Origin of the sequence: Oscillochloris sp. ZM17-4, from assembly GCF_019599295.1 — a bacterium.
GTDB lineage: Bacteria > Chloroflexota > Chloroflexia > Chloroflexales > Chloroflexaceae > Oscillochloris.
Genome location: NZ_JAIEWN010000032.1, coordinates 10,640 through 67,196, shown reverse-complemented (window position 1 = coordinate 67,196; position 56,557 = coordinate 10,640). Strand labels below are relative to the sequence as shown.

36 protein-coding genes are annotated in these 56,557 nt (G+C 62.8%); 31 read left to right on the top strand and 5 right to left on the bottom strand.

Going from position 1 to position 56,557, the window contains the following annotated elements; genetic code table 11:
- The 3 genes from K2Z83_RS19860 to K2Z83_RS19850 form a co-directional block, all read left to right on the top strand.
- The coding region (locus tag K2Z83_RS19860; protein WP_220596931.1) for a hypothetical protein at window positions 1-1,248 on the top strand (1,248 nt) is incomplete at its 5' end.
- 6 nt (window positions 1,249-1,254) lie between these two features.
- Window positions 1,255-2,199, top strand: coding sequence for a hypothetical protein (locus K2Z83_RS19855; protein WP_220596930.1), 945 nt, complete (start codon window positions 1,255-1,257; stop codon window positions 2,197-2,199).
- A gap of 177 nt (window positions 2,200-2,376) precedes the next feature.
- Window positions 2,377-2,889 carry a hypothetical protein gene (locus tag K2Z83_RS19850; protein WP_220596929.1) on the top strand — a complete coding sequence of 171 codons (513 nt, stop codon included), beginning with the start codon at window positions 2,377-2,379 and terminating at the stop codon, window positions 2,887-2,889.
- A 66-nt stretch (window positions 2,890-2,955) separates the two neighbouring features.
- Here K2Z83_RS19850 and K2Z83_RS19845 read toward each other — a convergent pair whose 3' ends face one another.
- Complete coding sequence (locus K2Z83_RS19845; RefSeq protein WP_220596928.1) at window positions 2,956-3,102, bottom strand: hypothetical protein; 147 nt, start codon at window positions 3,100-3,102, stop codon at window positions 2,956-2,958.
- 485 nt (window positions 3,103-3,587) lie between these two features.
- Between K2Z83_RS19845 and K2Z83_RS19840 the strand changes: the two genes are divergently transcribed.
- Window positions 3,588-4,745: a hypothetical protein gene (locus tag K2Z83_RS19840; RefSeq protein WP_220596927.1), complete on the top strand. Its 1,158-nt coding sequence runs from the start codon at window positions 3,588-3,590 to the stop codon at window positions 4,743-4,745.
- 1,052 nt (window positions 4,746-5,797) lie between these two features.
- Here K2Z83_RS19840 and K2Z83_RS19835 read toward each other — a convergent pair.
- Window positions 5,798-6,067 carry a hypothetical protein gene (locus K2Z83_RS19835; protein WP_220596926.1) on the bottom strand — a complete coding sequence of 90 codons (270 nt, stop codon included), beginning with the start codon at window positions 6,065-6,067 and terminating at the stop codon, window positions 5,798-5,800.
- A 173-nt stretch (window positions 6,068-6,240) separates the two neighbouring features.
- On the opposite strand from K2Z83_RS19835, the gene K2Z83_RS19830 reads away from it, so the two are divergent.
- From K2Z83_RS19830 to K2Z83_RS19760, 15 genes are all read left to right on the top strand, one after another.
- Window positions 6,241-8,907 (top strand): helix-turn-helix domain-containing protein, encoded by a 2,667-nt coding sequence (locus K2Z83_RS19830; protein WP_220596925.1) that lies wholly within the window; start codon window positions 6,241-6,243, stop codon window positions 8,905-8,907.
- 2 nt (window positions 8,908-8,909) lie between these two features.
- Window positions 8,910-9,821 carry a restriction endonuclease gene (locus K2Z83_RS19825; protein WP_220596924.1) on the top strand — a complete coding sequence of 304 codons (912 nt, stop codon included), beginning with the start codon at window positions 8,910-8,912 and terminating at the stop codon, window positions 9,819-9,821.
- Between the two features lie 4 nt (window positions 9,822-9,825).
- Window positions 9,826-10,011, top strand: coding sequence for a hypothetical protein (locus tag K2Z83_RS19820; RefSeq protein ID WP_220596923.1), 186 nt, complete (start codon window positions 9,826-9,828; stop codon window positions 10,009-10,011).
- Window positions 10,012-10,566: 555 nt separating this feature from the next.
- Window positions 10,567-14,016: a helicase-related protein gene (locus tag K2Z83_RS19815; protein ID WP_220596922.1), complete on the top strand. Its 3,450-nt coding sequence runs from the start codon at window positions 10,567-10,569 to the stop codon at window positions 14,014-14,016.
- 59 nt (window positions 14,017-14,075) lie between these two features.
- On the top strand, window positions 14,076-17,183 hold the full coding sequence (locus K2Z83_RS19810; RefSeq protein ID WP_220596921.1) for an SAM-dependent methyltransferase: 3,108 nt from the start codon (window positions 14,076-14,078) through the stop codon (window positions 17,181-17,183).
- A gap of 89 nt (window positions 17,184-17,272) precedes the next feature.
- A complete protein-coding gene (locus K2Z83_RS19805) occupies window positions 17,273-19,324 on the top strand; it encodes an ATP-dependent endonuclease (RefSeq protein WP_220596920.1) in 2,052 nt (683 codons plus the stop codon).
- Window positions 19,321-20,406 carry a hypothetical protein gene (locus K2Z83_RS19800; RefSeq protein WP_220596919.1) on the top strand — a complete coding sequence of 362 codons (1,086 nt, stop codon included), beginning with the start codon at window positions 19,321-19,323 and terminating at the stop codon, window positions 20,404-20,406. The genes K2Z83_RS19805 and K2Z83_RS19800 overlap by 4 nt, the downstream gene beginning before the upstream one ends.
- Before the next feature lie 21 nt (window positions 20,407-20,427).
- Entirely contained in the window at window positions 20,428-22,932 is a 2,505-nt protein-coding gene (locus tag K2Z83_RS19795; RefSeq protein ID WP_220596918.1) for a DUF262 domain-containing protein, read from the top strand.
- A 116-nt stretch (window positions 22,933-23,048) separates the two neighbouring features.
- On the top strand, window positions 23,049-24,701 hold the full coding sequence (locus K2Z83_RS19790; protein WP_220596917.1) for a helix-turn-helix transcriptional regulator: 1,653 nt from the start codon (window positions 23,049-23,051) through the stop codon (window positions 24,699-24,701).
- A 731-nt stretch (window positions 24,702-25,432) separates the two neighbouring features.
- A complete protein-coding gene (locus tag K2Z83_RS19785) occupies window positions 25,433-27,025 on the top strand; it encodes a hypothetical protein (RefSeq protein ID WP_220596916.1) in 1,593 nt (530 codons plus the stop codon).
- Window positions 27,022-28,329 (top strand): replicative DNA helicase, encoded by a 1,308-nt coding sequence (gene dnaB / locus K2Z83_RS19780; protein ID WP_220596915.1) that lies wholly within the window; start codon window positions 27,022-27,024, stop codon window positions 28,327-28,329. Before K2Z83_RS19785 ends, dnaB begins: the two co-directional genes overlap by 4 nt.
- Window positions 28,330-28,494: 165 nt before the next feature.
- On the top strand, window positions 28,495-29,355 hold the full coding sequence (locus K2Z83_RS19775) for a phage antirepressor N-terminal domain-containing protein (protein ID WP_220596914.1): 861 nt from the start codon (window positions 28,495-28,497) through the stop codon (window positions 29,353-29,355).
- Complete coding sequence (locus K2Z83_RS19770; protein WP_220596913.1) at window positions 29,352-29,708, top strand: helix-turn-helix domain-containing protein; 357 nt, start codon at window positions 29,352-29,354, stop codon at window positions 29,706-29,708. The genes K2Z83_RS19775 and K2Z83_RS19770 overlap by 4 nt, the downstream gene beginning before the upstream one ends.
- Window positions 29,709-29,921: 213 nt before the next feature.
- Window positions 29,922-30,728 (top strand): ParA family protein, encoded by an 807-nt coding sequence (locus K2Z83_RS19765; RefSeq protein ID WP_255604301.1) that lies wholly within the window; start codon window positions 29,922-29,924, stop codon window positions 30,726-30,728.
- Entirely contained in the window at window positions 30,728-31,822 is a 1,095-nt protein-coding gene (locus K2Z83_RS19760; protein ID WP_220596911.1) for a ParB/RepB/Spo0J family partition protein, read from the top strand. The genes K2Z83_RS19765 and K2Z83_RS19760 overlap by 1 nt, the downstream gene beginning before the upstream one ends.
- Window positions 31,823-32,114: 292 nt before the next feature.
- Here K2Z83_RS19760 and K2Z83_RS19755 read toward each other — a convergent pair whose 3' ends face one another.
- The 3 genes from K2Z83_RS19755 to K2Z83_RS19745 all read right to left on the bottom strand — a co-directional run bounded on the left by K2Z83_RS19755 (window position 32,115) and on the right by K2Z83_RS19745 (window position 36,808).
- The gene (locus K2Z83_RS19755; protein ID WP_220596910.1) at window positions 32,115-35,030 is read right to left on the bottom strand and encodes a CHAT domain-containing protein; all 2,916 of its coding nucleotides are present in this window, start codon (window positions 35,028-35,030) and stop codon (window positions 32,115-32,117) included.
- Window positions 35,031-35,195: 165 nt separating this feature from the next.
- Window positions 35,196-35,939, bottom strand: a complete 744-nt coding sequence (locus K2Z83_RS19750; RefSeq protein ID WP_220596909.1) for a hypothetical protein — start codon at window positions 35,937-35,939, stop codon at window positions 35,196-35,198.
- Between the two features lie 173 nt (window positions 35,940-36,112).
- Window positions 36,113-36,808, bottom strand: coding sequence for a sigma-70 family RNA polymerase sigma factor (locus tag K2Z83_RS19745; protein WP_220596908.1), 696 nt, complete (start codon window positions 36,806-36,808; stop codon window positions 36,113-36,115).
- A 566-nt stretch (window positions 36,809-37,374) separates the two neighbouring features.
- Between K2Z83_RS19745 and K2Z83_RS19740 the strand changes: the two genes are divergently transcribed.
- From K2Z83_RS19740 to K2Z83_RS19685, 12 genes are all read left to right on the top strand, one after another.
- Complete coding sequence (locus K2Z83_RS19740) at window positions 37,375-37,605, top strand: helix-turn-helix domain-containing protein (protein ID WP_220596907.1); 231 nt, start codon at window positions 37,375-37,377, stop codon at window positions 37,603-37,605.
- Window positions 37,606-37,759: 154 nt separating this feature from the next.
- A complete protein-coding gene (locus K2Z83_RS19735) occupies window positions 37,760-38,065 on the top strand; it encodes a WXG100 family type VII secretion target (RefSeq protein WP_220596906.1) in 306 nt (101 codons plus the stop codon).
- 14 nt (window positions 38,066-38,079) lie between these two features.
- Entirely contained in the window at window positions 38,080-38,376 is a 297-nt protein-coding gene (locus K2Z83_RS19730; protein WP_220596905.1) for a WXG100 family type VII secretion target, read from the top strand.
- A gap of 28 nt (window positions 38,377-38,404) precedes the next feature.
- Complete coding sequence (locus K2Z83_RS19725; RefSeq protein ID WP_220596904.1) at window positions 38,405-38,734, top strand: hypothetical protein; 330 nt, start codon at window positions 38,405-38,407, stop codon at window positions 38,732-38,734.
- A 22-nt stretch (window positions 38,735-38,756) separates the two neighbouring features.
- Window positions 38,757-39,068, top strand: a complete 312-nt coding sequence (locus tag K2Z83_RS19720; RefSeq protein ID WP_220596903.1) for a hypothetical protein — start codon at window positions 38,757-38,759, stop codon at window positions 39,066-39,068.
- A 218-nt stretch (window positions 39,069-39,286) separates the two neighbouring features.
- Entirely contained in the window at window positions 39,287-40,378 is a 1,092-nt protein-coding gene (locus K2Z83_RS19715) for a serine/threonine-protein kinase (protein WP_220596902.1), read from the top strand.
- 3 nt (window positions 40,379-40,381) lie between these two features.
- Entirely contained in the window at window positions 40,382-49,072 is an 8,691-nt protein-coding gene (locus tag K2Z83_RS19710) for an FtsK/SpoIIIE domain-containing protein (protein ID WP_220596901.1), read from the top strand.
- Between the two features lie 71 nt (window positions 49,073-49,143).
- Entirely contained in the window at window positions 49,144-49,821 is a 678-nt protein-coding gene (locus K2Z83_RS19705; protein WP_220596900.1) for a hypothetical protein, read from the top strand.
- A 119-nt stretch (window positions 49,822-49,940) separates the two neighbouring features.
- On the top strand, window positions 49,941-52,160 hold the full coding sequence (locus K2Z83_RS19700) for an FHA domain-containing protein (RefSeq protein ID WP_220596899.1): 2,220 nt from the start codon (window positions 49,941-49,943) through the stop codon (window positions 52,158-52,160).
- A 78-nt stretch (window positions 52,161-52,238) separates the two neighbouring features.
- Window positions 52,239-54,149: a hypothetical protein gene (locus K2Z83_RS19695; RefSeq protein WP_220596898.1), complete on the top strand. Its 1,911-nt coding sequence runs from the start codon at window positions 52,239-52,241 to the stop codon at window positions 54,147-54,149.
- A 4-nt stretch (window positions 54,150-54,153) separates the two neighbouring features.
- Window positions 54,154-55,389, top strand: a complete 1,236-nt coding sequence (locus tag K2Z83_RS19690; RefSeq protein ID WP_220596897.1) for a protein kinase — start codon at window positions 54,154-54,156, stop codon at window positions 55,387-55,389.
- 37 nt (window positions 55,390-55,426) lie between these two features.
- Window positions 55,427-56,557 (top strand): PP2C family serine/threonine-protein phosphatase (locus K2Z83_RS19685; RefSeq protein WP_220596896.1); only part of this gene is annotated, 1,131 nt, incomplete at its 3' end.

Below are 56,557 nucleotides of genomic sequence, written 5' to 3'. Positions count from 1 at the left end.
CGCGAGTTCGGCGTGGCCCTGCTGATGGCCGCCACCTGGTTTTTCGCCGGGCCGTGGGGCATCATCCCGACTATCTGGTTCGCCTACCTGATCGTCCAGGCCCAGCCCGGCTGGCTGGCCACCGGCACACGGCTGCTCCCCGTCGCCCAGCGCCGTGCCATCGCCAACAGCGCCGCAACGGCCCGCCAGCAGTGGCACCAACTCACCGCGCCCTGGCGCGAGAGTGACGCCACTGGCGCGAGCCGCGCCCTGCCCGATTGGGGCGACCCGCTCGCCGAGACGGGCGGCGATGCACTCGCCCTACCGGCAATCACGGTTGCTGAGCTGGCCGTTGGCGACAACCTGCTCATCGTCGGTAACCGGGGCAGCGGCAAGACCACGCTGCTCCAGGCTCTCCTGGCCCAGCGTCAGCGCCGCTGCTACGTGCTCGACCCGCATAGCCACCCCGGCAAGTGGCCAAGCAATGCGAAGGTATTAGGCGGCGGGCGCGACTTCGCCACGATCTACGCCGCCCTGCTGCGCGGCGAGGACGAGCTGACCAAGCGAGCGCAGGCGCTCAACGCTGACGCCGGGGCACGCTTCGCCCCCTTCACTCTGGCCTCCGACGAGTGGGGCTCGGTGACCTCAGAGATCGTCGTCGGCAAAGACCAGGACTCGCCAGGGCGGCTGATGATCCGCCTGCTCAAAGAGGGCCGCAAGTTTGGCATCAGCTTCATCGGCTGCGCCCACGGCGACACCGCCGAGAGCCTGGGCTCCAAGGGCGACACGGTGGCGTTTCGGTCCTCGTTTGACTGGATTATCTACTGCGGCGCATTCGTAGGCCGCGAGCTGCGGGATCTCCCCGAGCTGGCGCGCAGCCTGCCGCTGGGCCGCACCCCCGAGGGCGGCACCTTCCCGCTGGTCGTCGTCGCCGTCTCCCCGGTGACCGGCGCGCGTCGGCTGCTCGACCTGCGCGGGATCGACCAACCGGAATCCACCACCGTACGGATACCCACTGCCCAGACAGCCAGACAGGCAGACAAACCGCTTGATGCGCCACCGGAGCAACGTCAGACCGTGCAGGCAGACGAACAGACAGACCGGCTCGTCACCCCAGCCCAGAGCCGCAGCCGCGAGGATCTCGTACGCGCCCTCGTGCGGCAGGGCTGGACGGTCTCGCAGATCCGCGATGTGGTCAAGGGCGATAATAACGTTCTGGGACAGCTGGTGCGCCAAATCGAGGATGATATCTTGAACGGGAGGAGCTAACGACCTATGGCGATCACCATCCGCGAGCGAGCGACCACGCCCATCCCGCTCACTGCGCAGCTCAGTATTGACCCCGCCCTGCTGGAACGCCCCGAGGCGCAGGCCGCTCGGCAGCGCGGTCTGCTCCGCGCCAAGGCCGATGCCCTCCACGCCACCGAGCGTTTGGTTGGCTGGGCACGCCCGTTGCTGATCAGCGTCCTCGTGGTCTCATTCCTACATCTCTGGCACCAGATTGCGCGCATCGCGCCCGAAGGTGTACCCGCGCTGCTCCTGCCGGCCTGGACACACTGGCTCTCGGCGGCCCTGCTAACCATCAGCGTGGACGCCACCGCGCTCTACCTCGTGGCGACACGCTCAGCCGCCCAGTACGCCCGCCTGGGCGGCCAGGGCGCCGTGAGCGTCTGGTTCTTCTATCTACTCACCGCCGCGCTGAACAGCCTGTTCGTGCTGAGCTACACGCCGGGGCTGCCGACGCAGGTGCAGGCGATCACCCCGGCGCTGTCGCTGCTGGGGGCCATCCTGCTTGGCTTGCTGGTACCCGTGAGTATCGCGGCATTGGAACGTGCGCGACAGGTGGCCGACGTAGCGAGGCTCAGCCTCTTAGTCGAGGTCGAGATGCTGCGGGGGGTCGTCATACAGCAGGCAGCGACTAGCACTCCGCACACACCCGCCGATGCCAGCTATTCCGCAGCAGCACCAATTTCTGAAGCTTCCCCCACCCTTACCACTGAGCCGCTATCGATGCCCGCAATCACCAGAGGCCGCACCGTGACCCACACCGTTGTGGCCCTGATCAGCACGCTTACCGCAGACGAGATCATTAGCCCCAGCACCGTACGCCAGCGGCTCGGCTGCGGCGAAACCACCGCACATCGGCTACTTCAAGAAGCATGTGAGGCTGGTGCGATTGAGCGGGCCGGACGTGGTGCCTATCGCCTCGTGGATCGGTAGCACGGGCACAGGCAACGTATCGCTCTCTCCCACCTGATGGCTTCGTCGGATCACCCCGGCGAAGCCGCGCCTTCTCGATACGGCAATGCAGAGAAAAATCGGATGTGGTATACTCGTTACGTGTGTTGTGAGCAAACTATGTTAATTGCTCACAACACATTCCAGAAAGGTGTACCGATGCCAACAGACACCATCCGTCCCACGCTGACCACCCTTCAGGCCGCCCTTCACCGACTCGCTCAAACGATGCCCCCCACCGACTGGACTGATACCGAAGCTGGGATGACCGCACGGGCAGAGGCCGCTGCGCTCGCACGGCTGCGCGCGGCGGAAGCCGCGATTCAATTCGCTGCCGCCCTGCTGCGCAACGATGATCCCCCGATCAGGGGAGAGTTGCAGCATATCGTGGGCAAGCTTGGCGATCAGATTCGCGCATGGCGCAAGACCGGACGGGGCTGGTTTGAGGAACGAACGATTGCCCGCCAGCCTCGCCAGCTCCCGCGAACGGAGGCGAGTCAGGCCGACGATGCGGAGATCACGCCGAAGACGTACGGGCCATACTATTACTTTCGCTGGCGTGATCCTGATAGACGTATCCAAACGCAGTACCTTGGGAAGAGCCGCCCTGCCGAAATGGATACGGCGCTTGCATTTCCATCGATTATCATCAATGATGCGCCTGAGTTGTGAGCGAAAATTGTCATTTGCTCACAACTCAGCTCACTGAAGCGATCCGCCGGGAGCGACAACGCCGCGCTAGAGGCCAACCTGGGCCGAGGCGTTGTCGCGGAAGAGCGACCCCTTGCGGATGTAGCGCCGCAACACGACCAAACTCTTGTGTCCGGTCTGCTCCATGATCGCCCGCTCGCTGACCCCGGCTGCGGCTGCGGCAGTTGCGGCCACAGCCCGTAGGCTGTGGCCGCTAATCCTGCCGGGTCAAAACCCGCCGCCTGTGCGGTCTGTTTCACGATACGCGCGACATCGCGCCCATCAAGCCCGCGCAGCTGCACCCGTCCGTGGCTGCACAGTCTCCAGCCAGGATCGAAGCACCCGGACAGGGCAGGTCGTCGGGTTCGAGCCGTAGGCGATGCCTTGATCATTCCCTGCCCCTCCTGGTCGGTTTTGGAACGGCGCAGTGTGAGCACCAGCCCATCCGGAATAAACTGCGCATCGCGCACCTCCAGGCCAACCAGTTCACTTCGCCGCAGCGCTCCGGCGAAGCCCAGCAGGAGCAGCGCCCAGTCGCGGCGACCGATGCACGTATTGGGCACCACCACGCTGCCGGTGCGCTGCCGGTCTGGAACGACCCGTCGTTTGCGAGCCGATTCCGTTGCATCGTGTGGGTATGCTGGATGCAGACTCACGCCAAACAGAAGGAGCATCGCACCATGCCGATCATCCCGATCTCATTAGATACAACGCTGGAGCAACGCGAGGTTGATCTCCTGCGTCTTCTCGCTCGGGTGCGCCTCTGCCATGGACATACGATCCAGGAGCTTATTTGTCCAACGGTCAACCCCAGCACCCGAACTCGCATGTTGCGCCGCATGGTCAAGGCGGGTCTGATTTGGGAGACAACCATCCCCAGTCCACACCGCGACCCGAAAGGGCGTCCGGTCGGCAAGGCACCCACCGTCTACGGCCTGACAGAGCGTGGCTACAAGCGCATCAAGCCTATGGAGATCTCCGGTGGCCCGTTCCCCTATGAGATGATGGCCTACCGGGCCGCGAACGCCGCGAAGGCGGTGGAGGCATCGGCGGTCAGCATCGACCTGTACTACGCCGACTGGATCGGCTCGCTGCTTGAGCAGGCCCGTCGCCACCCGTCCTTCGTGGGGGCCAATATCCAGCGCGAGTATGTGATCCGCAGCACCGATGGCTCCATCTTGCAGACCATCGGGGCGCTGATTGAGCTGGTGTTTGACCGCAGCAGCGCCGCCAGCCCGACGACGGGGCCGATGATCGCCTGGTCGCCGATCCGCAGCCACGCCCCGCGCCAGGTGATCGTGCGGTACGGCCTCGACATTGACCACGCCGGACGGAGCGACCGCTGGTTCTTTGACCATGCGGTGATGTATCGGCGGATCGCAGCGGCCAATGGGTACCACACCCTCTTCGGCTCGCCGGTCGCCCGCCCGCTGGTCACGCAGCTCGCGGCGCATGCCGGCGTCGATTCGAGCGTCACCCCGGCGATCATCCCCGTGATCATTGCGGCCTACGATGAGCGGAATGCGCGCCTTAACGAGCTGATCACCTGCTGGCTTGGGGCATGGGATACCTGGCATGACGGCTGGGCGCTCTTCTCGCACTTCGTTAAGACCGTCCACCCGGAGCATGGGGTGATGTGGGGCGACTACCTCGCGGTCAACCAGCGGCCCCAGACGGGGAAGACGATAGGGCGCACCCCGCTGCTGGCCTCCCTGTTTGGCCCCCTCGACCAGTGGGCGGTGGCGACCGCCGCATGGGTGCCGCCTGTGGCCAGCGACATCGATACCTTGCAGATGAAGATCCAGAGCAACGCTGCCGTCCCCCTCAACGTCGGATAGAAACCCGCAGTTTCATGCGAACATTTGCATCAACATCGAGCGAGGGGGGGGCGCATGCGCCCCCCCCTCGCTCGATGTTGGCTCATGCCTGATGCGCTCAGACTGCGTGGCAGAGTGGTCGCAGGCAGGTTGCACGGTGAGACGGCGGGGTCAATGCAGACAAGGCAGCGGAATGATTGCCCGCAGGGTCGCACCGTGCGTGAGCACTGGTCGTCGGATCGCCCGCAGGATAACCCGCCGGATTCGTCCACGATTCACGCCATTTTGATGCCGGTTGCACTTCCCAGGCATGGGCGATTTCCCGCGTCCTGGCGCGGCGTTCCCGCAGAGATTCTTCTAGGGTTTTACCCTCCCTCGCAGGTAATCGCTTCCTCGAAGTCTCGCGGGATCGGCCTCGTCAGCTCGGCTGCGCATCACCCGCGCAGTGCGGCTGCGCTGATCATCTGCGCGGTCAGCGATCATCAGCACGAGCGACACCCACGTCGAGCGAGGCCGAAGCGGAGCGGCGGGAGAACGGACAGGAGGGCGGAGCACGAAGCCTGCGTAGTGCGGAGCCCGGATGGCCGGGCGACCGGAGTGAGCGGAGCGCCGAAGCGAGTGGGGTAGGGCTGAGGGTGGTATGTCGTTCTCCCTACGGGAAGTCGGCGTACCCAGTTGAGGAAACGTGTCACCGACTTGGCGCAGATGAATCCGCCAGTGCGCGTGACACACAAAACCCACTGGCGGATTCCGCCAGTGAGCTTGTATACATCGTCACATTTTTGCCCATACGATAGGAGCGCATGCTATACTTGGCCCCAGTGAATCACAAAACCCACCTACATGCTGCCAAGCGCTGAGTGGGTTCTGTGATGCGATATTCGTTTATGCTGTGCCTCGCCATTGTAGCATCCGGGCGATCTCCTCGCAAGGACTCCATTGGCTGGGGCGGCAAGGGGGTTGGTCCATGCATGCCATGCTGCTCTCCCTCGCCGTCGCGCAGCTCCACGATACCCAACCGCGATTCTCCGACAGCTTCCTCGATCAAGATCATGCCGGTGAGGCGGAGAGCCTTACCGTCTAAACCACCAATCGATCAAGTAGCGCAGCAGGTCATCGCGCAGCGCCGCCCAGACCTCGCGCAGCAGGGACAGGATGAGCTGCTGGAGCTGGCGCATCAGGACATAGTCAAGATGCTCAGCGTCCGGGCCGTAGGTGTAGCGGTAGGCCAGCGCCACGACCCGGCCCGACTCACGCCCCAGGAAGTCCCAGCGGCGGATGAAGCGATAAGGGTAATGCAGGATGAGCGCGAGCAGGGCGATGAGCAGCAGTGTGATGAGCATGGTCATTCTCCTTAGAGCGGAAGAATGACCACCAGCCGGGTGATCAGCCCGGCGCCGGGGTGGCCACCGGGCCACAGCGCTATGACCATCGCAGCGTACTGCGCGCGGTGTTGACCAATCGACAACAAGTAGTGTCGCAGGTGTCGCGGCTTCATCAACACAACTGAGAGACTATGAGCCAGCACATACCACCCGACACAGAGCAGTTCCTCGCCCGGCTCAACGCCGCCGTAGACGCCTATATCGAGCGATTGCAGGGCCGGCGGCCCCAGGGCACTAAGACCTGGGTCGCCAAACAGCTCGGCTGCGACCGCACGACGCTCTACAAGTACCTTGACGGCACCAACCGCCTGCCGCTCGACACGCTGCGGGCGCTCAGCCAGCTCCTCGGGCTGGGCGAGGACGAGGCGAACACCCTGCTCTTCCTGGGGGGGCACGGCGTCGCAGTGCCGGTTGTGGCCACCCCGCCGCCGCTGGAGCCAGCGATCACACCAGCGGGGCTGCGCGCCGCACTGACGGAGGCTCTGGCCGAGGCGCTCCCCAGCGCAGTTGGCGGCGCGCTGACCGATCAGCTCTCGCTGCTCACCGGGCTGCTGAGCGACATCAGCAAGGGCCAGATCACCCGCGAGGATCTGAGCCAGGTGCTCGCCGATGATCAGCGCCTCGGCGAACTCATCCGTGCGCTCGCCGGGCGGCAGGTGCGTGCCGGTGGCGCGCTGATCGATTTTGGCAGCGCGCAGGCCGGTGATATCACCTTTGGCGATGTCGCCGGGCGCGACATTAACAAGAACCTGGGCGATGTAATCTACGGCGATCAGATCATCCAGCAGCTCACCCCGCGCTCGGTGGCCGCCACGCCCGAGGAGAGCGCCGCCGCTACGGCCCGGCTGTCCAAGCTCCCTACGGACACAATCCCCGAACCTGAGGATACCCTGCCGCCTGGATCGTGGATGGGCCAGCTTGGTCGCAACCGCCAGTTCGTCGGCCGCGAGGAAGACCTGAAGGCGCTGGCCGCGCTGCTCAAGGGCGGCCAGGCCGTCGCCGTGAGCCAGGCCCAGTCGGCGGTGGCCAGCGGCCTGGGAGGCATCGGCAAGACCCAGCTCGCCGTCGAGTTCGCCTATCGCTACGGGCGTTATTTCGCCGGGGTCTTCTGGCTCAGCCTCGCTCAGGCTGACACCATTCCCAACGAGTTCGCCCGTCTCGGTGGCGCGGCCCACCTCCAGCTCTTCACTGAGACCGCCGGGCTCAAGCTCGACGAGCAGGCGGGCCTAGTACGATCACGGCTGGCCTGCGGGCTACCCTACCTGCTGATCTTCGACAACTGCGAGGACCCCGACCTGGTGCGCGATCACCACCCTGGCGGTGCGGCGCGGGTGCTGATCACAAGCCGCAACCCCGACTGGCCGGGCGATCTCGGCGTAGCACGCCACCCGCTGGGCGTATTGAGCCGAGAGGAGAGCATCGCCCTGCTGCGTCAGCAGCGCCCCGACCTGAGCGACGCCGATGCCGACGTGCTGGCCAATGAACTGGGCAACCTGCCGCTGGCCCTACACCTGGCCGGGCGCTTCCTGGCCGGCATCGGCAAGCGCCTGACCGTGGCGCGCTATCTCGATGAGCTGCGCAGCCCGCGCATCTTCGAGCGGCTGCCGCTGCGCGAGCAGAAGGATGGCAAGCTGCCCACCGGGCACAGCCGCGATGTGGCCCGCAGCTTCGCCCTGAGCTATGAGCGGCTCGACCGGCAGGACACAGAGGACGTCGTCGCGCTGAAGCTCCTGGCGCGGGCCGCCCACCTCGTGCCGGGCGAGGTGATCCCCGCCGCCCTGCTGCGGGCCACGCTGGAGGCCGATAGCGACGACCTAGATGCACAGCTCGCTGCTGAGGCTGGCCGGGAGCGGCTGACTGGCCTGGGCCTGCTAGAGCGTGCGGGCGATGGCGGCCTGCGGATGCACCGCCTGATCGGGGCCTATGTGCGTCAGGTCAGTGACGATGGAGGCGCGCAGGCAGCCGTCGAGCGAGTTGTGGTCGCGGCGGCCAAACGGCTTACGGATGCGCCGACCCTGACACCGCTGGGCGCCTTCTTGCCCACCTTGCGTGGCGTGACTGACGCCGCATTACCACGCGAGGATGCCGATGCAGCGACCCTCTGCATCTGGCTTGGAAGACACCTGGATCGCCTTGGCGCCTATGCGGAGGCGCAACCGTACCTTGAGCGCGCCCTGGCCATTAGCGAGCGCGTGCTGGGGGCCGAGCATCCCGATACCGCCACCAGCCTGAACAACCTGGCCGGGCTCTACCGTGCCCAGGGGAACTACGAGGCGGCCCGCCCGCTCTACGAGCGCGCCCTGGCCCTGCGCGAGCGCGTGCTGGGGGCCGAGCATCCGCAGACCGCCACCAGCCTGAACAACCTCGCAGTCAATGCGTACTACCAGGGAGATTTGCCTGCCGCTGCACAGATGATGTCTCGGGCGCTGCATATCAGAGAAGCCAGGCTTGGCTCGGATCACCCGGATACGCGCAGCTCTCATCAAAGCCTGGAGGTTATCCAGCAGCAGATAGCCAGCACGCCGGGAGCGACACCTACTCACGATCCACGCGAGCGCCTTGCTCCATTGCTCGCCGCCATCGCCCGCGTTGTCCAGGGCGACGATGGGCCGCGCGCGGCCGTCGAGCAGGCTCTCACGCAGCTTGAGGGGCAAGGCTGGATGCTGCGCGGGCCAGTCGCGCGGATCTGGGCCGGCGAGCGCGACCTGGTCGCGCTCACTGCGGGGCTGGACGAGCAAGATACAGCCCTGGTCGCGCACATCCTGGAGCTGATCGATGCGCCCGATAAGGAGCAGTAGTCATGCCCATCCCCGACTTCCAGAACCTGATGCTGCCCATGCTCCAGTTCGCCGCCGACGGGACAGAGCACCGCCTGAGTGACACTATTGATGCGCTGGCCCAGCAGCTGAAGCTCAGCGAGGCAGAGCGGGCGGAGCTGCTGCCCAGCGGCATCCAAGCCCGCTTCGACAACAAGGTCGGCTGGGCGCGCACCCATCTGGGCAAGGCCAAGCTGGTGGAAAGCCTGCGCCGAGGCTGGTTCCGTATCACCGAGCGCGGGCGTAGCGTGCTCACCCATGCACCCGACCGCATCACCGTCGCCTACCTGATGCAGTACCCCGAGTATGTCGCCTTCCGTACCAAGAGCCAACCAGCAGACGGCGGTGCAGCGGCACCCGTCGGGGAAGAGGAAGGTGCCTCACCCGCAGAAAGCCTGGAGGCCAGCTATCAGAGCATCCGGGCAACTCTCGCCGAGGATCTGCTCGATCAGGTCAAGCAGGTCTCGCCGCGCTTCTTCGAGCGCCTGGTGGTCGATCTGCTGGTGGCGATGGGCTACGGCGGCTCGCGGCGTGATGCGGGCAAAGCGATTGGCCGCAGCAATGATGGCGGCATCGACGGCATCATCAACGAGGATCGCCTCGGCCTCGACGTGGTCTACATCCAGGCCAAGCGCTGGGGGAGCACCGTCAGCCGGCCCGAGGTGCAGGCATTCGCCGGCAGCCTGGAGGGCTTCCGCGCCCGCAAGGGTGTGATGATCACCACCTCGACTTTCTCGCAGCAGGCTCGCGAGTACGTGGGCCGGATCGAGAAGAAGATCGTGCTCATCGACGGCGAGCAGCTTGGGCAGTACCTGATCGACTATGACATTGGCGTCACCGAGGTGAGCCGCTACGTGGTCAAGAAGATCGACCTGGACTACTTCGAGGAGGAGTGAAGTGATGGCAGAGGCGCAACGGGAGCATGAATGGCTCCGTCTGCCGGTTGTGGCCGCTGGGGCCGAATACCTGGTCATGGGGCACCTGATGCGGCGCAACATCCTGACCTACAAAGCTCCACCGGGAAATAAAGTCGGGTTCTTGTGTGTTGCCTTTGCCCACTGGCGGATTCCGCCAGTGGGCAATTAGAGGTAGAAATAGGGCTGGGGCTGGTGGGGAGTTGCTGAGTACTGGCGCAGGGGAGCTACGTATTTCATGTAGGGGCGCTGCTGCGGCGCAGGCAATGTAGTACGATCTGGTGGATCGGTTGCCCTGGCGCTGAATCGTACCTGTAAGATTCTTGCATGCGGGCAGCAGAGGAGTATAGGTGCGTTTGGCGTGCTATACTTGCCCCAATACATGCACAAAGCCCACGCGATGCCGGCAAGCAGAAGCGTGGACCTTGTGCGATGATCTTGATTGTACGCGATGCCGGTAGTCTATCACCTCCTCCCCTTCCCTGGCAAGGTGATGCGTCGCTGCGCGGGTGCAGTGAGCTGTAGCACCGCCTATGCTGCCCAGTACATGCACACCGGCTATTGCGAGCATGAGATGAATGCGATGTGTCTCATCACTTCGCCTCCCAGACGCTCGGATAGGAACTCGGGGCCATCGGTGTATTGGCGCGCTGCATCCATCGTTCTGGGCCGGGGTGAATGACCCGGCTCTCGCGCTGCGGTAGAAACCCTGCTGGAAAGATTCGGCATGACGACCCCCAAGAAGGCCAGCAAGATCTTTGACAACATCGATCAGAAGTTGGTCGATGCCCTCCTCAAAACCATTGAACATGCCCGGCGGGCCGATTTCTGCATCGGCTTCTTTCGCCTCAGCGGCTGGGGCCAGGTGGCCGACTCGGTCGATCATTTCGCCGGCGGCGATGATCAGTGCTGCCGCGTCCTCATCGGCATGAGCGAGAGCCTCGATCAGGAGCTGCGGCGCTGGCGCCGGCAGCTGCGGAAGGGGACGGAGGAGCTGGAACTCTCCCGCGCCGCGCAGCTCAAGGCGCGCATTGCGGGCGAGTTTCGCAAGCAGCTCGTAGGGATGGCACCAAATAACAGCGACGAGGTGGCTCTGCGCACGCTCTGCCGACAGATCCAGGCGGGCAAGGTGCAGGTGCGGCTCCACCTGAGCTATGAGCTGCACGCCAAGCTCTACCTGGCCTTCCGCGATGACCCCGATAACCCGGTGACAGCGTATCTTGGCTCCAGCAACCTGACCATGTCTGGCCTGCGCGTCCAGGGCGAGCTGAATACGAAGATTACCGACGACCTGGATACCGAGAAGCTGGCCGCCTGGTTCGATGATCGCTGGAACGATGAGCATTCCTACCCCATCTCCGACGAGATTGTCGCGGCGCTGGAGGAGAGCTGGGCTGGTGCGGAGCGCCGCCCCTACCACATCTACCTCAAGATGGCCTACCACCTGGCGGAGGAGGCCCGCGCTGGCCTGAACGAGTTCTCGCTCCCGCGCGACTTCCGGGGCAAGCTCTTCCCTTTCCAGGAGGCGGCGGTGAAGATCGCTGCCCGTCACCTGAATGAGCGCGGCGGCGTGCTGCTCGGCGATGTGGTCGGCCTCGGCAAGACGATGATGGCCAGCGCGCTCATCCGTATCTTCCGCGATGACTTCAATCTGCGGCCCGTGATCGTCTGCCCCAAAAACCTCGTGCCGATGTGGGCGCAGTACAACGAGACGTGGGATCTGGGCGCGCGGATCATCCCCTTCAGCATGGCCCACAAGGAGTTCCCGCAGCTGCCCGCCCGCTACAAGCTGATCGTCATTGATGAGTCGCACACGCTCCGCAACCCTGAGGGCCAGCGCTACAAGGCCATCGCCGATTACGTCCATGCCTTTGGTGAGAAGGAGTGCAAGGTCATCTTGCTCTCGGCCACGCCCTATAACAAGTCCTATCTTGATCTGAGCGCCCAGCTGCGGCTGTTTCTGGCCGATGACCGCGACCTGGGGGTGCGCCCCGACGTGTATCTTCGGGCAGGTGGTGAGGATGAGCTGCTGCGGGCGCAGGTGCAGCCGCGCACCCTGCGCGCCTTTGCGTTCAGCCCCCACGCCGATGACTGGCGCGAGCTGATGCGCCGGTTTATGGTGCGCCGCACCCGCTCGTTTATCAAGCAGCACTACGCGACGTTCGACCCGGCACGCAACCGCTATTACCTGGAGTTGGCGGGCAACACGCCGTTCTACTTCCCCGACCGCGTGCCGCGCACGGTTCCGGTGGCCACGACCAACGCGAACGACCCCTACCGCCAGCTCTACGATGCGCCGGTGGTGGACGCCATCGGTAATCTAACCCTGCCGCGCTATGGCTTGGCGAACTACCTCAAGGCCAACGCCCGCCAGATCGCGGCCCCGGCGGAGGCACCGCTGCTCGAAAACCTCTCCCGCGCGGGCAAGCGGCTGACGGGCTTCTGTCGCACCAACCTCTTCAAGCGCCTGGAGTCGGGCGGCGCGGTCTTTCTCCAGTCGCTCGACCGGCACATCCTGCGCAACGCGATTGTGCTCCACGCGATCACCACCGGCCTGCCGATTCCTATCGGCGCACAGACGGCGGATCTGCTTGCTCAGGAGAGCGACGAGGATGCGGAGGGCGCGGCGGTTCAGGAGGGCTTTGCCGAGGAGGAGGCGAGCGGCGCGCTACGGACGACCGCTGCGGTGGCGTCCGTAGCGGGCATAGACCCCTACAGTGCCGAGGCGTATCAGCGGCGGGCCGCGCAGCTCTACGCGCAATACGCTGGCTCACTGAAGAGCCGCTTCCGCTGGATCGCACCTGGCCTCTTCAAACCCAAGCTCAAGGCCGATCTGCGGGCCGATAATGATGCGCTGCTCGCCATCCTCCAGGCACACGGCAGATGGAATCCGGCCAACGACATCAAGCTCACGAAGCTGATTGATCTGGTGCAGGGCCTCGCGGGCAAGAAGGTGCTCATCTTCACCCAGTTCGCCGATACGGTGGAGTATCTGGTGGCGCAGCTCCAGGCCGCAGGTATCGCGCAGGTGGCGGGCGTCACTGGCCAGTCGGAGAACCCGACCGAGCTGGTGCAGCGCTTCAGCCCCGTGTCCAACGCGGTGACGAACGCAGCGCTCCTCGATACCCCGATCAGCGTATTGGTCGCCACCGACGTGCTCAGCGAGGGACAGAACCTTCAGGACTGCGACCAGGTGGTGAACTTTGATCTGCCCTGGGCGATCATCCGTCTGATCCAGCGCGCCGGGCGTGTGGATCGCATCGGCCAGCAGTCCGATACCGTCACCTGCTACACCTTCCTACCCGCCGATGGCATCGAGGCGATCATCCGGCTGCGCGCCCGCGTGCGCCAGCGGCTTCAGGAGAACGGCGAGGTCGTTGGCACCGATGAACAGTTCTTTGAAGCGGGCGACCAGAGCCAGGAGCAGCGGCTGCTCCAGAACCTCTACACCGAGACCGCTGGCGCGCTCGACGATGAGGAGGATCGTGAGGTTGACCTCGCATCCTACGCCTATCAGATCTGGCGCAACGCGACGGCGGCTAACCCTGGGCTGAAAAAGATCATTGAGGATATGCCAAGCGTGGTCTACAGCGCCCGCCGTCTCGACGACCCGACTGCGGTGATTAAGAGCCTGCCCTTCCAGGCTCCCAACGGCGTGCTGGTCTACCTGAAGTCGCCAGGCGGCACCGACTCGCTCACCTGGATCGATGCGCACGGCACCAGCGTCACGCAGTCGCAGTACGCCATCCTGCGGGCAGCCGAGTGTACGCTGGCGACGGAGCCAGCCCTGCGCGCCGACAACCATCACGACCTAGTGCGCAGAGCGTTCGACTTGGTCGAGGAGCGTGAAGCCCTCGGCGGCGGCCTGGGCAGCCCGCGCGGCGCCCGCTACCGCCTGTACGAAAAGCTGACCGCCCATCGCGATTATCAGGCCGCCAGGGAGCCGCTCTTCCTCAGCGACGAGCTAGAGCGCACGATTAACGACATCTACCGCTACCCGCTGCGCCAGGCTGCCGCCGATGCGATGAACCGGCAGATGCGGAGCGCAGCCAGTCCCGAGCAGCTTGCGGATCTCGCCAAGGCGCTGCGCGACGAGAACAAGCTCTGCTTTATCCAAGATAGCGCCGACGATCTGCCCGATGAGCCGCAGATCGTCTGCTCGCTCGGCCTTGTGTAGCGTTCCCACCTGTCACCGCCGACCCTGACGAAGCAGGGGCAGACCTGAAAGTGAGTCGCATGCCGGTCAATCTCAAGAACCTCCGCGCCGCCGTCCAGGACTTCGCATGGGACAAGGTCTTCCGCTCCTCACTGAAGTGGACGAAGCCGACGGACACGGTGCGGGTCGAGGTGGTTGACACCCAGCGCTACACGCTGACCCCCATCGCGGACACGGGTGGTATGCAGGTCTATCTCGTGCGGAGTGCTGATGGGACGCTGCCGCCACGACCGACGCGAAACAAGATCGAGACCCGGCTGCGGCGCACCCAGGTCGAGCACCTACTGGTCTTCGAGGATGCCAATCAGCAGGTCGCGGTGATCCAGTGGGTCAAGCGCGGCCAGCAGGGGCGGCGCGTGCGCGAGTTCTCCTACCGGCGCGGCGACAGCGGCGAGGCGCTGATCCAGAAGCTCCAGGGCATCGCCTTTGCGATTGACGACTTTGATGCGCAGGGCCGCATCGAGATCTCGAAGGTCACGGCCCGCGTGTCCAAGAATCTCGATGTCGAGAGCGTCACCAAGAAGTTCTACGATGAGTTCAAGCGCCAGCGCGAGGAGTTCCAGACCTTCTTGCGCGGCATCCCGCTGGACAGCGACCAGCGCTGGTATGTCTCGGTGATGCTCAACCGGCTGATGTTCATCTCATTCATCCAGGCCAAGGGCTTCCTCAACCATAACCCCGACTACCTGCGCGAGCGGCTGGCGTGGAGCAAGGCGACCCTCGGCCCGGATCGCTACTACCGGGGCTTCTTGCGCGTCCTGTTCTTCCAGGGCTTTGCGCTGGAGCCAGCGCAGCGCGGCGCGGAGGTGAACCAGACGCTCGGCACGATCCCCTACCTCAACGGCGGCCTGTTCCTGCCTCACCCCATTGAGGATAGATATGGTGAGGCGATTGACATCCCCGACAGCGCCTTCGACACGCTGCTCGCGTTCTTCGGCCTCTGGCGCTGGCACCTCAGCGAGCGGCCCGGCACCAGCGACCGCGAGATCGACCCCGATGTGCTGGGCTATATCTTCGAGAAGTACATCAACCAGAAGCAGATGGGCGCCTACTACACCCGCGACGACATCACCGGCTACATCTGCCGCAACACGATCATCCCGGCGCTCTTCGATAAGGCCGGGCTCTCCCTGGCCTCGCTCGACCTGCCGCGCACCATCGCTGACTATCTCTACCCGGCGATGCGCCAGGAGGAGCCGCTGCCCACCGAGACCGAGCGCGAGCAGACGGCCCGCCGCGCCCGTGTCGCCGCGCTGCGGGCCGATGCCCAGGCCGGGAAGATTGCCACGATCAATGATGCGGTGACGGCGAACCTCGATCTGGAGGCGCTGATTGGTGATCTCATCCCGCAGCTTGACGCGCCGAACGTCTACCGGCTCTACACGGCGCTTGCGGGCGACCCCCATGCGGGCAAGCTGCCCTTGAGCGTGCTCGACCCGACCGCCGGCTCAGGTGCCTTCTTGTTCGCCGCCCTGCGCATCCTCAAGCCGATCTACGAGGCGGTGCTTGACCGGATGGAGGAGTTGGTTGAGCAGAAGCAGGCGGTGAGCAGGCCGATGGTTGAGGTACTGGTCGCTGCCGAGGCGCACTCGAACCGCGACTACTTCATCACCAAGAGCATCGTGGTGCGCAACCTCTACGGCGTTGACCTGATGGCCGAGGCGACCGAGATCTGCAAGCTGCGCCTCTTCCTGCGCATGGTTGCGGATCTGGACGAGGCGAAGTATATCGAGCCGCTGCCCGACATCGACTTCAACATTCGCGCCGGCAACGCCCTGGTGGGCTACGCCCGTCCCGAGGAGATTGGGCTGGTCTACAGCGGCAGCGTGGTGGGGATGAGCCCGCGCCAGCAGAAGCTGCTGGAGGAGATCAGGGCGGTGCAGCGCGAGCTGACCGGCTACCGCAACGCGCAGCTCCAGTTCAACCCCTCGGCCACCGAGGGCCGTGCCTCCCGCCAGGCGATCCGCCAGCGGCTCGACACGGTAAATGCCGGCCTCGACACTGACCTAGTCAAGATTGGCCAGATCCGCAGGGAGGCCGACGGCTCCTTCAACACCCAGCCCTTCCACTGGTTCACCGCCTTCTACGAGATCCTCAGTGAGGGTGGCTTTGATGTGATTGTGGGGAACCCGCCATATGTGGGGTACAGCAAGGTGAGAAAAGAATACCGGGTCTTCGGCTATCGAACCGAAGCGAGCGGCAACCTGTATTCATTTGCCATCGAGCGCTCACTGAACGTACTTGCACGGCATGGGCGATTTGGAGTCATTGTTCCCATTGCTTCAGTCTCCACTGAAGGAATGGAAACACTGCAAAACTTGTATGGACGATACACACAATATCACAGTCACTACGCCGTCAGGCCCGGTAAGCTCTTTGTCGGCGTCGATATGAACCTCACCATCACGCTGCTTCACCAAGCCGCTGATCGACCCCAGGTTTTCTCTACGACATACTATCGATGGTTCAGTGGCGAACAGAGTGATCGCGCATTCCTGTTTGATAAACTCACGTACACGCAATACGTGAAGGTTGCAAACCACGCGAATCCGCTGCCAAAGATTGGCTCAACTATTGAGATGGCTATTCTCAAGAAGATGCATGGTCATAGCCAAAAAATCAAACACCTTGTTTCGAGCCAGGGTTCCCAGATTTATTATCACTCAGGTGGCCGTTATTGGCGCAAAGCGTTACGTGAAAAGCTCTCGTCGCATTACAAGCCGGTCACTATCCCTGAGCGGTTACGTCCAGTCGTGCTCACCCTGCTTAACAGCCAACTCTTTTATTGGTACTGGATTACGAACTCAAATTGTATGGATGTTGTCTCACGTGAAGTACTTGAACTTCCGATTTTTGATGTTGCGAAGGCTGATCTCAAAAAGTTTGCGGAGCTTGAGCAGCAACTATTAGCTGTCTACTATAGTAATCAGACGACACGTTCCCGTCGGGGAGAGATTATCAGCACGGATGAAGTGAATTTTGACGTAGGGAAAGCTAAGCCAACGCTCGATGACATCGACCGGGCGCTGGCGGCGCACTACGGGTTCACGGACGAGGAGCTGGACTTCATCATCAACTACGACATCAAGTACCGCATGGGGCGCAGCGCGGGGGACGATGAGGAGTGACGCCAAGGGCGCAGAGACTCGCAAAGCCTCTGCGTCTTAGTGCTTTCGTGACAAGCACAACTGAGTTCACATCTACATGGAGGAGCATCGTGCGTATCAAAACCGTCCAAGTCCAACGATTTCGCTCAATCTACAACGCGACACTGGAATGCGATAACCTCACTGCCCTAGTGGGAGCCAATGGCGCTGGCAAATCAACCTTCCTGCGCGCGCTGGACATCTTCTACAAGCCAAATGCCCGTGTTGAACGTAACGACTATTACGCCGACGATCCCTCCGAGCCGATCCGTATCACTGTCACTTATGTAGATCTGAGCCCAGTTGAGCAGGCAGCACTGGACAAGTACTATCACAGCCAGCAACTCGTCGTTGAGAAGCGCATTGAATGGGTTGGTGAGAAGGCGAAGCAAGCCTACTATGGCCAGATGCGACGCCACCGACCATTTCTAGAGCAGATCCTGAATAAGACAACCGCAGGTGATCGCCGAACGTCCTATAGCGATCTGCGGAAGCAGGCACCATATACGGAGCTTCCGAGCGCCACGAGCCTCTCAAATGATCAGCGCATTCGTGATGCGCTGATTGCATGGGAGCTGAGCCACCCCGATGCCTGTGAACTGCTTTCCAGCGAGACCCAGTTCTTCGGCTTTAACCAGGCCGGAGCCGAGCGATTGGAGCGATTTACACGTTTCCTGCTGGTGCCGGCAATGCGTGACGCCAATGCCGACGCCACCGATGAGCGCGGCAGCCTGATCAACGAATTGGTAGATATGGTCATCCGCAAGTCGCTCGCGGATCGTGCCGAGGTTCAGCGGCTACAGGCAGAGGCATCATCCAAGCTGAAAGAAATACAAGATCTTACGAATAGCGATCTCGATGAGATTAACAAACGCTTGAATCAGACCCTGCACTACTTTGCGCCGAACACTGATGTTGGAGTGAGTTGGCAGCCGCCAAGCATTACCTTGCCGCTGCCGAAGGTGCGTGTGCAGCTTAGTGAGGATGGCTACCCAACGACAACTGAGCGAACTGGACATGGAGTTCAGCGAGCCTTTATCATCTCACTATTACAAGATTTGGCCATGCGCCAAGGCAATCAGGGTGAAATCTCTGTCCCCATAGAGGAGCTTGCCACACGTTCTGATACCGCCACCTCTGAGGATGCGATTACCCTTGCAGAGCCAGCAGTAGACACTGGTACCATCGGGGGTGTTATGACTGAGGAGCAACCTGCACTCATTCTGGCAATCGAGGAACCCGAGTTATTCCAGCACCCCACCCGACAGCGACACTTCGCCCGTATCCTGCACAACCTAGCGACCGGACAGGTCAGTGGTGTTGCAAATAGCATCCAAGTAATCTACTGCACCCATAGCCCGATCTTCGTAGATATTGATCGCTTTGAGCAAATTCGCGTGGTGGCAAAACAGACTCCGCCTCGGCCCAGCACGCCGCGCCAGACCGCAGTGCGCGCAACAAGCCGTGCAATTGTTACCGGGGCCGGAATCAACCATGCAAAGCTCGCAGCAATGCTGACCGCATCGGTGAACGAAGGCTTCTTCGCCGATTTTGTGGTGCTTGTGGAGGGCGAAGGTGATCGTGCCCTCTTACAGGGAGTTGCGCAACTTATGGATATTTCCCTTGAGGCATACGGGATTGCAGTTGTTGCTGTAGATGGTAAAGGTAGTCTTGCGAAACCTTTGATTATCTTTTCCCATCTTCAGATTCCGACATTTGTGGTTTGGGACAACGATAGTAATCAGACGAAGGAGTCTGATCGTGCCACATCCAGTAAGCTGAATCGCGAGTTACTGAGCCTCTGTAATTGTTATCCTGAAGACTGGCCAACTGGTGTCCACGAGACGTGTGCAGTCTTCAATCCCAAGCTTGAAGAAGTAATACACCAGGATGTTTGTACAGCAGGTATCAGTTGGGATGATTTGGAGCTTGAGGTATACACAATAACTGGGGAGAAAGGGCCAAAGAGCCTTAAACGTCACGCAGTTGTCTCGCACTTGGTAAGGCAAGCGGCTACCAAGGGATGTGCGTTTCCTACAGTGCAGACCATGCTGGTGAAGATCTGTGAGCGTGCTGGAATTCCACTCCCAAACAACGCTCTATCCACAGAGGTGCATCCATGACAACGAGCATCGACCTCACCCTGACCGATCACGATATCCTAGCCGACCTCGCGCGCTACGGCGAGGAGGATGAGCAGCAGCGCATCGCCCTCGTCGCCCTACGCCTCGGCCTCCAGGCCCTGCGCCATGCACGCGGCGAGGTAGATGCCTTAGCCCTCCAGCAAACCGCAGAGCGCGTATTCCAGCAAGTCGATACCCGTTTCAGCCAGCACCTTCACGACCACGCCGACTTGCTTGGCCGGCAGTTCTCACTCGACACACCAGACTCATTGCTCCAGCGAGTGGTGCAGACCAGCGAGACGCTCTACACGCGACTCAGCGAGACGACCGGCACCCACCACAGCGATCTGGTGGGTCGTCTGGAGGCGCTGAGCACCCGCCGCCAGATTGAGCGGCGCAGCACCCAGGGCGGAGCGCCCTTCGAGGATGCCGTGGTGACGTTGGTATCTGGCCTGGCTCATGGTGCAGGCGACCACTGCGACGGCACGGGTGAACTCGTTGGGAGCGTGCTCAACGCAAAAGTTGGCGACGCGGTGATCACGCTGGGTTCAGACTGCGCCGCAGTCGGAGAGCGGGTCGTGGTTGAGGCCAAGCGTTCACAGGCATACAACCGCGAGAAAGCCCTTGTCGAGTGCAAAGCCGCCCGTGAGAATCGTAACGCCCAGGCCGCAATCTTTGTCTGGGATCGCGCATCAGCGCGCAATCAGCCGCCGCTGGCTCGCTATGGCAGCGACATCATCGTACTCTGGGACGAGGAAGACCCCAGCAGCGATGTCTATGTTCATGCTGCTTACTGGCTGGCCCGTAGCTTGGTTGTCCCACGGGGCCACGATGACGGCGTGCTCCAAACCCGCCGCCGACAGGTAGACGGAGCCTTCGATCAGATCCTTGGTCTGAGCGTCACTATCGAGCAGGTTAAAAAATCTGGTGAGGCAGTGGTCAAACAAGGCTACTCCATCGTCACCAACGCGGTCAATCTACAAGGCCAGCTTGTGGCCCAGGTCGATGCCCTGCGCAGCCTGACGGCCAATCTCGCCCCGGCCATTGTCGCTACTTCCGAGAGCACAGAGCCTGCCATATAGCATTTCAGGAGGCGGTTATCGATGCCCGACACCCAGAGCGAAACCGAATCACTGCTCGACATTGTGCGCGGCATCGATGGCCGCACGATCATGCTCCCCGAGTTTCAGCGCGACTTCCGCTGGGAGCTGGAGCAGACCTATGACCTCTTCGACTCGCTGATCCGCGAGATTTTCATCGGCACCATCATCTACGGCAAGCCCTCCTTCGGCATGACCCTGCGCGAGATCGACACCCGCCCGCGCAAGAGCAAGGGCCGACCCAAGGCCAAAGGCGGCAATACCCAGCTCCGCACCCACGACCTCTCCACTGCCGAGATTGTCAGGCGCGCAATGACGCAGAATCTGCGCATCGTTCTAGACGGTCAGCAGCGCATCACAGCCCTCTACCGCGCCATTACAGGCAAGGATAATGTCTATATCATTCTGCGCGATCTTGATATCCTTCGCGACCTTATGAGCGCCAAAGAGATCGGAGCGGTGAGGCTGGAGGAGGTACTAGAGTATATCGCCGGTGAGGAACATCCAACTGCGATCTCGGTCAAGCTCTCCGATGCCTACACTTCTCATATCAAGGATTGGGAGCAAGAAGAGAAGGATGCATGCTTTACCCAATCGCTTTACGGGCAATATCTGCACCAATCTGACGATACCGACCAGCGCAAGCTGGCGCAGAAACTCTACCGACGAGCGATGACGTTGCTCATCGACTTATACAAGCAGCAGAAGATGCTGGCCTTCTATATGCTCGACATGCAACTCGACAAGTTCTGTCTCTTCTTCGAGCGCAGCAACAGTCGCGGTATCCAACTCAACTTCACCGACATCCTGGCCGCCAAGCTCTACAGCGGCTTCAATCTGCGCAAGCGGATCGAGGAGTTCGAGAGCCATCACAAGATTACGCTCAACCGCGAGATCGTCGTCCGCGCCATCGCCTACATCACCGGTATCGAGCGCGGCGGCACCGTCGAGATCGACAAGAGCTACATCCTCAAGCACCTGGAGGCCACCGACTTCACCCGCCACTGGGACACTGTCTGCGATCTCTACGCCCGCAGCCTGCACTATCTGGCCAGCCAGCACTACATCCTCTCCCATGACTGGATGCCCTCCGAGAACATGGTCATCCCGCTTATGATCTTCCTACGCGAGATCGGCAGCTTCGACGTGATGAACGAGGAGCAGCGGCGCTTTATTGAGTTCTGGTACTGGGCCTCCATCTTCTCGAACCGCTACAGCTCGGCCACCAACGAGGTGATTATCACGGATTGCGGCGTGCTCACCCATGTCGCACGCCACGAGCAGATCACCGCCCGAAGCTACTTCATGCGCCTACGCTCACTGATCACCGAGCCAGAAGACCTCTACAGCTACACCAAGCGGGCGAGCGCCACCTATCGTGGCATCCTCAATCTGCTCGGCTATGCGGCTCAGGGGCTCAAAGACTGGAATAGCACGCAGAAGATTGACACCTCGATGCGCCTAGAGGATCATCACATCTATCCGCGCGCCTACATCGCCAGCGGCCCCGACCTCGACATGGAGCAGGCTGAGGCTGAACAGCCTCCACCAAGGGAGATCCTAATCATGGCCATCACCATCCGCGAGCGCCCCGCCGCGCCCGCCCCGCTCGCCCAGCAGCTCAGCATCGACCCAGCCCTGCTGGAGCGCCCCGAGGCCCAGGCCGCCCGCCAGCGCGGCCTGCTGCGCGCCAAAGCCGAGGCGCTCCGCTCCGCCGAGGGGCTGCTGGCCTGGGGGCACCTGCTCACCTGGGCGATCATCTTCGTCAGCGCCATCCACATCTGGGAATCAGTCGCCGCCATCGCCCCGGCGCATGTCGGCGCGCTCCAGCTCCCCGCCGCCGTCTACCACGGTGCGGCATTGGCCTTCACCTTGATGATCGACGCCTGCGCGCTCTACATCGCCAAGGCCAACGCGGCGGCGGCGTTCGTCGGCGCGCCATCCAACCGCTGGACGATCTACTTCTATCTCGTCACGGCCCTGCTGAACGCCAGCTTCGTGGCGCGCCACGCCCCCGCCATCGACGTGACCGTGCAGGCGCAGCTTCTGCCGCTGCTGGCCGGCAGCTTCGTCCTCCTGCTACCGCTGAGCATCCCCGCAGGGATCGTCGCCGTAGAGACCTCCAACCGCACCCTGGAGGCCGTGCGTCTCGCCCTCCTCGTGGAGGTCGAGACGCTACGGGGGGTCGTCGCCGAATTGCCCAGCGACAACATGCCGCACGAATCCGCATCAGAACAGGTTATGAGTCCTTCCACACCGCCCGAACTAGCTACGCTAAACGTCGCCACGACCGAGCCAGCGCCCATGGGCGGGCGACCAATGACCTACGGGATGGCCGACCTGCTGGCCGCATTCCCCGATGGAGAGGGAATCCTCTTCACCCCGCGCGACGTGCGTGTGCGCCTGCGCTGCTCCGAAGGGAGCGCCCAGCGGGTCATCCAGGCTGCCATGGAGGCCGGCCAGATTGAGCGCGCCGCGCGCGGTGCTTATCGCCGGACTCAGATCTGATATCAGAGAAGGAGCTCTGCATGCACGACCCCACTACCTATGCGGTCGCCGCACACCCAGCGTGCTATAATCCCGCCACCAGCCATCTGCCCGCCCCAGACAATGAGAAAGCACGGATGACGCCACTACCCGCCGGAGATACGCCCTCGCCTGAGCAGGAGCCTGAGCGGCCCGAGGATAGCGAATTCCGTAGGCTCATCATCAACGGTGGGCGCTGGTGGCTAGAGTTTTTTCTGCGGCTCAGGCCCGGCGAGCTGCCAGGGCGTGCGGCGCTCAGTGAGCTCTATGATCAGGATGGTCCGATCCACCACGAACAGATCGCGCACCTCCGGCTACACATGCCGGCAGGCGTGATCCACGAGATCGACGACCCGGATACACGGGCGGCATTTCTGGCCCAGATCCAGGCTCTTGTCGCACAGCCTGACCCGCTCCTCCGCGCTCAGGATCGTAATACTGCAGAGCTCAACGCCTTCCCTGACGGACAGGGAAACATTCCCACCAACCCTGCTGTCTTTACCACTATCAGCGCCATCTGGAAGGGCGGCCAGCGTGCGCGCGAGCTGATCGATGGCTGGGGAATCCGCTCTGATGGCATGCCATTCTACCAGCACACCTCGGTTCACGGCGGGATCATCAGCGTCTACGTCCAGCCGGGGCGCGGCAGCCTTGCCACTGGGGACACCCTGTGGGCGCTTGTTGAGCGACTGAGTCCATTCACCGCCGACGTAGCCCTGGCCGTACTCGCGCAGCTCTGCGCGCCTGAGAGTGGGTCTGGGCCACAGTACCCATTACTAGAACCGATCCGTATCACCGCCGACACCATCCTGAGCTACAAGGGCATCCAGCGCTGGGGGAGTGATCGCGCCGACATGCGCCAACGGATCGCGGAAGAGATCGATCACCTCCGCCACCTCTCGTTTGACGTTGAGGCCTGGCCAGTCGGCGATGGAGATCAGCCGCTCGATCACGCCTCATGGCGCGGCGACACGCTATTCGACATTGTGATCGTCGAGCGGAGCGGTGAGAGCCAAGCCGCCAATATCTCCTGGAGTGTGCGCGCCGGCCAGTGGGCGTATTGGTGGCTCAACGCTTCAGGGCGCATCTTTGTGGGCCGCATGGCCCGCGCATTGCTGGAGCTCGACCACCGCGAGAATCGCGGCGTGGCAGTCTTGGCGAAGAAGATCGGCCAGCACATCCTGATGCGGGCAGGCAGCAACCAGCGGAGCCAGATCACCATCGGCGTGGCCGCGCTCCTCACCGATATCGGCGAGCTCCCTAAAGTAGCGGCGCGCACCAAGGATTGGGCAGGGCGCACGCGCGACCGCCTGGACAGCGCGCTCCTCAGCCTTCGCGAGGCAGATATCTTTGTTGATGTCACCTGGCCCGACGGCTACGGCCCAACCGACGAGGATCGGCAGCGCGGCTGGGTTGATCGCTGGCTGGCCGCCCGAATCGATCTAGCGCTGACCACGCCCACGTCCCAGGAGCAGATCATGAGCCATGCCTCGGCCCAGATTCTCCTGCAGGCATCAGAGGTGATCCTCGATCCGCCACCCACCGAGGAGACACTGATCAGCGGCGCGTCGATCCGCCGGGCGCGCGCGGCACGGCACTGGAAGCAAGATCAACTCGCCCGCCACCTGAGTATCTCCGTGCCCTACCTCTCCCAGATTGAGGGCGACCGGCGCCAGCCATCGCCGCAGCTCGCCGCCCGGCTCCGTGCGTGGCTGGCCGAGCCGATGGCCGACACCACTGGTTCGCCGTAAGCGCGAATGCCTTCGGGAAATGCGAATGCGGCCCAGCATGACATACCCTTGATTTCGACGGGGCAAGTTTAACCCGCGCATGCACGCACCTCCGATGCGTGCGAGCAGTTTAACTTCTGTCGTGGAACAAGGGACGCCTGTGCTACCACGCCTTGCATACCTCCGATACCTGCGAGCAGTTTAACTGCGGTGGCCGCGCACTCCTCCGATACCTGCGAGCTATTTAACTGCGGCGGAATCACACACCTCCGGTACCTGCGAGCAGTTTAACTGCAGCGCCTCGCACACCTCCGGTACCTGCGAGCAGTTTAACTGCGGCGGCCTCGCACACCTCCGGTACTTGCGAGTATTTAAACTACTGATCACAGATTTACAGCATTAGGAAGCCGAATCGCACTCCGTTTTTCCAAAAACGGCATGCTATGATAGTACATCTGATCGCCACTGCAATGACCCGGCGATCACGAACTGTATCCGCATAACTGGTATAGGAAAGTAACACCACCAGGCACCAAACGGTGGGCATGCGAAAGGCCCTCGCCAAGCCGCCAAGCCGTCGAGAGCCCTTCAAAATCCGCCCACTGCCGGAACGTCCAGCACACCGAAGGGTGGTGACGTCAAGCGGGTGGCCTATGCGCTTCTAGTATATCGACCGCTGATCGCCTTGTCAACGCGGAAGCCGACAGGGCTCGGCTTTGTGTTGCCGCTATTCGGCAGAGAAGGATTGGTCTATGCAGCCCTGGACAGCTCCCCGCCCCGCCCCGGTGCCGCCTGCACCGATGGCAACCGGCGATACCACGCCCACCTACTACGTCCTCATCCCCCGCCGCCTCGCCGAGGATCTGCGCACGGCCCCCATCGCCATCGCCGCCTTCGCCCTGATCGCCCGCATCTTCCGCGCCACCGGCCAGCCCGTCCCCCTCTCCGCCGGCGACCTCCAGGTCTTCGACCCCTCCCTCCGCGACGGTGCCGCCGCCCGCGCCCTCATACACCTCGCCAAAACCCCCTGGGTCAGCGTCACCCCCCGGCTTGGCGGCAAGTCCACCTATACCCCCACCTGGGGCATCATCGGTGACACCCCCTGCCCCTGGGATCTCCATGCCCCCTGCCTCGGTCGCCCACGCCACATCCCAACCCTGCGCCTCGACCAGAACATCCTCGATGTCTGCATGGGACGGCTCGACCCCCACCCCGCCCCCCCGGCCATCGCCCGCCGCTACCTCACCACACCGCTCCTCGGCCTGCGCGAGGTCGGGGCCTACACCCTGGCCCTCGCTGGCCTACCCGTCGCCAACCCCATCCTCGACGATCTCCACCTCCTGGTACACGGCCAGCCCCGACCGCTCCCCGATGAAGCCACCATCCTCGCCAGCGCATCCCAGCGTGCGCCCGACGCCCTCACCGATGCGGGCTGGCGGCGCACCGCCTTCCCGCCCCCGCCCCCGCCCCCAGCCGAACCCGGCCACGTCCTCTTCTTTGTGCCGCCGAGACAGATCGGCCCCATGACCGGGGGGAGACTCGGGGAGGGACTCGGGGAGGGACTCGGGAACCAGATCGGGCATGGTGCGCATGGTGCAGGGGCGATTACCGCAGCAGAAAGCCTGAAAACGTCTGTCGTGATCGACACGTCGAGATCACATGGAGTCATGGAAGAAAAGGAGAAAGATTCCACCACCAGCCCCCAAGCGAACAATGCGCACCATGGTGGTGGTGGGGATATTCCTCTTCGCCATCGAACAGCCGGACGGCGTGTCCCGCCACCGACCGATTCTCCGGTGCCCAGCGAGAGCGCCCAGCTCTTGCTTGCTGTCGGCGTGCGGCGCAGCGTCGCGCAGCGCCTTGCCGATCGCCCGGTCGCACAGGTCACACGGGTGATCGCTCAGTCCCGCGCCCGCACCGATGTGCGTGACCTCCCCGCATGGGTCGTCTCCGCCCTGCGTGACCTGCCCGCCACTGATGTGCCGATGGAGCCGGAGCAGTTACTGAGCGCCCTGCCAATCTACCAGCACTCTGGCCTCACCGATGAGCAACGCGACCGCTGGATCTATCGCTTCCGCGCCGTGCATACCGCTGCCGAACAGCGCGCCATCCTCGCACGGCTGGCCCAGGAGCATCCTGCCGATCACCTGGGCGACCTCCCGCTCCCGGATGCGATCCCGGTGCCCGTCGTCCATGAGCGACCCCTCAGCGCCCTGCCGATCTACCAGCACCCCGGTCTTACCGACGAGCAGCGCAACCGCTGGATCTACCGCTTCCGCGCCGTGGCGACCCCCGCCGAGCAGCGGGCGATCCTGGCGCGGCTGGAGCAGGAGCACCCCGCATGAACGAGCGCCATGTGCCCTACGACCTCTCCGCCGAGCGTTCGGTTCTCGGTGCCATCCTGCTGGAGCGTGACGCCATCCTGGCCGTCAGCGATCAGCTGCGTTCGGAAGATTTTTACCTGGAGCGGCACGGTCAGCTCTACGCGGCCATGCTCGCTTGCCTGGCTTGCAGAGTGCCCCCCGACCTCGCCACGGTCGCCAGCGAGCTACGTCGCCAGGAGCGACTGGAGCTCGTGGGCGGGCTGAGCTTCCTGGGTGAACTGGCCACCGAGGTGCCGACTGCAGTCCATGTGGAATATTACGCACAGGCTGTCATCCGCGCCGCGACCCTGCGCCGGCTGATCGAGGCGGGTGGGACGATCACTGCTCTGGGCTACGATGAGCGGGGCGATCTGGAGGCGACTCTTGATCGGGCCGAGCAGACCTTATTCGCAGTCAGCCAGCGCCAGCGCGGGGCCGACTTTGTGTCACTGAGCACAGTGGTCCAGCAGTTCTTTGACATGGCTCAGGCCAATGTCGACGAGCGAGTGGTGCCAACAGGCCTGCTCGACCTTGACCGGCGGCTCAATGGCGGCCTGCGGCCAGGGCAACTCGCCCTGCTGGCGGCGCGACCGGGTCTCGGTAAGTCGGGGCTAGCCATGAGCATCGCCTACCACCTGGGGGTCCACGAGCGGCGCAGCGTGGGCGTGGTGTCGCTGGAGATGGGCCGGAGCGAGCTGTTACAGCGCCTGATGGCCATGCATACGGGGGTGGACACGCGTCAGGTGGAAGCGCGGTTGCGGCGGGGCGATCCGGTGCTGGTTGATGCGCTCGGGGTGCTCGCCGCAGCTCCGATCGCCATCGAGGACAGCGCGATGCTGACGGTGATGGATGTGCGATCAAAGGCGCGGCGACTAGCGACGGTGCGCCCGCTCGATCTGCTGATTGTGGACTACCTCCAGCTGCTGATCGGCGATACGCCAACGAATAGCCGGGTCGACGAGGTGTCCCGGATCTCGCGGCAGCTGAAGCTGCTGGCCCGCGAGCTGGGGTGCCCGGTGCTGGCGCTCTCACAGTTATCGCGGGCGGTGGAGCAGCGGGCGAGCAAAGTGCCGCAGCTGAGCGACCTGCGCGACAGCGGGAGCCTGGAGCAGGATGCGGACATCGTGATCTTCATCTCCCGTGAGGATATCGCCAACGAGGCGACACCGGATGGTGTGGCAGATCTGCACGTGGCCAAGCAGCGGAACGGGCCGCTGGGCGTGGTGGGGGTGCGCTTTGACGCGCCGACGACGCGCTTTGCCAACCTGGAGACGCGGCGCGGGTGAGATTCATGCCAGAACATATGCTATGTCGCAGTGCGATCAATGTGGCGGAACGTCACGTTCGATAGATCACTTGCTGTATCCAAGGTGGCGGAACGCCACCTTCACCCTTGACGCACCTGATCACCTGTGCTATTGTGGCATTACGCCACATGTTATGGAGATTGTATGACCGATCTGCCGGAGCTTCCGCAGCGCCCCGTCCGTATTGAGAGCGTCGATCTTGATGGCGATGAGATCATTGCTGCGGTGCTCGAAGGCGAGGGGGTCGCAGTCCCCATCCGCCTTGTATGCGATGCCCTCGGGCTTGCCACCCAACCGCAGAGCGATCGTCTCCGCGAGCATGATGTGCTCTCCCAGGGCCTCCGCGTGGTCAAAGTCCCTATCGGCGGTCGTATCCGCTCGGTGCTGGCCATCCTGCACACCCACATCGCCTTCTGGCTCGCGACAATCACCCCAAGCCAGGTGCGCGATGATGTGCGCCCGAAGCTCGTACGCTACCAAAAAGAGCTCGTCGTTGTTTTGAACGCGCTCTATGGCCCCGCTATCCCTACGCTGCCGCTAAACCCGCCGGCCACCACAGACACCGCCCTCATTCCCACCGAGATCCATCAGCAGCTGGCCGCCACTGTACGTGAGCTCCGCACCCTTCGGGATGTGCTCCTTGCCAGCCTCGCCGAGCAGCATGCGACGCGCGAGCAGGTTGGCTCGATCGACGACCGGCTACAGACAGTTGAGGATGTGGTCGAGGATCTGCGACAGATCGTGAAAATTAGCGCGGTCCAAGCGGAGTATATCCAGCGGGCCATCAAGCGGATTGCCATCCGCTACCAGCAGCGCACCAATACGACGATCAACACCTACGAGCGGCTATTCGCTCAGTTTAAGATCGACATGGGTATCCCACGGTATGATGCGCTCCCAGCGAGCAAATACGACCGCGCACTTGCCTGGCTGCATCAGCAGGCCGCAACGTTGCTCCCTGATGACCCGGACGCTCTGCCTCCGCACCAGGAGCAGCTGATATGACTGGGCGCACTGGCGAGGCGAGCATCGATGCGCAAGTTGGTGAGCGCCTCCGCGCAGCTCGACTGCGCGTCGTGCTCACCCAGGGAGATCTCGCACAGGCGCTGGGGGTGGATCGCTCGACGGTTGCCAAATGGGAGTCTGGCGAGCGGGCCATGACGGCGGTGGCCCTGACCCGCGCGGCCGATGTGCTGGGCATCCCGCCCGCAGCCCTGCTTGAGGAGCAGCGGCGAAGCGCGCAGCACCAGGCAGTGCAACTACTCACACAAACCCTGGAGCAGCACCCCGACCTGCTCCCGCCGATGCTGGCAGCGCTAGAGCGACTGCTCGATCAGCCTTCGCCCCGCTCATCGTGACCATCAGGGTGCGCTCAGCGCACCCCCCCCCGATAGCGCATCAGGATGCCGTACAATGCGACTCGACCTCTATTCGTCATACGCCCGGGGTGCGCTCAGCGCACCCCCCCCTTTTCCAGCATTCAGATGCGCTAAACCGCGATCTGACCTGCCCTTCGCACGCGATATGCTCAGACAACGAACGCTACCCACACCGGAACGGAGCATGTGCTGATGATCACCTATGCTGTGGCGCTTGAGAAAGGCGGGGTCGGGAAGACCGCCCTTTCTGTGAATCTGGCCGCCGCCTTTCAGCAGGCGGGGCTCGATGTTCTTTTGGTCGATCTCGATGCCCAGGCCAGCGCGACCCACTGGCTCGGCATCGATGTCACAACCATGCCTGCTGATCGCAGCGCCCTTGGGGTGTTTAACGAGGCCATCGCCGGCCAGCTGCGCACAGAAAGTATTACCGACCGTGCGATCCCTACGACCGGTGGCGTTCATGTGCTCGCCGCTCACCCGCAGATGGCGAGCCTCCCTTCCCTGCTCAATGCCGCGACCCTCGGCGGGATCTTTCTTTTGTCGGAGGCACTCGACTCCCCAGATCACCCGATCCCCTACGATGTGGCCGTTCTCGACCTCCCGCCCGCGCGCAGCCCTATTTTGGGCATGGCTCTAGCCGCCGCCACGCGCTGCCTAGCCCCAGTGCAGTCTGAGGATCTGGTTATCCGTGCGCTCGTGGCCCTAATGGACTCCGTAACGCAGGTGCGCGTGCGCAAGGTCAACCCACAGCTTCAGGTCAGCGTACTCCGCAATAAGTACATGCCGCGCAGCGGCGCGGATCGCGTGTACGATGAGCTCCTGCGCGATGAATATCGTGATCTGCTCCTCGACACCGTTATCCCAGTCCGGGCAGCCCTGCGAGACTCGGTTGCAGTGCGCCAGGACATCTTTCACTACAGCGGCCCCGATGTCGCCGAGTCCCGCGCCCTCTTCCTCCAACTCGTAGGCGAGCTGATCAAGCTCGATGGTCAGCGCTGATGGCATCCAAGAATGACGACCGCCTGAAGACGATCCGTGAGAACGCGGCGGCCCTGCGCCGCCCCGATCTCGCTGCCACCCCTGAGGCGGAAGAGACAGCCGCCAGCCAGGGCGCGATCACGAGCCACTTTGGGATCATGGCGCTGGATACGGTGACCGCCGGGCGGGCCGTGCAGCAGATTAGCGTCAAGCTCATCGCCCCAGATCTGCGCCCTGCGTTCCGGCAGCCGCGCCTGCTCCCACTCCCCGAAGAGTTGCTCCGCGAGGGCGAAGTTCCTCCCGCGCACACAGCGCTGATGGGCGAACTGCGTGACTTGGGGGCCTCGCTCCAAGAGCGGCAGATCCAGCCGATCATCGTGTACCCGGGGGCGAGCGAGCACTACACTGCGGCGAGCTACCTGATTCTCATCGGCCACAGGCGCTGGCTCGCCGCGACTACAGCTGGTATCGCAGCGCTTGACGCCATCGTTGTTGACCCACCCTCGCCAGCCGAGCGCGTCCAGGTACAGTACGCCGAGAACGAAGATCGGGCTGACTTCACCGACATGGAGCGGGCCTGGGCGCTACTCCAGATGAAAGATGCCCTCGGCGACGCGCCCTGGGAGGAGGTAGAGCGTCGCTTCCGCCTCAGCAGCACGCGGCGACATGAGCTTACCCGGCTGCTCGCCTTCACGAATGCGCAGCAGCAGGCTATCGCGCAGTTACGCCTGCGTGAAAACCAAATCGAGCCGCTACACCGGGCGGTGCGGGCTGGGGAGCTGCGCCCCGATCAGGTTGACACGGTGCTAGGACAGATCCGCGAGCGATCCATTGCCCTTGCCTCCAGCGGTGATCGTGTGGCTGCGAGTGTTGATCTCACGACCATTGGACGCCTGCTGGCAGGAGTGCGTCGGGCCGAGGCCACACCCTCGGCCCGCGCGCCACAGTGGCTACCGCCGCTGCGCGACAAGCTCGCCCGCACGGCCAAAGATCTCAAGCGCCTTCACCCACGCATGGCTGAGCTAAGTGACGAGGAGCGCGCCGCGCTGCACCGCGATATCGTTGCGCTGATAGAGGCGCTTGAAGCAGCAACTGGCAGCTTTGATATTTCTTAAATCATTGTAGGGTGGGGAGTCGTACCACAGCATCACCGCATCAGTTATGTCGAGCCTATGGCTATGTGCAACATAGGGCCATAGATGTTCCACATAACGGGAGGCTCGACATAATCGTTGCGTTGGTGGCATTGGGTGTTTCTTTAACGCTTGGTGTGAGATCGTTTCCACCGCATTGGGACGCCATGGGCAGAACCGCGATTCGCCCGATCTGGCTGCACGGCGTTAGCGTCGACCGCGTCCTCATGCAAAACCGTGTACGGGATCTCACACCAAGTGTTTTAGTAGCCGGTCACTGGTGACGGACCACGTCAGTGGGCGTGGCGCCACCCGCTGGCGCAAGCGCCCAGGCCCCCGCGCCGAGGGCGCACAGGCTTGCCCACACGATCGGCCACGCCAGAAGATTCCCCTCACCTTCTCGCCCTGCCGCGATGCAGGCGCGCTGGGCCTCGGCCAGCGCCGTCGGCGCGTCCATGCCCGCCGCCAGCGCCGCGTACAGCGGCTCCAGCAGCGGCAGCACCATTAGGTCGTAGAGATGCCAGAGGCTCGCGATCACGTCGCTTGCCCCCGCCGCCAGCAGCGCCCGGCTCAGGCTGAGCAGCTCTTCGCCCGGCAGAGTCTCGCCCACAGCCCCCTCGCAGGCGACCAGCACCACTAGCGCCCCTCCAAGTCGCAGGTCGGCCACCTCATCTACCAGCAGGTCATCGTTGGCCAGCTTCAGGTGTGCCAGCAGCCCGCGCCCCGCCACCTGCTGCCCGTGGGTGGCCATGTGAATGAGTCCATACCGCTGGAGATCGCCTGTCTCCGCCGCCGTGCGGAGCTGCGCGCGGGTTATCGTCCCGTCCTCCATACGGCGCACTGCCTTCGGCCAGTGGCGCTGCACAAGGTCGAGCGAGGGGATGGCGCTCGGCAGCGCTGCCGCCCGCCCCGCGAACTGGCTGACCCCGATCAGCAGCGCATCGCCCCCCGCCGGCGTGCGCCGCGCCAGCTCTGGCCAGCTCTGGAGGCTAGGTAGAAGCTGGATAACTGCTCGCTCCACTAGCCAGTGATCATCCACGCGCAGCGCGGCCCAGGGCAGGCTGTGCAGCGGGCCGCCGGGGACGATCAGCAGGCGGTGGGTTGAGTTGAGCCGGGCGCGCACCGCAGGCGGGATGAGCCGCTCGCCGAGCGTGGCGAGGTCCGCCCATGGCGCGGCCTGTTTGCCCGACTGGAAGGCCAGATCCTGGTAGGTATAGGCTCGGTATTGCGGCAGACTGGCCCGGTCAAGCATTCGGCGTAGGCTGCGGTCGAGCGGGGTACGGGTCAGATCAAGGCCTTCGGCATCGAGGCTCAGCGCTAGCAGATCATCGCCGCAGCTCACGTAGATCAGCGCCGTCCACGCATTCCCATAGCGCGCAGACAGCGTGGCCCGCAGCGTGGCGAGGTCAAGCTCCTGGGCCGGCAGCTCGCTGAGCGCCGGGTTGTAGTGCCGCCCGTGGAGCAGAATCTCGATATAGTCCGTGACCGCCGCGTCGAGATTGGTGCCGTCAGCCCCCTCGTCCACCAGCGTGCGCATGCGTGCCCTCCGTGCCTCGTAGTCTGCCCGCAGCGCTGGGGGCAGGATGATCGGCTCGCGGCGGATCTGCTGCTGGAGGGCTAGGGCGCGCTGTTGCTCGGAGAGCTGGAGCACGATGCGGGGGTTGCCCCCTGCGGCGGCCAGGCGGATGGCGTCGGCGAAGAGCTGCGCTGCCTCGCGGAACAGCGCGCTCGACGCGTGCGAATTGGCCAGGGCGTGGCGCAGCGTTGCGACACCCACGCTGGCGCGCTGGTAGTGTCCCAGCGCTTGCGCCGGTTCACCCACCGCGTCCGCGCAGCGGCCCAGGCCGTAGATTGCGCGCCAGTGGTAGAGCGGGCTGCTGACTAGATCCTGCGCCGCCTGCTGGAAGCATCCTCGCGCCGCAGGCAGATCATCGCCGTCTAGGTGCAGCCAGCCCTGCGCCAGCCGCGCGCGTGCTGCGGCGGGGTGGTTGGGCAGCGCGGCGAACAACGCCTCCGCTTCCTGAAGGTAGCCCAGGGCGCGCGAGGGTTCGCCCCGCGCATGGAGTACCTCACCAAGCCCCTGGAGAATCTCGGGCAGATCGCGGTGGGCACCAATCTGGGTGGCCTCGCCGACGAGCGCGGTGAGCAGGGACTCGGCGCTGTCGAGCTGCCCGAGCCGGATGTATGCCTCGGCCTGGTTCCGCCGGCTGATCAGGGCCATACCTGGGGCACCGAGCTGCGTATAGATGACTTCCGTCCGTCGCCAGGCACCCAAGGCCAGATCATACAGCCCGCTGTGGTAGGCGGCATTGCCGAGATTGAGATCGCAGTCGGCCACCTGATAGGGCTGCCCGATGGCGGCCATACGTGTTCGTGCCGCGAGCAGTGTGCTGATCGCCCGATCTGCCTGTCCTAGCTTCACCCAGATGGCACCCATGTTCTTGGTACAGACGGCCGCCCGTAGCGGCATGGCCAGACGGGTGAAGGTTTCCTGCGCGTGCGTATGCAGCGCGAGTGCGCCATAGAAATCGTCTTGAAAAAAGGCCACGCGGGCTTGCTCGAACCAGACTTTCGCCAGCTCGGCGGGCTGGCGGAGCTGCCGGAAGCCCGCTGCCGCCTCGCCGAGGAGCGCAGTAGCTGCCGGGAAGTCGCTTGCCTGAAGCCGTGCGGTCCCCGCAACGTATGTCAGGGTCGCATGATCCGCAGGCGTACCCAACCCTGTGATCAGTGGCGTGATGCTTGTCGCCAGCGCCAGGGCCTCGTACGGACGGCCAAGGGTATTCAGGGTACGCATTTGGCTGATCCGCACGCGGGCGGCCTCGATTGGCCATCCAGCGGACTCCCAGTCGGAGGCAAGCTGATCCCACGCACCCAGCAGATCCGCCCCGCCGCGCTGGAGCAGCGCGGCGAGCAGGAGCGCGGTGCGCGCCGTGAGCGCGCCCCAGCGTGCGCCGCGCGCGGCGAGGGTCGCCTCCGCCTGCTGGAGCAGCCGCACCGGCGCGGGCAGATCCTCCCAGCGCACCAGGCACCAGCCCAACGTCAGCTGGGCCCAGGCGTAGTTCGGGTGATCGGGTGTGGTTGCGGCAAGCAGTCGGCCAGCGAGGCCGACGGCGCAGCGCGGGTGGCGGTCGCTGATCGTGAGGATGCGGGTGCAGCGTGGCGGGGGCGAGTTGGTGGGATCTCTATCCATGCGGTGCGGTACGTCGGCAGGGGCGCCGGCGTGTCACCCTGCATCAGGGCAAGCGCCGGCCCGGCGTGTGCAGCTATCCTAACACAGCAGTCGGGGTGGAGGCGGATTGATCGAGGAGATAAGGGGTGCGTGAGCGAGGAAACGTGCGGTTTGTCTGCGGATGAGTTACACCGCTTCGATCGCGACGGCGATGGCGGATTCGCCAGCGAGGAGCAGTGCGGAGGGCATGTCAGCGACGCGGGCGAACCCCTGCGCGTCGAACGGCACATGGTAGGTCGTCTGGCCTACAGTGATCACCGCCACGCCGGCGACCGGCGGCACCACGCTGACCAGTACCTGCCATGTGCCGCCCCCCCCCCGCTGCACGCTCAGCTGGAAGCTGTGTATGTTGTCTTCGCCATCATCAAGCACCATCGGCGTCTCATCACCGTAGGCCACCCCCAGCAGCGCCCGGCTCTGGATGAAGCGGGCCACCACCTGTGGTGCTACGCTGAGTCGACCGATCACGTGGCGCGGATTCGTCGGCGTGACCCTTGCCACTGGGATCGATGTGAGCACACCGGCACGCTCAGCGCCAGCGAGGGCTGCGGTCTGCGCGAAGATCTTGGCGCAGTCGCGGCAGGTCCAGAGGTGCCACCAGACCTGTGGGTAGGCCAGCGCGGCCGTGTGGGTGCCCGCGTCAAGGTTCATATCCACATAGGCAGCCAGGTCGAGCTGGCAGAGCGCACACGGATCAGCGGGAAGAGCTTTGCTCGGCAGCAGCTGTTGGAACACCGATGCGCGCAGATCCTGGCACGCTGAGCAGTGCGCGATATGCTGCGCCAGGGCCGGGGTCTGTGCCGGCTGGTGGCTATTTGTGAGCGCCTGCAACAATGCTGCGCGCACATGATCACATTGTGGATGATCCATCGTCATTCACCTTGCGCATGACCATATCCGTGTTGGTGCTGCGCTATGTTAAGTCTTGCATTCTACAATATCTGTACCGGGTTGGCGTAAAAGCGTATTGCAGATCAGACGAACAAGGCCAGCCAGAAGTTGCTCTGCAACTTCTGGCTGGCCTTGTTCCTACCCCGCGAGGGTTAGCCTCGCGTAGCCGCTCCCCAATCAATGATCGCCGCCTGCCCGGAGAGATGTTTGCGGGCCTGGGCGATCACCGCGTACACCCGCGCCACGCTTAGCCCCACGCGCTGCCCGATCATCTCCGCCGAGAGGTCATCGCAGGCCCACAGCCGAAACACCTCCGCGTTGCGCGAGCCCATCGCCGCCAGTAGCTCAGCTTCCACGGTGGTCGTCAGCAGCCGCGCCGCGACCTGCGCCTCAGGGTGATCGCCCTCGCCGATCGCGCGTGCCACCGTGTGCGGATCAACCGACCCATCGATCTCGCCGGCGCGCTTCTGGGCGGACAGATCGCGCAGGTGGCGCTGGACACTCTGTGTGATCACCTGATAGGCCCATGTGGAGAAGCGGCTCTGGTAGCGGAACCCAGGCAGCGAGCGGGCCAGCTGTAGCAGGGCGACCTGCATCAGGTCGTCGCTATCTACCGCGCCGTCATATGCCCAGTCGAGGTTCGCCTGCCGCAGGATGGCCCGGGCCTGCCCCAGCCAGCTCTCCCACTCCGCGAGGTGCCCCATGTGGCCGCTTCGGCGCAGCGCCTCCACGCTTGGGAGATCGCGGCGGATATTGGTGATCACCATGCGGAGTTGTGCGTTGCTCCCCTGCGGGTACACATAGGCCGCAGCGGCGTCGGCCAGCGCCGATGACTCTTCCTCACTCAATCCCCAGTGCTCAGTGCTATTCAAGAACGCGACTGTGTCGGCGCAGCGTCGGAATGTGATCGCTTCCTGATCCATCACAGCCCCTATCTGTCTGATATGAATGTGTTATCCACAAGGGTGGTGTTGGAAGATCCGTTGTGAGTATACGCTGTAGGCATTAACAATGAATGACTATGTGCGCTTGTGTAGCTGAAGTTAATAAACCTCGATCTATGTTGTCTTTTGAAAACTCTTGCAAGAGCTGGCGACATATGAAATGGGAATTGCCCCATCAGTCTGCGGAGCATACAGCCGTCTCTCATAAGAGTTGCAACCCGTTCAGGTGCGGTCCTGACACAACAGGAAGCTATGTATTTTCATCGCCGACTTCACTATGTAAGCGCCTGCGTCTAGTGTAGCGAGAGTCTTTACTGACCGTTTGGTACAGATAGCGTGATAGATGGAGGGGGTGGCGGCTCATGCAAGAGCCGGTAGCGTATGAGACAAGAGTCATCGGGCGAAGGTTGGTACAGATAGGACAGTGACTAGCTGATCCTCGCACGATGTATGCAACTGCGGAGCGCGCGATGTCTGAAGAGCTGGCTCATCCGGCTATCCTCACCGTCGCGGAGGTGGCTCGCTACCTCCGCGTGAGCGAGACGACTGTCTGGCGCTGGTGTACGAGCGGCAAGCTGCCGGCGTTTCGCATCGGCCGCAGCTGGCGGGTGCGGCGGGATACGCTTGACCAGATGATCGCGGGTACGCCGCCACTGGGCACCTCTCATGCAACTCGCCTGCTGTCCGGCAGTGAGCCATAGGGACACGAGCGCACCGCTGACTACCGCAGTAGCGCGCTTCATCGCCTAGTAAGGAGGTCAAGCCATAGCGACCTGACACGAGTGATGACTCCTGCGCGATGTATGTAATGGGCATTCCCGAGTCCGCAGATGTGATGTAAGGAGGGTTCAGGCGATGACAGACCAGGTTCAGGTCAATTACGAGCAGATGAATGATGTGTCTAGCCGCTTCGCGAAGCAGTCCGACACAGTCCAAAGCTTGTTGCAGATGCTGCTTGGCAAGCTTGATCCGCTCAAGGGCGGGAGCTTTATGGGTCAGGCGGCTGATGCATTCTACGCCGAGATGGATGATGTTTTGCTGCCCTCAGTCCGCAAGCTTCAGGAGCTGCTGAGCGAGGCGAATGTGGTGACGAAGGAAGTCAGCCAGATCTTTCAGAAGGCCGACTCTGAGGCCGAGTCGCAGTGTAAGGGCTACAACTAGTAAGGGAGAGCCTGATGAATGGGGATATCAAGGTCGTCTATGCCGACTGTGAGGCGATGGTCGCGGCCTTCAAGGAAGGCACCGAGCATCTCCAGGATGTGATGACCGAGCTCCAGAGTATCGCCAACACCATGAGCGATGGCGCCCTACTGGGACAGGCGGGCACCACCTACGTCGAGCTGATCCGTAATCAGATGAGCCCCTCGCTCACCCGCCTGACCGAGAAGTTTACTGAGCTGGCCGGCGATGTTCAGAAGGCTATCGATCTTCAGCGCGCTGCGGATGAGAGCGTCGCGGGTTCGATGGGCTAGCGTAATCGGAGGAGTTATGTCAGTCTTTATGGATGTGCTGATCAGTCTTGCCAAGGCTGTCCTTGAGAAGGTGCTCTCGCAGCTAAACAAAGTGATCGCCGATATCGCTGAGCAGGGGCTTGCTCCGCTCCAGCGCCTGGTGCAGGGCGAGGTCGAGAAGGTCTGGCGCGGTAAAGGGGCGCAGGCCTTTATCGATGAACTCTCGTCGATCTTTATCCCCGGTGTCGGCCGTGTCTCCGATAATCTGACCAAGTTGCACGGCGATATTCAGTCGGCTCGTGACCGCATTGAGCAGGCCGACCGTGAGGCCGATCAGATGATCCGCGGGCGGCTTGAGGAGAAGGCTCGGTTCTTCTAGCAGACACGAAGGAGATGCTGCAATGGACGATGATGAGTTCTTTATGGACCCCGACGGGGTACGCAATATCGCCAAGATTCTCGATGGGGTGGCCGACTTTTTTACCGTCGTGGTGAAGACCCTCGACGGCATGCTCGCCATCCTCAAGGGCACGGCCTTTATCGGTCGGGTCGGCGGCGCGGTCTGGATCGCGTTTATCGAGCTGATCAAGCCCTTTATCGAGGAACATCTCGTCGAAAAGATCAATGAGCTGAGCAGCGATGTCAGCCGAGCCGTCGACATGCACGAGGGTAAGGATGTCGAGGGGTCGCGCTTCTTCACGCCGTCGAGCTGATTGGTTCTAGCGCAATACCGCAGAAGTAACGCGGTGCGGCGTCGCCCGGCGGCTGAAGCCGCGGGCTCTTGTGTAACGGATGCCGTCCGCGCGGCCTCAGGCAGGCCGCGCAGGCGGCCTTCGTAGAACCGTAGCCCGCCCGTTCACGGGCCGGGCACGCGCAGAGTAGAGTGACAGCGTTACTTCTGCTCTACTGCGTTCTAGCCTTCTGGTGTAGCGTGAGCGTGATTGCCTCGCAGCTCGCGCCGCACCATGTGAGCGGGCCGGGATATTTTATGCAGCAGCATTGTCTTGAGTGCCGGAAGACGAATCCCAATCAGAATACCTTCTGTCAGCGTGCCACATGCCCCGCCGAGCAATCGCCTTGGGTGCTTGAACCCGGCGAGTGGATCGAGAATCTTGAGATTGTGCGCGTCGTGCTGATCGGGCGCGCCGCGACAATCTATCAGGCTCGGCGCAACAGCCAGTTGGTTACCTTGAAGGTGGCCCACCCGGGCCAGCGCTTTAAGCAGCACCTGGAAGATGAGGCGCAGTTTTTAAAGTCGCAGCGCAAAGATCGGCTGGTCTACCTGCCGCTGCTACTCGATCCGTATACGAAGGATGCGCAGAAAAGGCTGGTTCTGTCTGAAGATGACTGGTCGTATGGGCGTGCGGCCATTCACGACACGCTGCTCTACTTTCTGGTGTTTGAGCATATTGAGGGCGAACCGCTGCGCGACCTGCTCAGCAAACGCCCGCAGCTCTGGTCCTACCACGCCGGTTGGATCACTCAGAGTATGGCGATTGCGATCCAGGAGTTGCACGAGTCGCAGCTGCTCCATCTGGCGATTTCCGACGAGAGTGCGCTCGTTACCTTCGACGGCGATGATGTGCCACGGGTGGTGATGATCGACTTTGGCACGGTGCTGCACAAGGGCGACCAGATCTCAGATAAGAGCTATCAGCTGGCCCAGTCAGCCTACAGTGCCACAGATCTGCGCCCCGGCAGCACGTCATCACCTCACGCCGACCTCTATAGCCTGGCGATCTTGTTCGCCCAGATGCTGCTCGGCAGTCTGCCCGCGTCTACGCCGGTCAACATTCCGTCAATGTCGAAGCTCTCGGCAATCATCAACCGTGTGCTGACGGCGCAGATCTCGAGCGCCGCTGATTTCACCGCTGAGCTAAAGCAAGTGTTTGGCGTCGTTCCTGAGCCACGGACCAACCGCTGGCTCACTGGCGCGACAACTCTGCATGTCACGATCGCGCTGCTCGGGATGACCTTTCTCGCGCTGGTTGCCCTGACGCTGTATAACGCCTTTATGCTCTGAGCCATGATAGATACTCATGCACCTTCTGCTCAAGCTGCTGCCAGCAGTACGCCTGAGCAGCCAATCGCCGTTGATCGCCCGCCGCGCATCCAACCGCAGCTGCCTCTCGGCGAGGTGGAGATCCCACCGCCTCCCGATCCCTTCCCCGAAGGTCAGGCGCGCCTGATCCAGATCGGGTTGCCCCTGCTGACGATCGTCGGCTATGTGATGGTCTCATCGTTCGGCGGCATGTCGCGCAGCCCGCTCATGATGATCCCAATGGCGCTTTCGGTGCTGGCGTCGAGCGCATTTGCGCTCTACACCTACCGGCGCGAATCGCGCCGGCACGCCGAGTCTGAGCGCGAGTATAACGATCGGCTGGTTGCGCTCACACGGGAGATGCACGATGGGCACGAGCAGCAGCGCCGCTTTTATGCCTATAACTACCCGGATCTGGCTGACCTCAATGGCCTAGTATATGCGAGCCGTCAGACCGCCAGCATGCCCCAGCGCGATCTCCGCAGCCCGATCCGCCTCTGGGAGCGGCGCAGTAGCGATCTCGACTTTGCGGCCATCCGGCTAGGTGTTGGGACGCTGCCCGCAACCCGGCAGTTTGTCTTTTCGGGCCACGACAAAGAAGAGACGCCACAGGTGCGTGCGGCCCGCAAGCTGGCCGATGACTCGCGCTTTGTCAGCCAGATCCCGGTGATCATCGGGCTGCGCCCGCCGCTTGAGGGCGAGAGCGACTCGGCTGTTCCCGATGCGCCCCAGATGCAGATCCCCGCCGGCCACGCCATCGCCCTCGTCGGCGAACCTGGCGACGACTCGGCCTCGGTCTACGCTTCGGCCCGCGCGCTGCTCGTGCATTTTGCCGCCTTCCACGCCCCAGTCGAGGCACAGGTCCATGTCGTCGCCGCGCAAGAGCAAGAGTGGGAGTGGCTGCGCAATCTGCCCCACGCCCAGGGCGAAGGTGGCACCCAGCATCTGTTTATTGCCGCGCTTGAGGAAGATGAGAACGCCAACGGTCGCCAGAAAAAGGTCGGGGTTGATGAGCCGCCGATTGACCAGTTTCTTGACCCGCTGCGGCGTACCCTCTCACAGCGTCGTATTCGTATCGCCGATGAGCATTCATCGAGTAGCGACCAGGACTCGCCGCGCTTGCCATTGCTCCTCCTCGTGATCGATCTGTTGAATCCGCATAAACTGATTAATGCGGTGCTGAATAATGCGGCCGTCGCGATGGCCATGTCTGAGGGTGCGAACCTGGGGGCGGCGGTTCTCTTTCTCGTGCCCACACGTAGCCAGGTGCCCGATGGCTGTAGCGCCGTGATCGAGATCGCGCCTGCGCCAGGAGGGGCTGTCTTCCGCTATGCTGAGACTGGGATCAATAGTGTGCGCTATGTCGGTGCCGCCGACACCCTCAACCGTGATGCTGCGTCGGCGATTAGCACCATGATGCGGACAATGGTGCTCCAGCGTAGCGCCAGCACCGCTCTGCCGCGCACCGTACTTCTGCGTGAACTCGATACAGGGTTCCGCATGCGCGGCGGCTCAAGTGTCGCTGAGCAGGTGGCGCAGATCGCACGCGAGCGATGGGAGGACTCGACTAAGCACCCAGGCCCGCTCCAGGTGCCGATCGGTCTGCTGGTCGGCGGCAAGACCCGCGTGCTGACCCTGGATCGCTCGCAGGATGGCGTTCACGGCATGATTGCGGGCAGCACTGGCTCTGGCAAGTCGGTACTGCTGGCCTCGATTGTGGCCGGGCTAGCCCTGAACGCGAGCCCGACGATGCTGAACTTTGTACTGATCGACTACAAGGGCGGTGGCACCTTCAACGACTTTGAGCAGCTGCCGCACTGTGTCGAGACGGCCACTAACCTCGCGCCCGAGCGCACGGCGCGCATGTTCACTGCGATCCGGGCTGAGATCAGCCGGCGCCAGCGGGTGATCGGCGCGGCGAAGGCGATCGATGACAAGATCGAAAATATTCTCAAATACCACAGCTCTGCCTTCCAGGAGAAGAATCCGCTGCCTTTTTTAATGATCATCATTGATGAGTTCGCCGAAATGCTGGCGGCCAATGATGAGTTCAAATCGCAGCTTGAGCAGATTACCCGTGTCGGTCGCTCGCTCGGCGTCTTTCTGCTGCTTGCCTCGCAGAGCCCGCGCGGCGTAACCGACCAGATGCGCTCGAATATTACCTATCGTATCTGCCTGCGCGTAGAGCAGCGCGAAGAGAGTAATGAGATTTTGCGCCGCGATGCGGCGGCCTTTCTTCCGCCTGGGGTCTCGGGACGCGGTTACCTCCAGGTTGGTAACGATGAGATCGAGCTTATCCAGGTCGCCTATGTTGGCGAGGAGGTCAGCGATGACGTGGCGCTTGATGCCGATGTTCTCTGGGAGGAAGATATTCGAGCCTGGGGCGAGCCCAAGCAGTTCGCCAGGGTGCTGATCGAGACGCTCAGCAACACGGCCAAAGCTGATCGGATTGCCGCTCAAGAGCCGCCGTGGCCACCCTTCTTCCCCGACTACCCGATCTTGTTGACCCAGGAGATTTTCGCGCCGGCGGTGCGTGACAAACAGGCCGCCACGAGCACGCCGCCCGAGCAGGCCGAGCACTGGCGCTCGCTGCGCTCGCATTTCACGCATGATCAGTGGCTTAACTATGGCGCGAACCAGTCGGCGCTCAGCCCTGCGGCCGCGCTGCTGATGCAGACGACGGACACAGCGCTATGGGATGATCAGCGTTCTGCCGCTGTCCCGCGCCCAATGATTGGCGTGATCGATGATGCTGAGAATGCGCGTCAGGAAGCACTTACCCTCGATCTCCAGCAGGGCCACACCTTGATCATCGGCGCGCCCCGTAGTGGTAAGAGCACACTGCTGCGCACAGCGGTGGTGAGCCTTGCCGCCGCCCATAGCTCGGCCCATGTGCATATCTATCTGCTCGATCTGAGTGGCACCGCCGGACTCCAGTCGCTTGAGCAGCTGCCGCACGTCGGTGGCCGGATCGATAGCACCGATTCGACTTTCCTGCAGCGGGTTGACCACCTGCTGAGTGAACTGTTCACGGTGATCGAGCAGCAGCGTGCCGAGGCGACCAAACGCGCCGAAAACGCTCGGGCGAAAGCTGCTGAATCTGCCCCCGCCGAGCGCCCCTGGATTGTGGTGGTGATTGATGGCATGGCCGCGCTCAACCGCGAGATGCAGCGCAACGTCGACGCGGCAGATGGGCTGATGAGCCGATTCATGGAGATCTTGCAGAATGCGCGTGATGCGCGCATCCGCTTTGTGATTGCTGCCACCCAGACCCAGGATGTCCCCGCCGGGCTAATGCAGCACCTGAACCAGAAGCTGGCTCTGCGGCTCAATGATCCGGCTGACTACCGCGACCTGATCGGGGTGCAGGTGCGTCAGCTGCTTGAGGCACCAGGCCGTGGTGTGCTCGCGCGTAGCGGGCGGGTGCTCCAGTTCCAGGTCGCCCTCGCCGCCGCGCCGCGCACCGACCTGACCGAGCCGAGCGATAGCGCATGGATCGCGCAGTTTGTGCAGCGACTCGCGTCTGCGCCTGAGATGAAGCCCAGCCCCTTCCGCATCGACGCGATCGCCGACAAGATCAGCCTCGACAGCCTGCTTGCGCCGGTGCCCGCCGACGCCCGCGGGCTGCCCGCCGACTGGAGTGGCGCGCATATCGCCTGGAACTGGCGGCAAAGTCTGGAGCAGATCGACTGGCCGAAGGTGCGGGTGGGCGTGCTGCCCGGCGGCGCTCCTAGAACTCTATGGTTTCATCAGAAGCAAGACGGTGTCCACGCGATCATTGGCGGCGGCACTGGATCGGGCAAGTCGGGCCTGCTCGCGACCCTGGTCACCAGTTTTGCCATTCATTATGACCCGCGAATTCTCCATCTGGCACTGATTGACTTCAAGGGTGGGGCTACCTTTGACCCCTTCCGGCATCTTCCGCACTGTGTCGATTTTGTGACCAACGCCCGCCCCGCCGATGTGCACCGGGTCTTCATTGCGATTGATGCAGAGATTAAACGTCGAGCGAATCTGATAAAGGGTGATCGCGACGACATTGTGAAGTATAACCAGGCTCAGATGGGCGCTGGAAAGCTTGATGAGATCGAGCCGCATCTGTTTATCATCATTGACGAGTATATGGAGTTGGTGAAGAGCAACCCCGCCTTCATCCCAGAGATCGAGAAGATTACGCTGCTTGGTCGCTCTGTCGGGGTGCATTTGATTATCGCCGCCCAGCGGCCCGAGGTCAACGACCAGATGCGGGCCAATATGTCGCTCAAGGTGGCGCTCCATGTCGATGACCCAGATGCCAGTCGCGAGCTGCTGCGGCGCACCGATGCCGCCCATCTGCCGCGCAAGCCCGGCCGTGGCTACATCCAGGTGGGCCTGGTGGGGCAACTCAGGCTCTTCCAGGCGGCGCGTGTCGATGAAAAGGTGGACAAGGATGATACTGCGGCGATCAATCTGTTTCGTAAGTATGCCGAGTCACCAGCACAGGATGATCTGCCGAGCCTGGCCCAGCACATTATCGACCGCGCCCGCGATCTATATTATGAGCAGCACGGCGCGGCGGCCCGCGAGTTTGCGCCATGGCCGCCGCAGCTGGCCCACCCGCTGGGTGCCGAGCAGATAATCTACCCGCGCTACTTCACCGGCCAGAGTGGCGCCGCACCTGATGCAGCTGAGCTTTTGCGCATAGCGCTGAGTGAGCTGCGAAACGGACGACAGGCACTCACGCTCGCCGAACCCCCGCTGCGTGCGGTGGTTGGCCTGGTCGACGACCCGCAGCGTGGACACCAGGATCGTCTGGTGATCGATTTGAATAAGGGTAATCTGATCATGTTTGGCGCGGCAGGTTCAGGCAAGACCTCGTTCTTGCGCGTGCTCGCCGCCAACCTGGCTGCTGAGCATCGGGTAGGGCAATTGCATATCCACCTGATCGACGCAACCGGGCAGCGTGACACCAGCCTTCAAAAACTGCCCCATACGGGGACGTGCATTATCGACGATGCTGATGTGCTCGATCGGGTCAACCAGTTTGCCCAGTATCTCTATGACATCATCACTCGCATCCAGAAGGAACGCCAGCAGCAGGAAGCCCCTGCGGGTCAGGCGCAGCCCATGCATGCGCAGGACGGGCCGGCGCTGGTGGTGCTGATCGATGGTCTGAGTCAGCTCTTCGAGTTGCTTGAGGAGCAGCCCGGTGCACTCGAACGCGACGGGATTGTTACTCGCATGCTTGGTCTGTTTGATATTGGCCCGTCTATGCGAATCTGGTTTATTGCCACCGATAGCGAGCCTGATCTACGCCGTGAGCGCAAGATCTACCGACGCTTCCCTCAGCGCATGGCTCTGCGCCTGGGTAATACTGCCGACTATCAGCCTGCTATCCAGGTGAGTGTCAGCGATACGATTGATTGCCCAGGTCGTGGCTATATCAGTGGCCCTGATCGCAAGCCGCTCCCGATCCAGATGATGCAGCTGGCTGATGTCTCGAATGCCACGTCGCAGCTTGGCGCGGAGCTACGGGCGCTTGAAGCGATCGGAGCGAGCTTGACCCAATCATCTGCTGTGAACGTGGGCCCGCAGCCGCTGCGCCAGGCAGCGCTGGGCCAAAGTTATATGATGCGTACAATGCTGCGTGAGCGCTGGTCATTGCAGAGTAACGATCTGACTGTATTCATGCAAGAATTGGAGCAACGGGTGCGCGCTGGCACCGTGGCCATCGATCAGGCTCGGGTTGATTGGCTTGCTGCATGCGTTGGCCTGCGCTCGGGCAACCGCCCGGCCGACCTACGGTTTGACCAGCAGCAGTCTGGCGTCCACGCGATGCTCGCTGGCGGCACTGGCTCGGGTAAGTCGGAGCTGCTGCGCACGCTGGTGCTTGATCTGGCCCTGCGCTACCCGCCCGATGTGCTGAACTTTGCGCTGGTTGACTTTAAGGGCGGCGGCAGCTTTGAGCCATTTAAGGATCTTCCCCACTGTGCCGAATTTGTCACAAATCTGGATGCCGCCGCCGTCGAGCGCTTCTTCCTGGTGCTTGAGGCCGAGATCGCGCGCCGCCAGGATCTGAATAAGCAGAGCGGCTGTGACCATATCGTCGATTTCCGGCGCAAGCGGGTGACGAATGGTGCCGACTGGGAATATGCACAGGAGCACTACCCGCACCTCTTTGTGATTATCGACGAGTATACCGAGCTGATCGAGAAGTACCCGAGCAGCCGGGATCGCTTGGAGAGCCTGACCCGGGTCGGTCGCTCGCTGGGCATTTCGCTCGTGCTTGCGGCGCAGCGCGCCGCCGCCGTCACCGATGAGATGGATGCCAATATCAAGCTGCGGATCTGCCTGCGTGTCGAGCAGCTTGAGACGAGCAAGCTGCTGCTACGCCGCCCGGATGCGGCCCTCCTTCCACCTGAGACGCCTACCGGTCGCGGCTACATCCATCAGGGCGGGCGTACCCTCGATCTGGTGCAAGTGGCCTACCCGAGCGGCCCAGCCGATCTGATTGAGAATAGCCCGAAGGGCAGTAAATCTGAGCAGCCTCCATTCTTCGCACTGGTGATCGGCGTGTTGGACAAGGTGTACGACGCCTTTGTGCCGCGGCTCTGGCCCGCGCCACTCCCCGACGCAATCGACCTCGATACGCCAGTCCTGGATGGTATGCAACCCCAGCCAATCACCCTTGTGCCCGCGCTCGCCGAGTGGCTCCAGGGAACGCGCACGGGCTGGCCTGCGACTGGCCCGGCTGCCCCAACCCCGCTAATCGGCTTTTATGACGCACCTGATCGGCGCGAGCGCCGACCGCTCAGCTTTGAGTGGGATCATGTCGCCGTGTTTGGACAGCCACGCAGTGGGCGCACCACGCTGCTTCGCACACTGATTATGAGTCTGGCTGGCACCTATGCGCCGCAGCAACTCCACCTGTATATCGTGGATAGCGGCGGTAGCAACTTTGCCGATCTCCACGACGTACCCCATATTGGTGCGATTATTGGGCGCAACGAGCCAGACTTCGATGATCGGCTCATCCGGCTGGTTAACGTGCTAGAGGATGAGCTCCAGCGCCGGCAGACTGCCTTTAAAGCGCTCAACTTCGCGGCGTATCGAATCCAAGAGAATGCTGATCTGCCGGCAATGCTGGTCATGATCGATGGTGTGGCAACGCTCAAAGAGCGCTACGAGTCGCTGCTGCTGCGGCTTACCGAGATCGCCCGCCAGTCGGCGCGCTATGGCATTGTTCTGGCGCTCACTGCCACGGCAATGAGCGATATCCCCGGCGTGCTTCGCGAGCAGGTATCGCGTAAGCTGGTGCTGGCGATGGAGAAGGCCGAGAGCTATAAGGATCTGCTCGGGGTTAGTGCCAGCACCTTTAGCGCCACCCCCGGTCGCGGCTATATTGTGCTTGACTTGCAGGCCCGTATGTTCCAGATTGCGCGCCCGCCTGCGGATCTGAGGCCGATCATTGATGCCCTGCGCGCCGCTGCCCCGAAGGTGGGGCTGGCCGCACCGATTGAGACGCTCAGCACGCGCTATACGGTTGATACGCTGCGAGACACGCTGCGGGACGCGCTGCCCGCCGAGACGCCGCTGGCGACGCTCCAGATCCCGATCGGTTTGCGCGACCGCGACCGGACCCCAGCGCTGCTCGACACCGATGCCGATGGGCAACACATCGTCGTCGCCGGTGAGCCTGCGAGCGGGCGAACAACCACCTTGCGCACGATGATTCTGACCCTGGCTATGCGCTACGCGCCCAGTCAGCTGCGGATCGTGCTCTTTGATCCGAGCCGTAAGCTCGCGACTGAGGCAAACCGGATCGCCGAGCTGCCCCATGTCTATCGGCGGCAGGTGCTCGATGATCCAGAGCTGCTGCTGCCGCTGCTGCGTGAGCAGGAGCAGCGCTGGCGAGCTGGCGACGCCCGCCGGCTGGCAGTGGTGATCGACGGATTTGATGAGCTGATCGATGAGATCAGCAACAATCGCCAGATCAAAGATGATGCGAAGCGCAACCTGATCACGCTGGCTAAGCGGGCTGGCGACTATGGTATCACCCTGATTGGCAGCAGTGGGTTGCGCATGATCAGCAATGATCTCTACAAGGCTGTGCGTGATAGCGCTCAGGGTGTCGCTCTACGTTCCGAGAATGCAATCGGCTTCCTGGGTGGCCTTGCTCGCAGCGACCAGCGGCTACTCCCAGCTGGTCGGGCCACCCTGGTGCTGCGCAAGGTGCGCGGCGCGGCGCTCCAGATTGCGATCACTGGCGTCGGGCAGCCCGAGGACTACGCCGCGCTGGTCGAGCAGATCATCGCACGCTACCCCGAGGCAGCCGATCTTGACACCTCGCCGGCAGTGCCGCCGCCGGTGGCACCGCGCGACTCGGTCGCCGCGGCCCAGCTGACACTGCTGCGGCGCGGGCTGCGCCAGCTGCTCGATGTGCTCATTCAGCAGAGCCAGCCACTGGACCAGGCCGAGATCCAGCAGCTGCTCAGCGAGTACCACGCACTCTCTGCCGAGCCTGACGCTGCGCAGCGCGAGCAGATGCTACGCGCGATCGGCGTACTCACGGATCCGCAATGGATCAAGCTGGAGGACGGCCTTCGCCAGATCTTTGTCGATGACGTGCGAGCGAAGTGGCTTGCTCTCCCGCTCTCAATACTGACGGATCTGCTAGAAAAGCAGCTACAGCCCTGATACGCACTGTGCGATATGCGAGTTGCCGAGCAAACCCGTAGACAACACAGTAATCATATAGTGAGCTTCCTATGAGCATCCCAAGTAATCGTGTTGAACTTAAGCTCAACATCCTCGGGCTACACACCGAGAAGATCTGGGTGCGCGCCACCCTGAGCCAGGAGTCACTTGTCGCCGCGATTGTGAAGCGCTTTGGCGACCAGCTGCTGCTCGATTCGGCCGAGCAGTACGCCCTGTTTCGCAGCGGCGAAACCCAGCCCACTTCGGTGCCATTCGGGCAGATCCGCAATACGCTGCACTTCTGGGAGCGCCGTGAGCTGCCGACCGGTACGCGTCGCCCCAGCGGTCGGCTGGTGCTGCTTGACATGCACGGGACACGCTACCCAGTCAGCTGGGTACCTGGCGTGATCGGGCGTGAGAGCAAGGACCAGCGTCGCCCCCAGGCGGTGGCGCTGCCCAGGCACGCGCGCTACCCCCAGCTGAACGATACCACCTCACGCTCATACTTGATCATCGATCAAGGTGAAGATGGTGCCTTTACGGTGCGAATTGACGGCGACTCTGGTGACAAGCCGGCGTTGCTGCGCAAACTGCATCCGACCTCTGCCGGGGCTGGCCCGCACGCCTCGCCTGAGATGCCCATAGATAGCAACGCCTACCCGCTCAGCGATGGCGATGCCGTAGTGCTAGTGAATGGCGCGATCACGCTGACCGCCCGGATCATTGCGCCGCGCGGCGCGACAACCTGAGCGCAGAAGCTGGCGGCCCGCTCGCGATTCGTTTGTACGCCAATGACGTCCTGATGCACAGCGATCACGCTGTTATCTGCAATCTCTCATCTGCAATCGTACTAGCTAGAGGTCTCGCGATGCGCTGGTCCCGCCGATTTCTGCTGATCTTGCTTGCTCTGACTCTCCTCGCGGCTACGCTGCCCGCCCGTGCGCGGGCACAGGCGCAACCGCAGATGATCGTCCTACAGACTGTGCCGCATGCCGAGGCTGACGATCAGCAACTCGGCCTCGACATCTACTTCTCGCTCCGCCAGGGCGATGGCACCCCGATCACGCTTGGTGATGCTGACCTAGCCGATCTGGGTGAGATCCGCCTGCTCAATGGGTCGCAGAACATCAGCCTCGCCCAGATCAGTCCGGCCACCGGGCCGATCCGGATCGCGCTGGTGATCGACGCGAGCGGGAGCATGCTAAGTAGCATCGATGCGGTGCGCGAGGCGGCCAAGAAGGCGATCAATCAGGCTCCAGACAGCGCGCTGATCGCGGTCTATGCCTTTCATAAGCTCGATGTTGAACAGCCGCTGCTCCCGATCCAGGACTATACGCAGAACCACCAGCTTGCCACGCAGGCGCTCGACGCGATTGCCCCCAGAGAGGGCAACCCGACCTGTCTCTACAACGCCGCCTTCAGTGCGACTACCCAGCTGAGCCAGGCCGCCGCCCAGACCGACCGGCGTGCGATCATTCTCTTCACCGACGGCAAGGATGACAATGGCAACGGAGGGCCGTGTAGCCAGCGCAGCGTCGAGAATGTGATTAGCGGCGCACTGGATGTGTCAACGCCGATCTACACCATTGGCCTGTGTAAGAGCCCGGCCTGCGCAAACCTGAACGCCGATGTGCTGAGCGAGATTGCCGATAAGACGAGGGCGATCTCGCGCTATGGTGTGTTGGATGAGATGGAGGGCCTGTTTGGCACGGTGATGGATCAGATCAATGCCCAGTGGCTGGCGCAGGCGCGGGTGGCCGCGATCCAGGGTGAGAATAGCGCCACCCTGACTATTCCGCGCAGCAACCAGCAGACACCGCTAGTGGGCAGCCTAGCATTCGACTCGCCGCGCGACTTCTATGCGGTGCCGAGCTTTCAGCTGCGGGCGCGCTATCTGGCCGACCAGGATGTCTATGAGCTAAAGATCGAGGCCCGCAACACCCAGTCGCTTCAGGATGTGCAGATCGAGGCATGGGCCGAGAATAGCATTGTCGCCGAGATGGCGGTGCCGGCGGCTGAGCTCGATCAGCCGATCACCTTTCCGACCAACGATCTGGCGGTCGGTCAGAAATACAATTTTCTGCTGCGTGCAACCGATATGAGCGGGCAGCCTTTTAGCGCGCTGCCGCCGATTGTCCGCAATGACCCTGAAGTGCTGGCGCAGAGCGGCGAGCTGGCTGCCTACCGCCCCGCCTTTAGCTTCACGATTGAGACCGTTAGCACCGACTGGAAGCACAAGGAGCTACAGATCAAGCTGGCGATCGAGAATGCGCCGGGTACGAGCGCCCCGATCTTTAGCGGGTATGTGAGTGCAAGCGACGGCGAGGTACTGCGCTTTGATCCGCTTGTCCCAGATCGTGACAATCAGTTGATCATCGATCTGGCCGACGAGCGGGCATTTCGCCGCGCCGCCAGCGATCATAAGCCCCTGCACCTGATCGTCTCGCCAGAGAATAAACCGGGGGCAGAGTCGTCAGAGCGTGAGTTTACCCCGCCGAGCCCACCGTTCGAGGCCATGCCGTGGCTGATCGGCACGACGGTCGCGCTTCTTATCGCGCTGGTGTTCTGGTTCATTCTCCGGCGGGGCAAGAAGCTGCGCCGTGAGGCCCGGGGTACCAAACGCGATTACGATCCGCACGATCCGCCTTCGGGGCCGATCGGGCGGGTTCAGTCGCCGCCCTCTGCGAAAAAAGCGGCTGAGGAATCACCGTCAGACAATACGCTGCCCGTCTTACGCCCGCTTCAAATTATGCTGATCAGGCCCCCCGAGCGCGCCCAACAAACCCAGCGCAAGTGGACGGTGAGCGAGAGTCAAACCATTGTCGGGCGACTCGCGACCAATCGAGTCAGCATCGTCGATCAGGGCGTCTCAAAAACACATCTTCAGATCGACATGGACGGGCACGCGGCATGGACAATCACTGATCTCAATAGTAGTAATGGAACCTTTGTCGGCTTCGCGGGTGAAAACGGCACTGTGCCGGAAGCAACATGGAAGAAACTCACGCCAAAGCAGGCCTATCCGATCAGCAACGGGATTCGGGTGCGGCTTGGTGAAGATACCGAGATTGAGCTACGGATTGGCTGATCTGTCGAGGAGAGGCGTAGCGTGATCATTCCCTCGCCCAATGCTATATCGACATTCCCACGATTACCGAGGTACGTTATGGCTCGTACGCTTTTCATTGGTGCCCTGCTGGCGGTGCTGCTGCTACCGATGCGCCTTTTTGGACAGGAGCAACGTCCGGTCACAATCGTTGCGGTCTCAACCGACGCATTCCCGATAATCACAACCACGGTGCATACAGCGCTCGCATCGGCCGGCGATGCTCCAGCCTTTACGTTGACGCTCGCCGACAAGGAGCTCCCGTTGACCGCAAGCGCGCCGGTGCAGGTGCCGATGATGGTGAGCGTCGTCGCCGACCTGAGTGATGGTATGCGACCGGCCATGTCGCCCGGGCTGACCCGGCTCGATGTGATGCAGCAGCGGCTGAGTGAGCTGGTCTGGCGGCTTCAGGCCGAGCCAAACGTGATGAGCCTGGTGCTGGTGGGCGATACGGTTGAGCTGGCCCACCAGCAGACTAGCGATCTAGGCGGGGTCGATAATACGGTGGCCAATGGCAACCCGGCCTTCCCCTTCACGCTGGTAGTGCGAGATCAACTCGTGGAGCCATCAGGGGGTCTGCTTCAGGAGGGGCTGGCCCGCGGGCTGGCCCAGTTCGATAGCGCTGAACCGACCCAGCCGCGGGCGCTGGTGCTCTTCGCCTCCGGCGATTCCTGGCAGTCGACCGACCTGCTCACTATTCAGCCCGCGCTTGAGGCCGCGCGCCGCGAGCGCCCGGTTGAGCTGCTGATTGTCGGATTCGGCGGCGATTCAACGACCACGCCACTGCGCGCGGCGGCCGCACAGATGGGCGCGACCTACATTCACCAGGATGACAGCGCATCAGCCGAGCAGAAGGAAGCGCTCAATGCGGCATATGCCACGCTGACCGCGCTGGGCCACTACACCCAGCTCAGCGCGGTCGCCGACGGCGTGCCCGCCGGTATGGCCACCCTTCAGGTTGTGTATGGCGACGCCAGCGCCGAGCAGGAGATTGACGTGCCCGCCCTTGCCCCGCAGGTCGTCCCGCTGTTTGTAACAGATCATTTTCAAGATAGCGTGCGGATCGGCGTGGCCCCGGTCTTCGCCCAGGGGGCGCTCAATACAGTTACCTACCTGCTCGACGGGCGCAGCCTGAGCGTGATCGGCCAGCCGCAAGATGATCTGAGTATTGTCATTAACACTGCGGACGAGACATTCCAGCAGCAGTATCCGCCCGGCCAGCAGCACGAGCTGGTGGTGGCGGTCACCGACGCGCAGGGCCTGGAGAGCCGCAGCAAGCCGGTGCTGATCACAGTGCTCAGCCCCTCACATTCGCCGCCTCCGCGGGGCCTGATTGTGGGTGGAGTTGTCGCAGCCATATTCGCAGGGATGCTTTTCTGGTGGTACAAGACGACCCAAATACCCAGTGGGAACAGGCAAAGTAGAGGGGAAGATCATGCCGACACCGAGAATCCGGGCGGCGGGCAAAGGCCCGAACCTGATGTGACACGCCCACAGGGCGACCGAGGTGATGGACCAACGGTACCACAGGGCGACCGAGGTGATGGACCAACGGTGCCCCAAGGAAACCGTGGCGATAAAGAACAGACTACCGACCCTTCCAATTCGAACAACACGACCTATGGGGCCTGGGAACTGGAGTTCCTTGAGGGGGTTGAGCACGGGTCTGAGCTACTCACGCCTACGCGTGGCACCCGCTATGAGATCGGTCGCGTGTTTATTGGTCAGCAAATGGCGCCGACCCATATCGCAGTGGCAAATAACCAGGTCTCGCGGGGTGGCCACGCAATATTGACCCTGAAGGCGAATGGCAACAAATTACTCCTGAAGGTCAACACCGCGAAGAATCCAGTCTATCTGGGAGAAAACCAAGAGCGCGAGTTGGCTGTTAATGACGAAGAACCACTCAGTCATGGCGACATTTTCTGGCTGAGCAATGCAGTCAAGATCCGCGTGGTGTGCAAGAGGTAAGCTGATGGCTACGGATCAGAATGAATGGTCGCCGCTACAAGCTGGTGATCGGGTCAGTACCGAACAGCGATTCGAGATCATTCGCGATCTGAAAGCGAAATCGGGGCAGTCTGTCTTATATCTGGCCCGCCTGGTGCAACCGCGCATGTTGCTCAGCTATCAGGTGCTTGATCAGCTGCTCCTGCTGCTCGGCGAGCCGCGTTGGCTGTTGAAGTATACGCGGGTGTTTGTGCTAAAGGTCGCAAAGCCTGGTAAGGAACATAACCTGGCCCGCGAACTGCGCTTCCTCAAGCAGATCAAGGTCGATCATCTGCACCTGATCCGCCTGTATGAACACCCGGCAATGCCAGCGACTGCGAGTGGGGTAGAGCAGGGGGTATGGCCCATCCGGGTAGCAGGAGTTACCAACACGAGCCAAACGCTTCATGCGCTCGCCTTGGAGTATCTGGCGGGCGGCTCGCTGATCAATCTGATGAAGGTTTATGGTGGGCAGCTGCCGCCGGCGCTGGCGATCGAGGTTGCGCTCCAGGTGGCCGACGGCATTCAGAGCCTGCACGACCATGGGATTATCCATCAGGATCTTTCGCCGGGCAATGTTGTGCTGCGCCGACAGCTCTCACGGGTCTGGCCGCGGCGACCTGAAGCGGTCTTGATCGACCTCGGCGTGGCCGACACCCTAGAGGCAGATGAACGCTTTGGCCGCAGCCCCTATGGCAAACAGATCTACCTTGCGCCTGACCGCGCTGAGTATCCTTACCTGCTTCACCCGCCGGCCGATGTCTTCAGCCTTGGTGCGGTGCTCTACCACATGCTGGCGGGTAGGCCCGATGCACATAAGACCAGCAGTAGTAAGAGCACCGGCTGGACACGCACCGACTTCCCGCCGCTGCGACAGAAGGTGCCACATGTTCCAGCCGAGCTAGGCGATCTGGTGATGAGTGCGCTCGACATCGATTGGCAGGCCCGGCCGAGCCTCGACAATATGCGTGATCGGCTGCGGGCGCTGCCCGATGTCCGCCTGCCGGGGCGGGCGCTCGGTCCAGGGCGAATCATTGATAGGATTGCAGTCGCCACGGCGATTGCCCTGGCGCTGCTGGTGATGGTGCTGGCGATCAGCCAGCCATGGTCACACCCTGGCACGGATGTCTTTCCAACTGTTACCCCGCTCCCGGTGACGACGACCACCATTCACACAACCCCTACGTCGCTCCCGCTCGCTACGTCGACGGCAGTTCGTTAAGCAGCGCGTTCTTCAGTATGCAGATCGGACCCTGGCTATGATACAGATCACTGGCGCGTTTGTCTCGGAGCGTGGGCAGCGCAAACGAAATGAAGATCGCGCGGCCTGGCAGCCTTCTGGCAGCGGGGACTATATCGCGATTGTCGCTGACGGGATGGGGGGCGGGGCTGATGGCGACTTCTTCAGCAATCGGGCTGTGTCGCGCATGATGTCTTCTTTGCTCGGCACCCCCAAAGATGCAGACCTCCAGCAGGCGCTTATTGCCGCTGTCGAGAGTACTGCCGCTGATCTGCTGGAGCAGCGCCTTGCGAAGCCCGAATATTCCCTAAGTGGGTCAACCCTCTGTGCCGCGATAATCCGCCCGGTAGAAACAGAAGACAGCGCGCAGGTCTGGCTGGCCTGGGTCGGCGATAGCCGGATCTATCGGGTTGAGCGCGGCGGTATGATCGAACTGCTCACCGAAGATCATGTTTACGCCCGTCAGCTACGCGAGGAGGGGAAGTCGCAATCAGAGGCGGATGCGCACCCAGAGGCCGCTCGGCTGACTTCATCGCTTGGCGACCGGCTAAGCCTTGAGCCGCGCGAGCGTTTTTTTGCTACGACAACGCTTGGCCCCGGCGACCGGCTGCTGCTCTGCTCGGACGGTGTCTCAAAGGTCCTTGATCCGAATCGCGCAGAGCTGACCCGGCTGATCGTCCGGGGGACGAGTGAGGAGTCCGCCAGGGCGATCGCGAATAGCGCACTCGCTAACGGCTCGCGCGATAATGTCACAGCCCTGGTGGTGTCTGTGGCAGCGGCGAGGCGACGACCAGGGGTTCCGCTCATCGCATCGATTGTTGGCCTGGCGCTGCTGCTGCTGATCCTGGCTGGAGCGCTGATAGTTAAGCCTGATCTGTTCGCCGCGCCCGCGCCGACAAGCCCGCCGGTTACGAGCCTGGCAACGACCACGGTGCAGGATACCGCCTCGCCGACCAGTGTGCCGACGCTGGGGGCTGCAACCTCGACGGCGGCACCCTCGACGACGCCGGATCCGACGCCGACGCCCACGGACACCCCAACGAGTACGCCCACCCGGACAACACGACCGGTGACGCGGACGCCCACGAATACCCCGGCGCCAACCGAGGGGACGACCGTGGCCCCGCCGGTCGAGACGACTGTGGCCCCG

Bases quoted from the DNA above. Each gene is read 5' to 3' on its own strand.
- K2Z83_RS19855 (WP_220596930.1), top strand. From the start codon at position 1,255: ATGGCGATCACCATCCGCGAGCGAGCGACCACGCCCATCCCGCTCACT.
- K2Z83_RS19850 (WP_220596929.1), top strand. From the start codon at position 2,377: ATGCCAACAGACACCATCCGTCCCACGCTGACCACCCTTCAGGCCGCC.
- K2Z83_RS19840 (WP_220596927.1), top strand. From the start codon at position 3,588: ATGCCGATCATCCCGATCTCATTAGATACAACGCTGGAGCAACGCGAG.
- K2Z83_RS19835 (WP_220596926.1), bottom strand. From the start codon at position 6,067: ATGCTCATCACACTGCTGCTCATCGCCCTGCTCGCGCTCATCCTGCAT.
- K2Z83_RS19830 (WP_220596925.1), top strand. From the start codon at position 6,241: ATGAGCCAGCACATACCACCCGACACAGAGCAGTTCCTCGCCCGGCTC.
- K2Z83_RS19825 (WP_220596924.1), top strand. From the start codon at position 8,910: ATGCCCATCCCCGACTTCCAGAACCTGATGCTGCCCATGCTCCAGTTC.
- K2Z83_RS19820 (WP_220596923.1), top strand. From the start codon at position 9,826: ATGGCAGAGGCGCAACGGGAGCATGAATGGCTCCGTCTGCCGGTTGTG.
- K2Z83_RS19815 (WP_220596922.1), top strand. From the start codon at position 10,567: ATGACGACCCCCAAGAAGGCCAGCAAGATCTTTGACAACATCGATCAG.
- K2Z83_RS19810 (WP_220596921.1), top strand. From the start codon at position 14,076: ATGCCGGTCAATCTCAAGAACCTCCGCGCCGCCGTCCAGGACTTCGCA.
- K2Z83_RS19800 (WP_220596919.1), top strand. From the start codon at position 19,321: ATGACAACGAGCATCGACCTCACCCTGACCGATCACGATATCCTAGCC.
- K2Z83_RS19795 (WP_220596918.1), top strand. From the start codon at position 20,428: ATGCCCGACACCCAGAGCGAAACCGAATCACTGCTCGACATTGTGCGC.
- K2Z83_RS19790 (WP_220596917.1), top strand. From the start codon at position 23,049: ATGACGCCACTACCCGCCGGAGATACGCCCTCGCCTGAGCAGGAGCCT.
- K2Z83_RS19785 (WP_220596916.1), top strand. From the start codon at position 25,433: ATGCAGCCCTGGACAGCTCCCCGCCCCGCCCCGGTGCCGCCTGCACCG.
- dnaB (WP_220596915.1), top strand. From the start codon at position 27,022: ATGAACGAGCGCCATGTGCCCTACGACCTCTCCGCCGAGCGTTCGGTT.
- K2Z83_RS19775 (WP_220596914.1), top strand. From the start codon at position 28,495: ATGACCGATCTGCCGGAGCTTCCGCAGCGCCCCGTCCGTATTGAGAGC.
- K2Z83_RS19770 (WP_220596913.1), top strand. From the start codon at position 29,352: ATGACTGGGCGCACTGGCGAGGCGAGCATCGATGCGCAAGTTGGTGAG.
- K2Z83_RS19765 (WP_255604301.1), top strand. From the start codon at position 29,922: ATGATCACCTATGCTGTGGCGCTTGAGAAAGGCGGGGTCGGGAAGACC.
- K2Z83_RS19760 (WP_220596911.1), top strand. From the start codon at position 30,728: ATGGCATCCAAGAATGACGACCGCCTGAAGACGATCCGTGAGAACGCG.
- K2Z83_RS19755 (WP_220596910.1), bottom strand. From the start codon at position 35,030: ATGGATAGAGATCCCACCAACTCGCCCCCGCCACGCTGCACCCGCATC.
- K2Z83_RS19750 (WP_220596909.1), bottom strand. From the start codon at position 35,939: ATGGATCATCCACAATGTGATCATGTGCGCGCAGCATTGTTGCAGGCG.
- K2Z83_RS19740 (WP_220596907.1), top strand. From the start codon at position 37,375: ATGTCTGAAGAGCTGGCTCATCCGGCTATCCTCACCGTCGCGGAGGTG.
- K2Z83_RS19735 (WP_220596906.1), top strand. From the start codon at position 37,760: ATGACAGACCAGGTTCAGGTCAATTACGAGCAGATGAATGATGTGTCT.
- K2Z83_RS19730 (WP_220596905.1), top strand. From the start codon at position 38,080: ATGAATGGGGATATCAAGGTCGTCTATGCCGACTGTGAGGCGATGGTC.
- K2Z83_RS19725 (WP_220596904.1), top strand. From the start codon at position 38,405: ATGGATGTGCTGATCAGTCTTGCCAAGGCTGTCCTTGAGAAGGTGCTC.
- K2Z83_RS19720 (WP_220596903.1), top strand. From the start codon at position 38,757: ATGGACGATGATGAGTTCTTTATGGACCCCGACGGGGTACGCAATATC.
- K2Z83_RS19710 (WP_220596901.1), top strand. From the start codon at position 40,382: ATGATAGATACTCATGCACCTTCTGCTCAAGCTGCTGCCAGCAGTACG.
- K2Z83_RS19705 (WP_220596900.1), top strand. From the start codon at position 49,144: ATGAGCATCCCAAGTAATCGTGTTGAACTTAAGCTCAACATCCTCGGG.
- K2Z83_RS19700 (WP_220596899.1), top strand. From the start codon at position 49,941: ATGCGCTGGTCCCGCCGATTTCTGCTGATCTTGCTTGCTCTGACTCTC.
- K2Z83_RS19695 (WP_220596898.1), top strand. From the start codon at position 52,239: ATGGCTCGTACGCTTTTCATTGGTGCCCTGCTGGCGGTGCTGCTGCTA.
- K2Z83_RS19690 (WP_220596897.1), top strand. From the start codon at position 54,154: ATGGCTACGGATCAGAATGAATGGTCGCCGCTACAAGCTGGTGATCGG.